54 protein-coding genes (2 of these 54 only partly in view) are annotated in these 57671 nt (G+C 64.1%); 23 read left to right on the top strand and 31 right to left on the bottom strand.

What is annotated here, in order from left to right:
* Together EN869_RS21735 and EN869_RS21730 are read right to left on the bottom strand one after the other, a co-directional pair.
* On the bottom strand, positions 1-839 hold the start of the coding sequence (locus EN869_RS21735; protein ID WP_127227755.1) for an FAD-dependent oxidoreductase. 1603 nt of this gene lie to the left of the window's left edge; the window shows 839 of its 2442 coding nt (coding positions 1-839); its start codon is at positions 837-839; its stop codon lies beyond the left edge, outside the window.
* A complete protein-coding gene (locus EN869_RS21730; RefSeq protein WP_127227754.1) occupies positions 836-1720 on the bottom strand; it encodes a phosphotransferase family protein in 885 nt (294 codons plus the stop codon). Before EN869_RS21730 ends, EN869_RS21735 begins: the two co-directional genes overlap by 4 nt.
* A gap of 389 nt (positions 1721-2109) precedes the next feature.
* On the opposite strand from EN869_RS21730, the gene EN869_RS21725 reads away from it, so the two are divergent.
* From EN869_RS21725 to EN869_RS21690, 9 genes are all read left to right on the top strand, one after another.
* Positions 2110-2874, top strand: a complete 765-nt coding sequence (locus tag EN869_RS21725) for a DeoR/GlpR family DNA-binding transcription regulator (RefSeq protein WP_127227753.1) — start codon at positions 2110-2112, stop codon at positions 2872-2874.
* Positions 2875-2925: 51 nt separating this feature from the next.
* Positions 2926-3831 (top strand): LysR substrate-binding domain-containing protein, encoded by a 906-nt coding sequence (locus tag EN869_RS21720; protein WP_127227752.1) that lies wholly within the window; start codon positions 2926-2928, stop codon positions 3829-3831.
* A gap of 89 nt (positions 3832-3920) precedes the next feature.
* Positions 3921-4211, top strand: coding sequence for a methyltransferase domain-containing protein (locus EN869_RS35125; RefSeq protein ID WP_245489462.1), 291 nt, complete (start codon positions 3921-3923; stop codon positions 4209-4211).
* The gene (locus EN869_RS21715; protein WP_245489463.1) at positions 4192-4743 is read left to right on the top strand and encodes a methyltransferase domain-containing protein; all 552 of its coding nucleotides are present in this window, start codon (positions 4192-4194) and stop codon (positions 4741-4743) included. Before EN869_RS35125 ends, EN869_RS21715 begins: the two co-directional genes overlap by 20 nt.
* A gap of 215 nt (positions 4744-4958) precedes the next feature.
* A complete protein-coding gene (locus tag EN869_RS21710) occupies positions 4959-6113 on the top strand; it encodes an ABC transporter substrate-binding protein (protein WP_127227751.1) in 1155 nt (384 codons plus the stop codon).
* Between the two features lie 172 nt (positions 6114-6285).
* On the top strand, positions 6286-7284 hold the full coding sequence (locus EN869_RS21705; RefSeq protein WP_127227750.1) for an ABC transporter ATP-binding protein: 999 nt from the start codon (positions 6286-6288) through the stop codon (positions 7282-7284).
* A gap of 127 nt (positions 7285-7411) precedes the next feature.
* On the top strand, positions 7412-8317 hold the full coding sequence (locus tag EN869_RS21700; protein ID WP_189341246.1) for an ABC transporter permease: 906 nt from the start codon (positions 7412-7414) through the stop codon (positions 8315-8317).
* Complete coding sequence (locus tag EN869_RS21695) at positions 8307-9122, top strand: ABC transporter permease (protein ID WP_127227748.1); 816 nt, start codon at positions 8307-8309, stop codon at positions 9120-9122. The genes EN869_RS21700 and EN869_RS21695 overlap by 11 nt, the downstream gene beginning before the upstream one ends.
* Positions 9123-9147: 25 nt before the next feature.
* On the top strand, positions 9148-10575 hold the full coding sequence (locus EN869_RS21690; RefSeq protein ID WP_127227747.1) for a gamma-aminobutyraldehyde dehydrogenase: 1428 nt from the start codon (positions 9148-9150) through the stop codon (positions 10573-10575).
* 84 nt (positions 10576-10659) lie between these two features.
* Here EN869_RS21690 and EN869_RS21685 read toward each other — a convergent pair whose 3' ends face one another.
* From EN869_RS21685 to EN869_RS21630, 12 genes are all read right to left on the bottom strand, one after another.
* Positions 10660-12069: an FAD-binding oxidoreductase gene (locus EN869_RS21685; RefSeq protein ID WP_127227746.1), complete on the bottom strand. Its 1410-nt coding sequence runs from the start codon at positions 12067-12069 to the stop codon at positions 10660-10662.
* A 335-nt stretch (positions 12070-12404) separates the two neighbouring features.
* Positions 12405-12719: a hypothetical protein gene (locus EN869_RS21680; protein WP_127227745.1), complete on the bottom strand. Its 315-nt coding sequence runs from the start codon at positions 12717-12719 to the stop codon at positions 12405-12407.
* A gap of 43 nt (positions 12720-12762) precedes the next feature.
* Positions 12763-13125 (bottom strand): nuclear transport factor 2 family protein, encoded by a 363-nt coding sequence (locus EN869_RS21675; protein ID WP_127227744.1) that lies wholly within the window; start codon positions 13123-13125, stop codon positions 12763-12765.
* A 79-nt stretch (positions 13126-13204) separates the two neighbouring features.
* Entirely contained in the window at positions 13205-13678 is a 474-nt protein-coding gene (locus tag EN869_RS21670) for a carboxymuconolactone decarboxylase family protein (protein WP_127227743.1), read from the bottom strand.
* Positions 13679-13776: 98 nt separating this feature from the next.
* Complete coding sequence (locus EN869_RS21665) at positions 13777-15330, bottom strand: alpha/beta fold hydrolase (protein WP_127227742.1); 1554 nt, start codon at positions 15328-15330, stop codon at positions 13777-13779.
* Positions 15331-15465: 135 nt separating this feature from the next.
* On the bottom strand, positions 15466-15753 hold the full coding sequence (locus EN869_RS21660) for a formate dehydrogenase subunit delta (RefSeq protein WP_127227741.1): 288 nt from the start codon (positions 15751-15753) through the stop codon (positions 15466-15468).
* Complete coding sequence (gene fdhD, locus EN869_RS21655) at positions 15743-16573, bottom strand: formate dehydrogenase accessory sulfurtransferase FdhD (RefSeq protein ID WP_127227740.1); 831 nt, start codon at positions 16571-16573, stop codon at positions 15743-15745. Before fdhD ends, EN869_RS21660 begins: the two co-directional genes overlap by 11 nt.
* A 2-nt stretch (positions 16574-16575) precedes the next feature.
* On the bottom strand, positions 16576-19488 hold the full coding sequence (gene fdhF, locus EN869_RS21650) for a formate dehydrogenase subunit alpha (protein WP_127227739.1): 2913 nt from the start codon (positions 19486-19488) through the stop codon (positions 16576-16578).
* 10 nt (positions 19489-19498) lie between these two features.
* Positions 19499-21055: an NADH-quinone oxidoreductase subunit NuoF gene (locus EN869_RS21645; protein ID WP_127227738.1), complete on the bottom strand. Its 1557-nt coding sequence runs from the start codon at positions 21053-21055 to the stop codon at positions 19499-19501.
* Positions 21052-21531: a formate dehydrogenase subunit gamma gene (locus EN869_RS21640; protein WP_040986076.1), complete on the bottom strand. Its 480-nt coding sequence runs from the start codon at positions 21529-21531 to the stop codon at positions 21052-21054. Before EN869_RS21640 ends, EN869_RS21645 begins: the two co-directional genes overlap by 4 nt.
* A 195-nt stretch (positions 21532-21726) precedes the next feature.
* Entirely contained in the window at positions 21727-22626 is a 900-nt protein-coding gene (locus EN869_RS21635; protein ID WP_127227737.1) for a LysR family transcriptional regulator, read from the bottom strand.
* Between the two features lie 80 nt (positions 22627-22706).
* Positions 22707-23084 (bottom strand): VOC family protein, encoded by a 378-nt coding sequence (locus tag EN869_RS21630; RefSeq protein WP_127227736.1) that lies wholly within the window; start codon positions 23082-23084, stop codon positions 22707-22709.
* 201 nt (positions 23085-23285) lie between these two features.
* On the opposite strand from EN869_RS21630, the gene EN869_RS21625 reads away from it, so the two are divergent.
* On the top strand, positions 23286-24458 hold the full coding sequence (locus EN869_RS21625; protein WP_127227735.1) for an Mrp/NBP35 family ATP-binding protein: 1173 nt from the start codon (positions 23286-23288) through the stop codon (positions 24456-24458).
* A gap of 16 nt (positions 24459-24474) precedes the next feature.
* Here EN869_RS21625 and EN869_RS21620 read toward each other — a convergent pair whose 3' ends face one another.
* On the bottom strand, positions 24475-24924 hold the full coding sequence (locus EN869_RS21620; protein ID WP_127227734.1) for a carbon monoxide dehydrogenase subunit G: 450 nt from the start codon (positions 24922-24924) through the stop codon (positions 24475-24477).
* A gap of 149 nt (positions 24925-25073) precedes the next feature.
* Here EN869_RS21620 and EN869_RS21615 point away from each other — a divergent pair, with 149 nt between their 5' ends.
* Positions 25074-26879: an IlvD/Edd family dehydratase gene (locus EN869_RS21615; RefSeq protein WP_127227733.1), complete on the top strand. Its 1806-nt coding sequence runs from the start codon at positions 25074-25076 to the stop codon at positions 26877-26879.
* 125 nt (positions 26880-27004) lie between these two features.
* Entirely contained in the window at positions 27005-27403 is a 399-nt protein-coding gene (locus EN869_RS21610) for a hypothetical protein (protein ID WP_127227732.1), read from the top strand.
* Positions 27404-27554: 151 nt separating this feature from the next.
* Here the strand turns inward: EN869_RS21610 and EN869_RS21605 are convergent, their stop codons facing one another.
* Positions 27555-29144: a trimethylamine methyltransferase family protein gene (locus EN869_RS21605; protein WP_127227731.1), complete on the bottom strand. Its 1590-nt coding sequence runs from the start codon at positions 29142-29144 to the stop codon at positions 27555-27557.
* Positions 29145-29364: 220 nt separating this feature from the next.
* Entirely contained in the window at positions 29365-30858 is a 1494-nt protein-coding gene (locus EN869_RS21600) for a PLP-dependent aminotransferase family protein (RefSeq protein ID WP_040993852.1), read from the bottom strand.
* 362 nt (positions 30859-31220) lie between these two features.
* Between EN869_RS21600 and pgi the strand changes: the two genes are divergently transcribed.
* Both pgi and EN869_RS21590 read left to right on the top strand, forming a co-directional pair.
* The gene (pgi, locus tag EN869_RS21595; protein ID WP_127227730.1) at positions 31221-32864 is read left to right on the top strand and encodes a glucose-6-phosphate isomerase; all 1644 of its coding nucleotides are present in this window, start codon (positions 31221-31223) and stop codon (positions 32862-32864) included.
* Between the two features lie 5 nt (positions 32865-32869).
* A complete protein-coding gene (locus tag EN869_RS21590) occupies positions 32870-33592 on the top strand; it encodes an HAD family hydrolase (protein WP_127227729.1) in 723 nt (240 codons plus the stop codon).
* A 30-nt stretch (positions 33593-33622) separates the two neighbouring features.
* Here EN869_RS21590 and EN869_RS21585 read toward each other — a convergent pair whose 3' ends face one another.
* The 3 genes from EN869_RS21585 to EN869_RS21575 all read right to left on the bottom strand — a co-directional run bounded on the left by EN869_RS21585 (position 33623) and on the right by EN869_RS21575 (position 37569).
* Complete coding sequence (locus EN869_RS21585; RefSeq protein WP_127227728.1) at positions 33623-34627, bottom strand: hypothetical protein; 1005 nt, start codon at positions 34625-34627, stop codon at positions 33623-33625.
* Between the two features lie 261 nt (positions 34628-34888).
* On the bottom strand, positions 34889-35521 hold the full coding sequence (locus EN869_RS21580; protein ID WP_127227847.1) for a 50S ribosomal protein L11 methyltransferase: 633 nt from the start codon (positions 35519-35521) through the stop codon (positions 34889-34891).
* A 65-nt stretch (positions 35522-35586) separates the two neighbouring features.
* Positions 35587-37569 carry a long-chain fatty acid--CoA ligase gene (locus tag EN869_RS21575; protein ID WP_127227726.1) on the bottom strand — a complete coding sequence of 661 codons (1983 nt, stop codon included), beginning with the start codon at positions 37567-37569 and terminating at the stop codon, positions 35587-35589.
* A 462-nt stretch (positions 37570-38031) separates the two neighbouring features.
* Here EN869_RS21575 and EN869_RS21570 point away from each other — a divergent pair, with 462 nt between their 5' ends.
* The 8 genes from EN869_RS21570 (at position 38032) to EN869_RS21535 (ending at position 46027) form a co-directional block, all read left to right on the top strand.
* Complete coding sequence (locus EN869_RS21570; protein ID WP_127227725.1) at positions 38032-39630, top strand: ABC transporter substrate-binding protein; 1599 nt, start codon at positions 38032-38034, stop codon at positions 39628-39630.
* 51 nt (positions 39631-39681) lie between these two features.
* Entirely contained in the window at positions 39682-40689 is a 1008-nt protein-coding gene (locus tag EN869_RS21565; protein ID WP_127227724.1) for an ABC transporter permease subunit, read from the top strand.
* On the top strand, positions 40690-41598 hold the full coding sequence (locus tag EN869_RS21560; RefSeq protein WP_127227723.1) for an ABC transporter permease subunit: 909 nt from the start codon (positions 40690-40692) through the stop codon (positions 41596-41598). It begins immediately after the preceding gene.
* A complete protein-coding gene (locus EN869_RS21555; RefSeq protein WP_127227722.1) occupies positions 41598-42449 on the top strand; it encodes an ABC transporter ATP-binding protein in 852 nt (283 codons plus the stop codon). Before EN869_RS21560 ends, EN869_RS21555 begins: the two co-directional genes overlap by 1 nt.
* Positions 42446-43273: a dipeptide ABC transporter ATP-binding protein gene (locus EN869_RS21550; protein ID WP_127227721.1), complete on the top strand. Its 828-nt coding sequence runs from the start codon at positions 42446-42448 to the stop codon at positions 43271-43273. The genes EN869_RS21555 and EN869_RS21550 overlap by 4 nt, the downstream gene beginning before the upstream one ends.
* Before the next feature lie 384 nt (positions 43274-43657).
* Entirely contained in the window at positions 43658-44041 is a 384-nt protein-coding gene (locus EN869_RS21545; protein WP_127227720.1) for a VOC family protein, read from the top strand.
* Between the two features lie 339 nt (positions 44042-44380).
* Positions 44381-44665, top strand: coding sequence for an alpha/beta hydrolase (locus tag EN869_RS35120; RefSeq protein WP_245489464.1), 285 nt, complete (start codon positions 44381-44383; stop codon positions 44663-44665).
* Between the two features lie 201 nt (positions 44666-44866).
* Complete coding sequence (locus EN869_RS21535; RefSeq protein ID WP_127227719.1) at positions 44867-46027, top strand: epoxide hydrolase family protein; 1161 nt, start codon at positions 44867-44869, stop codon at positions 46025-46027.
* A gap of 173 nt (positions 46028-46200) precedes the next feature.
* Here the strand turns inward: EN869_RS21535 and EN869_RS21530 are convergent, their stop codons facing one another.
* The 5 genes from EN869_RS21530 to EN869_RS21510 all read right to left on the bottom strand — a co-directional run bounded on the left by EN869_RS21530 (position 46201) and on the right by EN869_RS21510 (position 51382).
* Positions 46201-47490, bottom strand: coding sequence for a cysteine desulfurase-like protein (locus tag EN869_RS21530; RefSeq protein WP_127227718.1), 1290 nt, complete (start codon positions 47488-47490; stop codon positions 46201-46203).
* A 49-nt stretch (positions 47491-47539) separates the two neighbouring features.
* Positions 47540-48214 carry an amino acid ABC transporter permease gene (locus EN869_RS21525; RefSeq protein ID WP_127227717.1) on the bottom strand — a complete coding sequence of 225 codons (675 nt, stop codon included), beginning with the start codon at positions 48212-48214 and terminating at the stop codon, positions 47540-47542.
* A gap of 161 nt (positions 48215-48375) precedes the next feature.
* Entirely contained in the window at positions 48376-49173 is a 798-nt protein-coding gene (locus EN869_RS21520) for an ABC transporter substrate-binding protein (protein WP_127227716.1), read from the bottom strand.
* 73 nt (positions 49174-49246) lie between these two features.
* Positions 49247-50446, bottom strand: a complete 1200-nt coding sequence (locus tag EN869_RS21515; protein WP_127227715.1) for a pyridoxal phosphate-dependent aminotransferase — start codon at positions 50444-50446, stop codon at positions 49247-49249.
* Positions 50447-50620: 174 nt separating this feature from the next.
* Positions 50621-51382, bottom strand: a complete 762-nt coding sequence (locus tag EN869_RS21510; protein ID WP_127227714.1) for an HpcH/HpaI aldolase/citrate lyase family protein — start codon at positions 51380-51382, stop codon at positions 50621-50623.
* A gap of 124 nt (positions 51383-51506) precedes the next feature.
* Between EN869_RS21510 and EN869_RS21505 the strand changes: the two genes are divergently transcribed.
* Complete coding sequence (locus EN869_RS21505; RefSeq protein ID WP_127227713.1) at positions 51507-52598, top strand: LLM class flavin-dependent oxidoreductase; 1092 nt, start codon at positions 51507-51509, stop codon at positions 52596-52598.
* On the opposite strand, the gene EN869_RS21500 is transcribed toward EN869_RS21505, so the two are convergent.
* The 6 genes from EN869_RS21500 to EN869_RS21470 form a co-directional block, all read right to left on the bottom strand.
* The gene (locus tag EN869_RS21500) at positions 52599-52994 is read right to left on the bottom strand and encodes a RidA family protein (protein ID WP_127227712.1); all 396 of its coding nucleotides are present in this window, start codon (positions 52992-52994) and stop codon (positions 52599-52601) included.
* A 71-nt stretch (positions 52995-53065) separates the two neighbouring features.
* Positions 53066-54214, bottom strand: coding sequence for an acyl-CoA dehydrogenase family protein (locus tag EN869_RS21495; protein ID WP_127227711.1), 1149 nt, complete (start codon positions 54212-54214; stop codon positions 53066-53068).
* 231 nt (positions 54215-54445) lie between these two features.
* Positions 54446-55258, bottom strand: a complete 813-nt coding sequence (locus tag EN869_RS21485) for an enoyl-CoA hydratase family protein (RefSeq protein WP_127227710.1) — start codon at positions 55256-55258, stop codon at positions 54446-54448.
* Positions 55255-55719: a MarR family transcriptional regulator gene (locus EN869_RS21480; protein WP_127227709.1), complete on the bottom strand. Its 465-nt coding sequence runs from the start codon at positions 55717-55719 to the stop codon at positions 55255-55257. The genes EN869_RS21485 and EN869_RS21480 overlap by 4 nt, the downstream gene beginning before the upstream one ends.
* Positions 55713-56486, bottom strand: a complete 774-nt coding sequence (locus EN869_RS21475) for an SDR family NAD(P)-dependent oxidoreductase (RefSeq protein ID WP_127227708.1) — start codon at positions 56484-56486, stop codon at positions 55713-55715. The genes EN869_RS21480 and EN869_RS21475 overlap by 7 nt, the downstream gene beginning before the upstream one ends.
* Positions 56483-57671 carry the 3' portion of a bifunctional salicylyl-CoA 5-hydroxylase/oxidoreductase gene (locus EN869_RS21470; RefSeq protein WP_127227707.1) on the bottom strand. It continues 1106 nt past the right edge of the window, so 1189 of the gene's 2295 nt are visible here — the last part of the coding sequence; its start codon lies beyond the right edge, outside the window — the gene reads right to left on this strand; it ends in the stop codon at positions 56483-56485. Before EN869_RS21470 ends, EN869_RS21475 begins: the two co-directional genes overlap by 4 nt.

The raw sequence follows: 57671 nt of genomic DNA, 5'->3' as shown, positions 1-57671 counted from the left end.
TTGGGCACATCTCCTGTCGTCCAGCCCTGCGGGTTCGGCTCATAGCCGCCCATCACCAGCCCGCCGACCTCTTCCTTGAAATAGGTTCGCCGATCCGGGTCGCGGATCGTCGGCGCGTCGGTCGCGAGGCCCGCTATCTTCTCGGTGATGATGTATTGGTGCTTGACCGGCTGCAGCGGCACGTTGATGCCGGCCATCGCGCCGACCTGGCGTGCCCATTGCCCGGCGCAGTTCACCACCTTGTCGCAGTCGATGTTGCCCTTTTCGGTCTTCACCGCGGTGATGCGGCCCTCTTTCATGTCAAAGCCGGTGACGCGCACGTCCTCGAACAGTTTCGCGCCATGCATGCGCGCGCCCTTGGCGAGCGACTGGGCGATGTCGGAGGGGCTTGCCTGCCCGTCGGTCGGCAGCCACGAAGCGCCGACCAGGTCGCCGGTCTCCATCAGCGGCCACATGCGCTTCACCTCGGCCGGCGACAAGAGCTGCATGTCCATGCCGAAGCTCTTGGCCGTCGTCGCCAGCCGCTTGAACTCGGTCCAGCGGTCGGCGTTCGTCGCCAATCGAAGGCATCCGGTCATCTTCCAGCCGGTGGCCAAACCCGTCTCGGCCTCGAGCCCCTTGTAGAGCTCGACCGAATATTTGAGCACGCGCGTGATCGAGGCGGACGAGCGCAACTGCCCGACCAGCCCTGCGGCGTGCCAGGTCGAGCCTGAGGTCAGCTTGCCCTGCTCGAGCAGCACCACGTCGGCCTTGTGGTCGCGCGCCAGATGATAGGCGGTGGAACAGCCGATGATGCCGCCGCCGATGACAACGATCCCGGCATGACTGGGCAAGGTCATGACTTTGGTCCGTATTTCGTCCGGTAGTTCTCGAGCGCCGCATCGAGTCGCACGAGGTTCTCCTCGGTATAGGCGACGTAGTCGATACCGGGCGCGTCGAGATAGAGTTCGGAGACCATGCTCCACATCGCTTCGCGCAGCAGCGAGGCGCATTGCATGGCGGCGTGCGAGCGGCGGATTTCGGTGTCCGGCTCCTTCATGAAATAGGCGGTCATGAAGGCGAAGGATTCGTCATCACTCATGCCGGCATTCGAGGCGACGCCGGCAAGGTCGAACATGGCCGTGTTGAAACCGGCATATTCGAAATCGATCAGCCACAGCCGCTGGCCGTCGTCGAGTATATTGGCCGGCAAAAGATCATTATGGCCGAAGACGATCGGCAAAAGCTTCTGCGCCCGCTCGAGCTCGTCGGCGAGCGAAAGGTAACGCGGCAGCTGATCCTTCTTACGGCTGCCGCCTTCGTCCAGCGTGCGGGCATAGTCGCGGATGACGTGGAACACCCAGAACATGAAGCCGGCGCCGGACACATGGTTCGGCATCTCGCGATGGAAGCCGCGCAGCAGTGCCGCCACGCGGCCGAGATTGGCGCGCACGTCCTCGCCGAGAAAGGTCTTCGCCCCGAGAAACGCCGTCACCAGAATGCCGGGCTCGGAATAGTGGACGGCAGGCGCGAATCCAGCCGCATGCGCGGCCCGCGCCGTCATCACCTCGCGCTCGCGGAAGACATGGTGGAACGGGAAGTCCTGGCCCAAGCGCACGACATGCTGCCCGGCGGCGTCGGTGACGATATAGTTGGCATTGCTGAGGCCGCCCGGCAGCGGCGCGATCTCGATGCTGCCGCTCCAGCACGGCAGGGCGCGGATGCGGTCCTCGGCACTCACGGCTTTGCTCCGGCCCAAGCCGGTCCTCCGGAAAACAGCGATGGGACAGAGCAAAAGAGCCTCGTCGGTGCGAGACGCCAGGATCGGTATCCCGCACCGCACCGACGAGCCCCTTGGCCAGGTTTAGGAGCCCGGCATCCGCCCCCGCGGATTCGATAAAGGCCCGCGTCTGGCTGTTTCCAGACGATCTGGTCACTAGGTTGCGGCTCTGCCATTACCCTCCCGCTAGCAGTTCCGACCCTGTCCCTTGCAACCACTCTCATGCCGTGGCGGCGGAACTGTCAATCAAAAGCTGTGACCTTTTTTGGGTGTTTTGCCCGAAAATATAAGCAACTTCTTTCAAAGCGTTGTCAAAGCCTTAAATTCGGTCAAAATTCCGGACATCCATGATGATCCACTCGAAACGGCATGGCGCGATCCTGCGCATCCTCAAGGAGGAGGGCACGATCACCATAGCCAGCCTTGCCGAACGTCTCGGTGTCTCGCTGGAAACAGTGCGGCGCGACGTCAGGCCGCTCGCCGATGACGGCTCGGTGCTGAAGATGCACGGCGCCGTGGGACTTGCCTCGATGGTGGGCGAGGCGCCGTTCGAGCGGCGCATGCGCGAGAATGCCGAAGCCAAGCGCCTGATCGCCAGGATGGTCGCGGCCACCATCCGCGATGGCGAGGCGATCATGCTCGACACCGGCACGACCACGTCCTTCCTGGCGCGTGAGCTGCTCGGGCACCGCCGGCTGACGGTGGTCACCAATTCCTCCGACATTGCTCGCACGCTGGCGACGGTGAACGGCAACAAGGTCTATATGGCCGGCGGCGAGCTGCGCAGCGATTCAGGCGCGGCCTTCGGCATTTCGGCAATCGAGTTCGTGAGCCGCTTCTCGGTCGATCATGCGGTGATCTCGATCGGCGCGGTTGACGCCGTCGCCGGCCTGACCGACTATGATCTGGACGAAGCGGAATTCGCCCGCATGGTGCTGTCGCGCGGCCAGCGCTCGCTGGTCATCACCGACCACACCAAATTCGGTCGCCAGGGCCTGGTCCGGGTCTGCGGCTTCGACGGCTTTTCCGAGCTTGCCACCGACCAGCCGCCGCCGCATGACGTCGCCGCCGCGCTGAGCCAGGCTGGCGCGCGGCTCAGCATAGCGGCGGCCTAACGCAACAAAGCCCTTCTTTCTTTCCCGGTCGTGCCGGTGTTTAGTCCGGCCATGGCCTTCACCATCCGTCAGTTGCAGTTCTTCGTCGCCGTCGCCGAGCAGGGCACCGTCTCGGGCGCCGCGCAGAACCTGTCGATTTCGCAATCATCGGTCACCGAGGCGATCAAGGAGCTGGAGAGCGATCTCGGCGTCGAGCTGTTCGAGCGCCATCCGCGCGGCTTGAACATCACCCATAAAGGCCACCAGTTCCTGCGCCACGCGACCAAGATCCTGGCCGATGTCTCCGACGCGCGCCGGTCCTTTTCCAGCGACCAGGCCGTCGCCGGCGGCCGCCTGCAGCTCGGCGTAACCTCGCTGGTCGCCGGATATGTGCTGTCCGATCTGCTTGCGCGCTACCGCCGCGCCTATCCGGGCGTCGAGGTTTCGGCCATCGAGGACAATGGCGACTATCTCGAGCACCTTCTGGTCGGCGGCAAGCTCGACATTGCCGTCATGGTCACGTCCAATCTGCGCGACCGCACCGCATTGCAGTCGGAAATCCTGGAAGTCTCGGCCTACCGGCTGTGGATCCCGCTCAGCCACAGGCTGGCCAGCGCCGACATCATCTCGATCGGTGACATCGCGTCCGAGCCGCTGATCATGCTCACCGTCGACGAGATCGAGGAGAACACCGGCAAGCTTCTGTCGGCGATCGGCGCCAGGCCGCATGTCGCTTTCCGCACGCGTTCGGTGGAAGCGGTGCGCAGCCTGGTGGCCACCGGCGCCGGCGTGGCGCTGCTGCCGGACCTCGTCTACCGACCGTGGTCGCTGGAAGGCGACCGTATCGAATCGCGCGATATTTCCGGCTCGCTGCCGGTGGTCCAGGTCGGCATGGTCTGGCGTCGCGGCTCCAGCCTGCCGCAGTCGGCGCGCGACTTCATCGGCCTCGCGCAGTCGCAGCGCATGGTCCGCCGCTGAAGCAATTTCAGGAAAAGTGTGAAACGGTCGGCTTGAACTCGTAGAGTGCCGGCAGCGATCGATGAGGGCAACTGAAAGCGAGGTCCGCCATGCCGCAATCCGCGCAGCCAAACACACAGCAAGCCGCTCTCTGGAACGACGCCAGCGGAAAGGCCTGGGTCGAGATGCAGCCGATCCTCGACGGCGTGCTGGCGCCGTTCGAGAGCCTGGTGGTGGATGCCGGCTACCCCGGGGAAGGGGGCAACGCCCTGGACATCGGCTGCGGCGCCGGCGCCACGACCCTGGCGATGGCGCGCCGCGTCGGCAGTGGCGGCCAATGTGTCGGGCTCGATATCTCGCGGCCGCTTGCGGGTGGGAGAGGTGGCAAACGCGAGTTTTGAAGTGGGCGACGCTCAGCAATATACGTTCGAATCCGGACGCTTCGATGCCGTTGTCTCGCGCTTTGGCGTCATGTTCTTCGACGATCCCGTGGCGGCGTTCAACAACATAAGTCAGGCCGCGATGCGCGGTGGCAAGCTCGCCTTTGTTGCTTGGCGGAGTCCGCGCGAGAATGATTTCATGACGACCGCCGCGCGAGCGGCAGCACCTTTCCTGCCGCCCGCACCCGCGCCAGACCCCGAGGCGCCGGGGCAGTTTGCCTTCGCTGACGGCGCCAGGGTGAGGCGGATCCTTGAGGCGAGCGGCTGGTCGTCGATCAAAGTCGAACGGGCGGACGTCCCGTGTCAGATCGCTGAGGATCATCTGATGACATATGCGACCCGCCTGGGACCGGTCGGCGCTGCGCTGCGCGAGCTTGACCGGGCAACGGCCGAAAAGATCACCGCAGCCCTGCCTGCTGCATTCGCGCCTTTCGTGACAGACGGCAAGGCTGATTTCATTGCCGCCTGCTGGCTGGTCACGGCGCTGGCTTGAAGGCGTTTGATATCGGAAAAACCGATATCGGCTTTCTGATAAATGAATTTGCGAAACCTGATTTTTCACAGCACTTTTTGCCCCAGGGAACAAAGCCGCGCCCTGAGAGCGCTGCTGACAAGGCAAGACACGCCCTGTCGTTTTTGAGTCTGCGCATGATCCTTCCTGAAATCGGACCGGTTTCGGGGTCATGCGCCCAAATGGGGAGATCGATGATGAATGCATTCCTGAAGTCGTGCACGGCGCTGACTGTCGCGCTGACTTTTTCCGGTCAGGCCGTGGCCCAGGTCAAGGAAATCGGCAAGGGCGAGGGCGAGGTCAACATCGTTGCCTGGCCAGGCTATATCGAGCGCGGCGAGACCGACAAGAACTATGACTGGGTGACGGCTTTCGAGAAGGAAAGCGGCTGCAAGGTCAACGTCAAGACTGCCAACACCTCTGACGAGATGGTCTCGCTGATGAACGAGGGCGGCTTCGACCTGGTCACCGCTTCGGGCGATGCATCGCTGCGCCTCGTCGCGGGCAAACGCGTGCAGCCGATCAACACCGATCTCATCCCGAGCTGGAAGACCGTCGACGACCGCCTGAAGGACGCGCCCTGGTTCACCGTCGACAAGGTGCATTACGGCGTTCCCTACCAATGGGGCCCGAATATCCTGATGTACAACACCGACGTCTTCAAGGAAGCACCCAAGAGCTGGAACGTCGTCTTCGAGGAGATGAAGCTGCCCGACGGCAAGTCGAACAAGGGCCGCGTCCAGGCTTATGACGGCCCGATCCACATCGCGGATGCCGCCAACTACCTGATGTTCCACAAGCCGGAACTCGGCATCAAGGACCCCTACGAGCTCAATGAAGACCAGTACAAGGCGGCGCTTGAGCTGCTGCGCACCCAGCGCACGCTGGTCGGCCGCTACTGGCATGATGCCGCGATCCAGGTCGACGACTTCCAGAACGAGGGCGTGGTTGCATCCGGCTCCTGGCCCTATCAGGTCAACACGCTGGTCGCCGCCAAGAAGCCCGTCGCCTCGACCGTGCCGGAAGAGGGCGTCACCGGCTGGGCCGACACCACAATGATGGAAGCCGACGCCGCCCATCCGAACTGCGCTTATAAGTGGCTCGAGCACTCGCTCTCGCCGAAGGTCCAGGGCGACGTCTCGGCCTGGTTCGGCTCGTTGCCCGTCGTGCCCGCCGCCTGCAAGGGCAATGAGCTGCTTGGCGACGAAGGCTGCAAGACCAACGGCTACGACAATTTCAACAAGATCAAGTTCTGGAAGACGCCAGTGTCGAAATGCGCCAGCCAGAACGACCAGTGCGTGCCCTATTACCGCTGGGTGTCGGACTATATCGGCGTCATCGGCGGGCGGTAACGCTCTTTACCCTCCCCCTGTGGGGAGGGTCGACGCGCAGCGTCGGGGTGGGGGCTGTCTGATCGGTTCGCGCCAGTCACCCCCACCCGCGGCTTCGCCGCGACCTGCCTCATCGAGGGGGAGGTAGGGCGTCGCGCATCCCCACTAAACCGGCAACGAAACAAACAGGCCCATGACCTCTGCCGTTTCCTTCAAACAAGTCTCGCGCCATTTCGGCAGCGTGCGCGCCGTCGATGCGGTCGATCTGGAGATCGCGGCGGGCGAGTTCTTCGCCATGCTGGGCCCGTCCGGCTCCGGCAAGACGACATGCCTTAGGCTGATCGCCGGTTTCGAGCAGCCGACGGCCGGCTCGATCTCGATCTTCGGCGAGCGCGCCGAAGGCGTTCCGCCCTATCGCCGCAACGTCAACACCGTGTTCCAGGACTACGCGCTGTTCCCGCATCTCAACGTGCTCGACAACGTCGCCTACGGCCTGATGGTCAAGGGTGTCGGTAAGACCGAGCGGCTGAAGGCGGCGGAAGAGGCGCTGTCGCTGGTGCGTCTGCCCGGCTACGGCACGCGTCGCCCCGGCCAGCTTTCCGGCGGCCAGCGCCAGCGCGTCGCGCTTGCCCGCGCGCTGGTCAACCAACCCAAGGTGCTGCTGCTCGACGAACCGCTCGGCGCACTCGACCTCAAGCTGCGCGAGAACATGCAGGAAGAGCTGAAGTCGCTGCAAAAAGTGCTCGGCATCACCTTCGTGTTCGTCACCCACGACCAGGGCGAGGCGCTTTCCATGGCCGATCGCGTCGCCGTCTTCAACGACGGCAAGATCATGCAGGTCGGCACGCCGGAAGATATCTACCAGCGGCCGAACACGCGCTTCGTCGCCGATTTCGTCGGCTCGTCGAACGTGCTGCCGCCCGATTTCGTGCAACGCTATTCCGGCCAGCATCGCTGGGGCAGCCTGCGCCCGGAATCCATCCGCGTTTCAAGCGCGACCAGTGGCGACGGCGTTGCCGCGCGCCTGGTCGGCACCAATTATCTCGGCGCCACCACGAGGCTGGCGCTCGATGCCGATGGGCTGAGGCTGCATGCGGTGGTGCCGGCGGGAACGTCGCTGCCGGCCGAGGGCGAGGCGGTGATGCTCACCTTCAATCGCGACAGTCTGCACCTGATGGACGAGCCGGCATGACGAAGGTTTGCGCGAGGACGAAGGATCGCGGCCTCTCCCATAATCCCCTTCAACACGCGGTGGCGCGATGACCATCGCCGCTGTTCAATCCAACCCAACCCCCGCCATCCTGCCGGGCAGCGGCGGAATGCGCGGCGCGCTCTCCGACCTGTTCTGGCGCCGGCCGAAATTTTTACTCACGCTGATGCTGGCGCCGTCGCTTCTGTGGCTCGGCATCGTTTATATCGGCTCGCTCTTTGCCTTGCTGGCACAAAGCTTCTTCTCGATCGACGAGTTTTCCGGCCTCATCAACCGCGAGTTCACGCTGAAGACCTATGGCGACCTGTTCCAGGCCGCCAATCTCGACATCATCCTGCGCACGGTGACGATGGCGGCGCTGGTTACGCTTGCCTCGGCTGTCATCGCCTTCCCGATCGCCTATTACGCGGCGCGCTATGCGCGCGGCCGCTGGAAGGCGCTGTTCTATCTTGGCGTCATGCTGCCGCTGTGGTCCAGCTACCTGGTCAAGATCTATGCCTGGAAGCTGATCCTCGCCAAGGAAGGCATCCTCACCTGGCTGCTCGCCAAGCTGAACCTGCTCTGGCTGCTCGATGCCTGGTTGTCGCTGCCGGTCGTCGGCGGCAACTCGCTGTCGGTCTCCTTTACTGGCACCTTCATCGTCTTCGTCTATGTTTGGCTGCCGTTCATGATCCTGCCGGTGCAGGCGGCGCTCGAGCGCGTGCCCGGCAATCTGGTCGAGGCCTCGTCCGATCTCGGCGCCTCGCCGGGCCAGACCTTCCGCAACGTGCTGTTCCCGCTGGCGCTGCCCGGCATCGTCGCCGGCTCGATCTTCACCTTCTCGCTGACCTTGGGCGACTACATCATCCCGCAGATCATCGGCACCTCGCGGCTCTTCATCGGCCAGGCCGTCTATTCGCAGCAGGGCACGGCCGGCAATATCCCTTTGGCCGCCGCCTTCACCGTGGTGCCCATCGTCATCATGGGCTTCTACCTCTGGGGCGCCAAGCGCATGGGGGCTTTCGATGCGCTCTGACCGTGGCCAATCCGCTCCGCTCGGCCTGAAGATCGCCGCCGCCTGCGGCCTGCTCTTCCTGCATCTGCCGATCCTCTTGATCTTCGTCTATGCCTTCACGACGGAGGAGAAGAGTTTTGTGTGGCCGCCGCCAGGGTTGACCACGCAGTGGTTTGCCGTCACCTGGAACCGGCCGGACGTCTGGGATGCGCTGTCGCTGTCGGTCCGCGTCGCCGCCATCTCCACGGCCATCGCATTGGTGCTCGGCACGCTTTGCGCCGCCGCCGTGTCGCAGACGCGCTTCTTCGGCCGCGAGGCCATCTCGCTTTTGGTCATCCTGCCGATCGCGCTGCCCGGCATCATCACCGGCATTGCCCTGCGCTCCGCCTTCGCGCTCGCCGACATCCCGTTCTCGTTCTGGACGATCGTGCTCGGCCACGCCACCTTCTGCGTGGTCGTCGTCTACAACAACGCCGTCGCCCGTTTCCGCCGCACGTCAGGCTCGATGATCGAGGCCTCGATGGATCTCGGCGCCGACGGTTTTCAGACATTCAGGCATGTCGTGCTGCCGAACATCGCGACCGCATTGCTCGCCGGCGGCATGCTCGCCTTCGCGCTGTCCTTCGACGAGGTCATCGTCACCACTTTCACCGCTGGCCAGCAGCAGACGGTGCCGATCTGGATGCTCGAGGAGCTGATCCGCCCGCGCCAGCGCCCGGTCACCAATGTCGTGGCCATGGTCGTCGTGCTGGTGACGCTGCTGCCGATCCTCTTTGCCTATTACCTGACCCGCGACGGCGACCAGATCGCCGGTTCGGGCAAATAACCATATTCGTAAGGGAGTGACGTCCATGGACACCCAGATGCTGATCGGCTCGAAATTCGAGAAGGGCACCGAGACCGAGGAACCGATCCTCAATCCCAAGACCGGGGCAACCATCCTCAACCTGCCGGAGGCGAGTCCTGCGCAGATCGAAGCGGCAGTCGCTGCCGCCGAACAAGCCTTCGTCGGTTGGTCGCGCACGACGCCCGCGCAGCGCTCGGGCTATCTGCTTAAGATCGCCGACCGCATCGAAGCCGAAGCCAAGGAATTCGCAGCGCTCGAGGCGCTGAACTGCGGCAAGCCGATCAATGCCGTGCTCAATGACGAGATCCCGGCGATCGTCGACTGTTACCGCTTCTTCGCCGGCGCGGTGCGCTCGATGCCTGGCCAAGTGGCCGGCGAATATATTGCTGGCCACACCTCGATGGTACGGCGCGACCCTATCGGCATCGTCGCCTCGATCGCACCCTGGAACTATCCGCTGATGATGATGGCATGGAAGGTGGCGCCGGCGATCGGCGGCGGCAACACGGTCGTCTTCAAACCCTCGGAACAGACGCCGCTGACATCGCTGAAGCTGGCGAAGATCCTCGCCGAGATCCTGCCCGAGGGCGTCGTCAATATCGTGCTCGGTCGCGGCGACAGCGTCGGCAACACGCTGATCAACCACCCCAAGGTCAACATGATCTCGATCACCGGTGACGTCGCCACCGGCAAGAAGGTGCTGCAGGCCGCCGCCAAGTCGGTCAAGCGCACGCATCTTGAGCTCGGCGGCAAGGCGCCCGTCATCGTCTTCGACGACGCCGACCTCGGCGCCGTGGTCAACGGGTTGCGCGCCTTCGGCTACTACAATGCCGGCCAGGACTGCACCGCCGCCTGCCGCATCTATGCCGGCAAGAAGATCTACGACAAGCTCGTCGCCGATCTCTCCTCGGCGGTCTCGACGATCAAGTACAATCGTCCGGACGACACCGAGAACGAGATCGGGCCGCTGATCTCGCGCCGCCAGCGCGACCGCGTGTCGAGCTTCGTCGAGCGCGCTTCGGAGCTGAAGCATATCGAGATCACCACCGGCGGCAAGCCGGGCGAGGGCTCAGGCTTCTACTACCAGCCAACGGTCGTCGCCGGGGCGCTGCAGGAAGACGAGATCGTGCGCCGCGAGGTCTTCGGTCCGGTCGTCTCGGTCACCCGCTTCTCAGATGTCGACGAGGCGGTGAATTGGGCAAATGACAGCGACTATGGCCTTGCCTCGTCGGTGTGGACGAAGGACGTCTCGCGCGCCATGGCGACGGCCGCCCGCCTGCAATATGGCTGCACCTGGATCAACACCCACTTCATGCTGACCAACGAGATGCCGCATGGCGGCTTGAAACAGTCCGGCTACGGCAAGGATATGTCGCTCTACGCGCTGGAAGACTACACCGCCGTCCGTCACGTGATGGTGGCGCACGGGTAAAATGAAAAAGGATGACGGCTCGCCGCCATCCTTAAAATATTCGCTGCGCCGTGTCGGCATATTAAGCGCCGTGCTACGCCCGCCCTAAGCGGCCGTCCTGCCTTGCTCAGCCGATGCCGCGGGCTTTATGTTCTGGTTGACTCGGAAGACGTTGAAGGGGTCATAGGTGCGCTTCACCTGGCTAAGCCGCTCGTAGTTCGCGCCATAGCTCGCTTGCACGCGCGCCTCTCCTTCGTCGTCCATCATGAAATTCACGTAGCCGCCTTCGCCGTTATGGGGATGGATGCTCGTCCAGTAATTCTTGGCCCATTTGGTGAGATCGGCGGCCTTGCCCGGATCGGGATCGATGGCGGCGATGACCATCGACCAGGTCGCGTCGCGCGCGTTCCACGCCGTCTCGTTTTTGCCGACACGGCGAACGGCGCCGTCGATCGGGTAAAGATGCATGAGGGACAATTCGCTCGGCGCCTTGGCGGCCTGCGCGATATGGGTGGCGATGGCCTCGTCGGGAAGCGACCTGACGAAATCGCCCTTCCAGTACCATTGCAGGCCCTTCGGAAGCAGCGGGTCGAACATTGCCTGCAAGACCGGGAATGGCATCACGCCCATCCAGTTGAAGATCGGCGGTGGAAGAGTGTCGAGCAGTGGTGCCATGGCCTTGCGCCCCTCCTCTTCCGTGCCATTGTAGCAGGAGATGATGGCGCAGGCGCGCTTGCCCCAATGCTCGCGCGGGAAGGGATCCGTCGAGGGAACGGTTTTCAGGCCGACAAAGGCACCGAGGTCTTCCGGCGCCTCCGGCAGATAGTCGCGATAGGTCCGCATGACGGCCGGAGCGTCCTTGGCCTCCCAGAACACCGGGCCGCCGAAGATCATGTTCACCGGATGGGCCTGGAAGAGGAAGCTGGTCACGACGCCGAAATTGCCGCCGCCGCCCCGCAGCGCCCAGAACAGGTCGGGGTTCTCAGCTTTGCTGGCTGTCACCACGCTGCCGTCGGCCAGCACCAGATCGGCCTCGACCAGATTGTCGATGGTGAGACCGTATCTGCGCGTGAGATAGCCGGTCCCGCCGCCGAGGGTTAAGCCGGCAACGCCGGTGGTCGAGACGATGCCGGCCGGAACCGCGAGCCCGAAAGGATGTGTGGCATGATCCACGTCGCCCGACGTGCAGCCGGGCCCGACCCTGACGGTGCGTGTTTTCGCATCGACACGGACACCCTTCATCATCGACAGGTCGATCACGAGGCCGTTGTCGCAAATCCCCAGCCCGGCGCCGTTGTGTCCGCCGCCGCGCACGGCAATCAGCAGGTCGTTGTCGCGGGCATATTTCACAGCGGTGATCACGTCGGCGACATCAGCGCAGCGCGCAATCAGCTGCGGGCGCTTCTCGATCATGCCGTTGTAGACCTTGCGGGCCTCGTCATAGCCGGCATCGTCGCGCAGGATCACCTCTCCGCGCAGGCCTTCACGCAGTTTTGCATGGGTTTCATCGCTCATCGTTTTGCTCCCTTTGATTGCGTCAGCGCCATGCGGCTCGACGCGACGCATCTGTTGCTTCGTTCTGCCGCCTCGATGGGGGCGGGTGCGTTGGATGGTGCAGGAAGAGCACATTGCACCAAATCCGGTGCCTGCCGCTTCGCCCGAAAGGACCAGCGGGGCATGGCCCGGGAGAGCCATTACACGGCAGCCAAAGCGGCCGCCGGAAAGAGCCGTCCCGGATGTTCGGTCCCTGGCTTAGGGTCGATCCGATGATGAAGAGCGGCCGCCCGCGTCACGACTACTCGTGCCCCTGGTGCTCGCCGCCTCTCGGCTCCGGCTCTTCGACGACGCAGCTATTCCACGATTCGGAAGATCTGCCACTGGCTGGTGCCCGACACCACATAGGGCTCCAACTCCTTGCCCCATTTGGCGTGCGCGTCGATCTTGGCGATCTTGGCGAAGAACGCTTCCAGTTGGGCCAGGCTTTCGACCTCGTGATGGGATTCGATCGTCGCTTCCCGTGCGCCGATAGAACCGGTCATGAGGCGGAAATTCAAGTCGGCGAGGCCGACCTGTGAACCGATCTCGCGCTCCCATTTGCGCATCAGCTCGAGCGCGGTCTGCTTATGCCCGAACCTGGCATCGATCTGCCATCTGGCGCTGAACATGTTGGTTCTCCCTGATGATTGTGTTGATTTGTCCGCGGTTGATTTATTCGTCCCAGGCCTGCACGACGGTCTGCCGCGCGATCAGGCCGTTCCTCAGCTCCAGCATCGCCGCGCAGACCACCTTAGTGCCGTCCGGATAGGCGCAGGCTTGCATGAAGGCGAGGTTGTCGCCCTCGGCGATGGTGGTGTCGACCTTGTGGGTCATCGCCCGGCTGCAGATATCGTCCCAGAAGATGCTGATCGCCGCGCGGCCGCGGATTTCGCGCGGCTTGCTCGGCGGGTTGTTGCGGTCGACGACGCGCACCAGCGCATCGTCGGTATAGAAGCTCGACAGCAGCTTGCCGTCACGGCCCTCGATCGCCTTCTTGATCGCCGCGCCGTCCACCGTCTTTGTCTTGGTCAACATTCTTGTCTCCATGGCCCGTCTGGCCGGGCGTTCGGTTGCTGGGGACGCGGCCCGGCGCGATCGCCGGACCGCGGGTCTTTCACTGCGACTTGGCCTTGACTGCCGCGAACAGGTCGTCGGTCTGCTTCTTGAATGTGGCGAGGTCGACCTGGCTGCCGTTGAGCATCGTCGACCAGTGGCGCACGATTGCCGCCATAGCGATCGCTTCCTTGATCTCTTCGTCGCTCGCGCCATTCGCCTTGGCCGCCAGCGTGTGGAAATAGATGCAGTACTGGCAGGGGATCTGCGAGGCGACCGCGAGGCCCAGCAGTTCCTTGGTCTTGCCGTTGAGGGCGGTATTCGGATTGAGCTGCACGCCCTTGATCTCGGCCCAGGCGCCGGCCACCGCGACATCCGGCAGCGTCTTGAACATGTCGGGCACCGTGCCGAGCGTGGCCTGGATGTCCTTGTACGCGGCGGTTGCCGAAGCGTCTTCGGCGCGCGCCGGGGTAATGGCCAGCAATGCGCCCACGGTAAATGCCAGCAATCCGATCTTGCGATTGAGTTTCAGCATTTCATCCTCCATTCGCAGCGCCTTCCTGGCTGCCTGCATGGGGAGAATTGATACCTCTTACGGCGTCCCGACCGCTTCGCCCGAAAGCGCCATGGCTCTCATGGCCCGTCCGGGCCAGCATGTCTGGCCGAGAATGCCGCCGCCGCCGCCCGCGACGGCAGGTCGAGCTTGAGCAGGATGTTGGCGACGTGCCGCTTGACCGTGTGCTCGCTGAGCTCCAGCTCGGCGGCGATCGCCGCATTGCTCTTGCCGTCGGCGATCAGGCTCACCACCTCGCTCTCGCGAGCCGTCAGCGTTGTTGGTTCGGCAGGCTTGGACTTGGGGCGGCAGGCCGGCTCCAGATGCTGTTCGGCCGTCACCTGGACCAGCGCCAGCGGCTCGTCCAGTTCGTCGAGGCTGATACGCCCGGAATCGATGAAATGCAGCCCCGAACCCGCCGCCAGCTCTGCGACCAGCCTTGAGCAGAGGATGTGACCGCGCTCGGCATGGGCAGCAAGCTGCATGGCCACACGCGCCGTCAGCCCCGTCGGCAGTCCGCGTACCTCGATCTCGCCGACATGTACCCCTTGCGCGCTTGCCACACCGATTTCCTGGGCCGCCTCGCGCAGCAGCGCCGCGCAGCGCACGGCACGGGCCGGGCCGTCGAAGCGCGCGATCATCAGCTCGCCATGCGTGCCGGCCACGCGTCCGCCATGACGGCCGACCAGCATGCGCCAGTTCTCCTGGAAGCGCAGGCTGCGTTCGCTCCACAAGCGGTCGCCAAGCCGCGCGGTGTCGTAGATGCGCGTCACCAGAAGTGCTGCGAGCACCCGTTCCACATCGGCCACGGCCGGTTCTCCGGTCAGGAATTCCTCGATCAGGTCGGCCACGCGGTCGACGTCTCCGGTCCAGATCGGGTGGTCGCGCCCCGAAATCTCGACCAGGCGCGCGCCGGGAATCTTCCTGGCCAGGAAGCGGCTGGCGTCGGGATCGACTCGGGCGTCGTTGCGGCGATGGATCAGGTATGTCGGCACACTGATCGTCTCGAGCATGTCGCGCACGTCTATGCCGGCATTCATGCGGGCAAGTGCGGCCGCGGCCGTCGGGCTGGCAGACAGCCGCTCGAACCGGGCCCACCATTGCGCAAAATGTGTGTCGTCGACCCGTCCCGGCGCGAAATTGGGCAAGGTGGCGCCTGTGCCCCAGGACGTCTCAGCCGTCTCGATGAAGGCTTCCAGCCGTTCCTGCGGCATCACCCATTTGTGGAAATGCGCGTAGCCCCCGTAGAGCACCAGCGCCCGCGTCCGCTCCGGATAGGTGGCGGCAAACAGCATTGCCATGGGCGCGCCTTCCGAGGCGCCGAGGATCGCGGCGCGGCCGCTGCCGGTGGCATCCATCACCGCGCGCACGTCGTCCATGCGGGTTTCGAGACTGGGCAAATTGTGGGTATCGACGCGGTCGGAAAGGCCGGTGCCGCGCTTGTCGAACAGGATCAGCCGCGAGAAGGCGGAAAGCCGCTTCAAGAGACGGCTGTAGCCTTCATCTTCCCAGTGCAGATCGAGATTGGAGATGAAGCCCGGCACGAAGACCAGATCGAACGAGCCTTGGCCGACCACCTGATAGGCGATCCGCACATCCCCGCTACGAGCGTATCTGGTCTCGATAGGCCTCACGCAACCATCCCGCCCGGCCAGACGATCTCCTGTCGCCGACCATAGCAGAAGCGGCCCGCTTACGGCAGACAAACTTTAGAGAGTTGAAATGTAAGACCTTTGTTGCCGTCGCGCCGTCGGCGCGACCCTCCCGGTCTATGCCTGCCTTGCGTAGCCGATGCTCTTGTCGGCCTGTTCCGCCGTCGGCGGTCGCTTGATCTTGGCCGAGGCGGCGATCACGAGGTCGTCGAAACCCTCGGTGCCGGCGTCCAGCATCTCGAACAACTGCCGCCGCATCCGTGGCTCCCAGAACTTGTTGATGTGCTCGGCCAGCCCGGCGATGCCTTCCTCGCGCGGCTTCGAGTGGAAGAAGGTGGCGATCTGATTGGCCATGCGCACCAGCTTCTCCTTTGTGCTGGCGATGTGGTCTTCGTCATGCGACATGCTTGGCAACTCCGGAAGCCACCCGTTCCGGGTGGGTGAAAATATCGAAATCATCGCCGCGCACCAGCGCGACCAGCGTCATGCCGGCGGCATCCGCCGTGCGGATAGCGAGCGCCGTCGGCGCCGAAACCGCCATGATGATCGCCGCGCCGATGGCGGCGGTCTTCTGCACCATTTCGACCGAGACGCGCGAGGTCACCACGACCGCGCCGGTAGAACCATCAATGCCTGCCTTGGCCAGCGCGCCGGCAAGCTTGTCCAGCGCATTGTGTCGGCCGACATCCTCGCGCGCCATCACGATGCCCTTTCCCGGAACATAGAAACCCGCGGCATGAACCGCGCCGGTCTCGGCGTGCAGCGGCTGAACCTTGGACAGCAACCGGACGGCGCTGGTGATGTCTTCTGCTTGAAGCGTAAGTCGTGACGCACCAACCGCATCGATCGAGCGCATCGCTTCCTCGATGGATTCGATGCCGCACAAGCCGCAGCCGACAGGCCCGGCCAGCCGGCGCCGCCGTGCCTGGAAGCGTGTGTTGGCCTGGTCCTTCAGCCGGATCTGGATATCGATGCCGGCGCCGAGATCCTCGACCTCGATCGCCTCGATCTCCTTCGGGTCGGCGATGATGCCTTCGGTCAGCGAGAAGCCGAGCGCGAAATCCTCGAAGTCGGCGGGGCTCGCCATCATCACGGCATGCGTTGTGCCGGCAAAGGAGAACGCCACCGGCGTCTCTTCCGGCACCATGCGGTTCGCGGCAGCGGTGCCGCCGGCGCGATGCGCCAGCCGCGAGATTTGCGTCGTGGCTTTGCGCCGCGCGGTCAAGACTACTCCGCCGCCGCCAGCGGTGCGATACGACGGCTGTGCCGAGCCTGCTCGTTATAGTCCTTCTGCCAATCGGTCGGGCCGTTGGACGGCGCCACCTGCACGGCGGTGACCTTGTATTCCGGACAGTTTGTCGCCCAGTCTGAGAAGTCGGTGGTGATCACGTTGGCCTGCGTGTCCGGGTGGTGGAACGTCGTGTAGACGACGCCCGGCGAGACGCGGTCGGTGATCAGCGCGCGCAGCGTGGTTTCGCCGGAGCGGCTCGCCAGCCGCACCCAGTCGCCGTCGCGGATGCCCCGGACTTCGGCGTCGTGCGGATGGATCTCCAGCCGGTCCTCGGCATGCCACGTGACGTTTTCGGTGCGCCTGGTCTGCGCGCCGACATTGTATTGCGACAGGATGCGGCCGGTGGTGAGGAGCAGCGGATAGCGCGGGCCTGTGCGCTCGTCCGTCGCCACATATTCGGTGCGGATGAACTTGCCCTTGCCGCGTACGAAGCCGTCGACATGCATGATCGGGGTGCCGAGCGGCGCCTTCTCGTTGCAGGGCCATTGCACCGAGCCGACGCGGTCGAGCAGCTCGAACGAGACGTTGGCGAAGCTCGGCGTCGTCTTGGCGATCTCGTCCATGATCTGCGAGGGATGCGTGTAGTTCCAGTCGAGCCCGATGGCGCGGGCAAGCTCCTGCGTCGCTTCCCAGTCGGCATAGCGCGCCTTCGGCTCGATGACCTTGCGCACCATGTTGATGCGGCGCTCGGCATTGGTGAAGGTGCCGTCCTTCTCGAGGAAGGTCGAACCCGGCAGGAAGACATGCGCGTAGTTCGCCGTCTCGTTGAGGAAGAGGTCGTGCACGACCACGCATTCCATCGCGGCGAGGCCGCCGGCGACATGCTTGGTGTCGGGATCGGACTGCAGGATGTCCTCGCCCTGGATGTAGATGCCCTTGAACGAGCCGTCGACGGCGGCGTCCAGCATGTTGGGGATGCGCAGGCCGGGTTCATCGTCCAGCTTGACGCCCCACAGGCTCTCATAGATATCGCGCACCGCCTCGCCCGAGATATGGCGATAGCCCGGCAGCTCGTGCGGGAACGAGCCCATGTCGCACGAGCCCTGCACATTGTTCTGGCCGCGCAGCGGGTTCACGCCGACGCCGGGGCGGCCGATATTGCCGGTGGCCATGGCAAGGTTGGCGATTGCCATCACCGTGGTCGAGCCCTGGCTATGCTCGGTGACGCCGAGGCCGTAATAGATCGCGCCATTGCCGCCCTTGGCGTACATGCGCGCCGCACCCCGGATAAGCTCGGGGTCGACGCCCGACAACTTGCCTACAACCTCGGGGCTGTTCTCCGGTAGGGCAACGAAGGAGGCCCAGTCCTGGAACTCGGCCCAGTCGCAGCGCTCGCGCACGAAGGCTTCGTTGTAGAGGCCCTCGGTGACGATGACATGCGCCAGCGCCGTCAGCACCGCCACATTGGTGCCGGGCTTCAGCGGCAGGTGATAGTCGGCCTCGATATGTGCCGACTTGACCATCTCGGTGCGGCGCGGATCGAGAACGATCAGCTTGGCGCCCTGGCGCAGCCGCTTCTTCAGCCGCGAGGCGAACACCGGGTGCGCCGAAACCGGATTGGCGCCGATGATCACGGCGACGTCGGTGAATTCGACCGAATCGAAATCCTGCGTGCCGGCCGAGGTGCCGTAGGTCTGGCCGAGGCCGTAGCCGGTCGGCGAGTGGCAGACGCGGGCGCAGGTGTCGACATTGTTGTTGCGGAAGCCCTGCCGCACCAGCTTCTGGACGAGATAGGTCTCCTCGTTTGTGCAGCGCGAGGACGTAATGCCGCCGATCGCCGTGCGTCCATACTGATACTGGATGCGGCGGAATTCCTTCGCCGTGTGGGCGATCGCCTCTTCCCAACTCACCTCGCGCCAGGGATCGGAGATCTTCTCGCGGATCATCGGCGACAGGATGCGGTCCTTGTGCGTGGCGTAGCCGTAGGCGAAGCGGCCCTTGACGCAGCTATGGCCGTGGTTCGCCTTGCCGTCCTTGTAGGGCATCATGCGGATGACCTTGTCATCCTTCACCTCGGCCTTGAACGAGCAGCCGACGCCGCAATACGCGCAGGTGGTGACGGCCGAGCGCTCCGGCATGCCCTTTTCGAGCACCGTCTTCTCGCGCAGCGCGTCGGTCGGGCAGGCCTGGACGCAGGCGCCGCAGGACACGCATTCCGAGGCGATGAAATCCTCATGCATGCCGGCGACCATGCGCGATTCGAAGCCGCGGCCCTCGATGGTCAGCGCGAAGGTGCCTTGCACCTCTTCGCAGGCGCGCACGCAGCGCGAGCAGACGATGCACTGCGCCGGGTCGTAGGTGAAGTAGGGGTTGGATTCGTCGCGGGCGATGTAGTCGACTGCCAGCGAGCCATGGCCGGGGGCGACGCCGCCTTCATCCTTGACGTGGTTGCGGCCTTCGATACCGTAACGGTTCTCGGTCAGCCCGACCGACTTCGCCACCGCGTCGAACTCGCTGGCGCCGGTTCCAGCCTTCTCGTTCCAGGCCATCGGATGGTCGGAGACATAGAGCTCCATAACGCCGCGGCGGATGGCGTCGAGTCTCTCCGACCGCGTGCGCACCACCATGCCTTCGCCGACCGGCGTCGTGCAGGAGGCCGGCGTGCCGCCGCGCCCTTCGATCTCGACCAGGCAGACGCGGCAGGAGCCGAAGGAGTCCAGCATGTCGGTGGCGCAGAGTTTCGGGATCTCGACCCCGCCTTCCATTGCAGCGCGCATGATCGAGGTGCCCTCTGGCACCGTGATGCTTTGCCCGTCGACGGTCAGCGTGACCTGCTTCGTCGCTTTCGACTCCGGCGTTCCGTAGTCGATCTCTTCGATGAGTGTCGGGAAGTCGGCCTTGATGTTCATCTGCCAGCTCCTATTCAGCCGCCACACGCGCCGGCGCGGGCTTGAAATCCTCGGGGAAATGCGTGATCGAGCTCATCACCGGGTAGGGCGTGAAGCCGCCCAGCGCACAGAGCGATCCGAACTTCATCGTGTTGCAGAGGTCGGTGACCAGCGCGAGGTTCTTCTCCGCCTCGATGCCTGCGGCGACCTTGTCCAGAACCTCGACGCCGCGCGTCGAGCCGATGCGGCAGGGCGTGCACTTGCCGCAGCTTTCGATGGCGCAGAACTCCATGGCGAAGCGCGCCTGCTTCAGCATGTCGGCCGTGTCGTCGAACACGGTGATGCCGGCGTGGCCGATCAGTCCGTCGCGCTTGGCGAATTCCTCATAGTCGAAGGGCGTGTCGAACAGCGCGCGTGGGAAATAGGCGCCGAGTGGGCCGCCGACCTGCACCGCTTTCACCGGCCGGCCCGAAGCCGTGCCGCCGGCGATGTCGTCGACGATTTCGCCCAGCGTCAGGCCGAAGGCAGTCTCGAACAGGCCACCCTGCTTGACGTTGCCGGCGATCTGGATCGGGATCGTGCCGCGCGAGCGGCCCATGCCGAAATCCTTGTAGTAGGCGGCGCCCTTGTCCATGATGATCGGCACGGAGGCCAGGCTGATGACGTTGTTGATCACCGTCGGCTTGCCGAACAACCCTTGAATGGCGGGCAGCGGCGGCTTGGCGCGCACCACGCCGCGCTTGCCCTCGAGGCTGTTCAAGAGCGAGGTTTCCTCGCCGCAGACATAGGCGCCGGCGCCGACGCGGATTTCCATGTCGAAGGCGTTGGGCGAGCCCAGCACATTGAGCCCGAGCACACCCGCCTTGCGGGCGATCGCGACGGCCTTGTTCATCGTCGCCACCGCATGCGGATATTCCGAGCGGATATAGACGAAACCCTTGGTCGCGCCGGTGGCGATGCCGGCGATCGCCATGCCTTCGATCAGCACGAAGGGATCGCCTTCCATGATCATGCGGTCGGCGAAAGTGGCGCTGTCGCCTTCGTCGGCATTGCAGACGATGTATTTCTGCGCGCCCGCCGTATCCAGCACCGTCTTCCACTTGATGCCGGTCGGGAAGCCGGCGCCGCCGCGGCCGCGCAGGCCGGACTCGGTGACCTGCTTGACGACATCGGCCGGTGCCATGGCGACGGCGTTCTGCAGGCCGCGCAGGCCGCCCAGCGACTTGTAGGCATCGAGCGAGAGCGGGTCGTTGATGCCGCAGCGCGCGAAGGTCAGCCGGGTCTGCTTGGCGAGGAAGGGGATCTTGTCGGGTGCGCCCAGCCAGCGCTTGTGGTGACCGCCGGTGAGGAAGCCGCTGTCGAACAGGCTCTTGATGTCGGAAGGCTTGACCGGCCCGTAGGCGACGCGGCCCTTGTCGGTCGCCACTTCGACCATCGGCTCGAGGAAATAGGCGCCGCGCGAGCCGTTGCGCACGATCTTGGCCTCGACGCCGCGCTCCTGGAGCTCCTTTTCGATCGCCTTGGCGACCTTTTCGGCGCCGAGTGCCAGCGCGCCGGAGTCGGCCGGAATGTAGATGCGCGGGATCATGAACGTACCTCCGCGACGATCTCTTCGATCTTCTCGTCATCGAGCCGGCCGATGACTTCGCCGTCCAGCATTGCCGATGGCGAGCAGGCGCAAAGCCCGAGGCAGTAGACCGGCTCCAGTGTAACCGATCCGTCCCGGGCGGTCTCGTGGAAATCGATGCCGAGCAGCTGCTTGACCTTGGCCGCGACGGCGTCCGAGCCCATCGACTGGCAGGCTTCCGCCTGGCAGAGCTTCAGCACATGCCGGCCTGCGGGCTTGGCGCGGAAATCGTGGTAAAAGCTGACGACGCCATGCACCTCGGCCCGCGATAGGTTCAGCCCGTCGGCGATGACCGGCAGCGCGTCCTTCGGAACGTGCCCGAACTCTTCCTGTATGCTGTGCAGGATCGGCAGCAGCGGGCCTTCGAGGCCCTTCATCTCGTCAATGATCGCCGCGGTGCGCGACGCGATCTCTGTACTTGCGGCCTGCATGGTCACGCAGCGCCCTCCCTGGGTCGTGGCGGCCTGATGTATGTCACCCTAAAACATAGAGCGGTTTCGGGGCAACGACATGCATGAGGCGCAATATCGCTAAGTCCTTACGAAATCAGAGGAAACCTCCGAAATCAATAAAGCGCTTTCGTCGCTTGATAGAAATTTTCTATCGAAATGCGGCAACGCGCAATGTCTAGCCTAGCGGTGGGCGCGGAAATCGTCCGCCAGCGCCATCGCCTCGTCCAGCAGCGCCTGCACCAAAGGGGTGTGCGGCTCACGCGGTGCTGCCACCAGCCCAACCGTGTGGCTGGCGTCCGGCTCGACGATCGGGATCGCCCGGATCGGCTCGGAAAAGCCGAATGTTTCCGCAAGGTTGAGCGGCATGATCGACGACCATTTGCCGGTCCTTATATGCGAGAACAGGACGATCATCGAATTGGATTCCAGCGTCGGCCGCACCTGCACGCCGGCCTCCGCCAGGTGCTGATCGATGATGCGGCGGTTCTGCATGTCGGGCGTCAGCAGGCAGAGCGGCAGCTGGCTGATCTCGGCCCACGTCACTTTGTCGCGGTCGGAATAGGGGTTCCCCACCGCCGTGATCAGCTGGTAGCGCTCGTCATAGAGCGGCACGCTGATCACGCGCCCGAGCGGCTCGTTGTCGAGATAGGTGATGCCGGCATCGACGTCGAAATTGCCGAGCAGCGACAGCACCTCGATCGAAGTGCGCGACAGCACCGAGAAGGTTACGCCCGGATGCTTTTCGCGGAACGGCGTCGTCAGCCGCGCCACCATGGCCAGGGCGGTCGGAATCGCGGCGATGCGGATGCGGCCGGAGAGGCCATGGCGCGCCGCCCGCATCTCCTCGCGCATCGTGCGCGAGTCGCCGACGATGCGCCGCGCCCAGCCCAGCACCTGCATGCCTTCCGGCGTCAGGCCCTGGAAGCGCGAGCCGCGCAGCACCAGCATGACGCCGAGCTGCTCCTCGAGCTGCTTGATGCCGGCCGACAGCGTCGGCTGGGTGACGCCGCACACCTCGGCCGCTCGGCCGAAATGCTCTTCCTTGGCGAGCGCGATGAAGAATTCCAGCTTGTCGATCATCGCCGCAAACTATCGAGCGCGGGAGGCCCGCGCCAGATAGGACGGCATAAGGATACCAATCGCGAACGGCGCAAACCCGGCTATTTGTCGATCAGGTTCAGGATGTTGCCGTCGGGATCTTTGAACCAGGCGACCTTCATGCCTTGGCCGACATGGATGTCGCCCTCGAGCGACAGCCCCGGCATGTCGTAATGCTCGAAAGTGACGCCCTTCGACTTCAACGATTTTACGATCGGTTCGATCCGGTCGCCGACCGCCCAGGTTACGGCCGTGGCCTTGTTGGTGCCGGCGAACTGCGAACGATAGACATTGATGAGCGTGTCGCCGCTTTTGTAGACGATCAGTTCGCCGCCCATCTCGTCCACCTGGCGGAGACCCAGCGTTCCCTCATAGAAAGCCTTGGCTTTCTCCAGGTCCTTCACCGCGAGATTGGCTGTCGCATTGCTGTTTTCGAGCATGACGATCTCCTTCACAGCTTGTCGTGATGGCAGGGCAGATAGCGCGGGCGGCCCGTTTGGCCATGACAAGGCTCGAATGCCGATCAGGAGATCCGACACCGTCCGTCGCTTTCCGGGGCACGCCGGCTAAGCCGTTGCGCCATGGCTTGGTTCTGGCGGGAAACTGCACTATCTGGAACGCCAAATACCGAGGAAAGATTCATGACCGTTACCAAGGAATCCGTCATCGCGCGCCTGAAGACGGTCAACGGGCCGGACTTCACCGGCAACATCGTCGATCTCGGCATGGTCTCGGAGATATTCATCGCGGATTCCAAGGTGTTCTTCTCGATCACCGTCCCGGCCGCCCGGGCCCAGGAGCTGGAGCCGCTGCGCGCCGCCGCCGAGCGTGCGGTGAAGGCCATACCGGGCATTGCCAGCGCCGTCGTTGCGCTCACGGCCGAGAAGAAGGGCGGCGGCATGGAGGCGCCTGTGCCGCCGCGTCCGGCAGCGCCGAGGCCCGCAGCCCCGCAGCCCGCGCAGCGTCCAGCGCCGCAGGCGCCGGCCTCACACAGCCACGGCAAGCGCGGCGTGCCCGGCATCGATGCCATCATCGCGGTCGCCTCGGGCAAGGGCGGCGTCGGCAAGTCGACCACCGCGGTCAACCTCGCGCTTGGCCTCGCCGCCAACGGCCTGAAGGTCGGCGTGCTCGACGCCGACATCTACGGGCCGTCGATGCCGAGGCTGCTCAATATCCATGGCCGGCCGCAGACCGTCGACGGCAAGATCCTGAAGCCGATGCAGAATTACGGCCTGAAGGTTATGTCGATGGGCTTTCTCGTCGACGAGGAGACGCCGATGATCTGGCGCGGCCCGATGGTGATGTCGGCGCTGACCCAGATGCTGCGCGAGGTCGAATGGGGTCCGCTCGATGTGCTGGTGGTCGATATGCCGCCCGGCACCGGCGACGCCCAGCTCACCATGGCCCAGCAGGTGCCGCTCGCCGGCGCCGTCATCGTCTCGACACCGCAGGACCTGGCGCTGATCGACGCCCGCAAGGGCCTCAACATGTTCAAGAAGGTCGATGTGCCGCTGCTCGGCATCGTCGAGAACATGAGCTACTTCCTCGCGCCCGACACCGGCAAGCGCTACGACATTTTCGGCCATGGCGGCGCGCGCCGCGAGGCCGAACGCCTTGGCGTGACGTTCCTTGGCGAAGTGCCGCTGGAAATGGGCATTCGCGAGAGCTCGGACGCCGGCGCGCCGGTGGTCGCTTCCAAGCCGGATGGCGCCGAGGCGAAAATCTATCGCGACGTCGCCACGAAGGTCTGGGACCGGGTCCAGGAGGAACGCGGCGCCGCCGAAGCCGCCGTGCCGAGCATCGTGTTCGACTAATCCTGGAAGCGGGCGGTCAGGCGCCGACCTTCTCGCCGAATGTCGAGAAGAACTGTCCGGCCAGCTTCTTCGACGTCGACTGGATCAGCCGGCTGCCGAGTTGGGCGATCTTGCCGCCGACCTCGGCCTTGGCGGCATATTTGAGCACCGTGGCGTTCGGCCCGTCGGCGGTAAGCGTCACGTCGGCGCCCCCCTTAGCGAAGCCGGCAATGCCGCCCTTGCCTTCGCCCTGGATGGTGTAGGAATGCGGCGGCTTGAGGTTCTTCAGCGTGACTTCGCCGTTGAAGGTCGCCTTGATCGGCCCGATCTTGAGCACCACAGTTGCCGCCATCTCGGTGGCCGAATTCTTTTCCAGGCTCTGGCAGCCGGGAATTGACCCCTTCAGGATGTCCGGATCGTTGAGGGCTTCCCACACTTTCTCGACGGGTGCGGCAATGTGTTCCTCGCCTTCGATCACTAAAGCCATCAAGACCTCCCCGATTTCTGTTCTCGAGTGGTCGTAGCGCGCGGTCCCGGACAAGTCTATCGCACCAAAGTCCGGGTCGCGGCGCGCCTGCCTCTTGCTTGCATGAACGCATTGTCATATCGATTTGTCATACAAATACGGAGACCACCATGGCAGGCGCCCCCACCAGGAAGAAGAAATTTCGCTCGCAGGAGTGGTTCGACAATCCCGACAATCCGGGCATGACGGCGCTCTATCTCGAGCGCTATCTGAATTACGGCCTGACCCGCGCCGAGCTGATGTCGGGCAAGCCGCTGATCGGCATCGCGCAGACCGGCTCCGATCTTTCGCCCTGCAACCGCCACCATCTCGAGCTGGCCAAGCGCGTGCGCGAAGGTATCGTCTCGATGGGCGGCATCCCCTTTGAGTTCCCGTGCCATCCGATCCAGGAAACCGGCAAGCGCCCGACGGCGTCGCTCGACCGCAACCTCGCCTATCTGAGCCTCGTCGAGGTGCTCTACGGCTATCCGCTTGACGGCGTCGTGCTCACCATCGGCTGCGACAAGACCACGCCGGCGCTGCTTATGGCCGCCGCCACCGTCAACATTCCGGCGATCGCGCTGTCGGTCGGCCCGATGCTCAATGGCTGGCACAAGGGCAAGCGCACCGGCTCCGGCACCATCGTCTGGGAATCCCGGCAAAGGCTCTCGGCCGGCGAGATCGACTATGACGAGTTCATGGATATCGTCGCTTCCTCGGCGCCGTCGACAGGCTATTGCAACACCATGGGCACGGCCACGACGATGAACTCGCTGGCCGAGGCGCTCGGCATGCAGTTGCCGGGCTCGGCCGCCATTCCGGCGCCTTATCGCGAGCGCGGCCAGATCGCCTACGAGACGGGCAAGCGCATCGTCGACATGGTGCATGAGGACCTGAAGCCCTCCGACATCATGACGCGCCAGGCCTTCGAGAACGCCATCGTCGTCAATTCGGCGATCGGCGGCTCCACCAATGCGCCGATTCACCTCAACGCCATTGCCCGCCATCTCGGCGTGCCGCTCGACAATGACGACTGGCAGAAGATCGGCCTCAACGTGCCGCTGCTCGTCAACCTGCAGCCGACCGGCGAATACCTTGGCGAGGACTATCACCACGCCGGCGGCGTGCCGGCCGTCGTCGCGGAACTGATGAAGGGTGGCCTGCTGCCCCATCCCGATGCGATCACCGCCAACGGCAAGTCGATGGGCGACAATTGCCGGGATGCCGTCAACGAGAACCACGACGTCATCCGCAGCGCCGACCAGCCGCTCAAGGCCAATGCCGGCTTCATCAACCTCAAGGGTAATCTGTTCGATTCCGCCATCATGAAGACCAGCGGCATCTCGCCCGAGTTCCGCCAGCGCTACCTTTCCAACCCGAACGACCCCGAGGCCTTCGAAGGCAACGCCATCGTCTTTGACGGACCGGAGGATTACCACGCCCGCATCGACGATCCGGCGCAGGGCATCGACGAGCACACGATCCTGTTCATGCGCGGCGCCGGTCCGGTCGGCTATCCGGGCGGCGCCGAGGTGGTCAACATGCAGCCGCCGGCCTACCTGATCAAAAAGGGCATCCATTCGCTGGCCTGCATTGGCGACGGCCGCCAGTCCGGCACCTCCGGCTCGCCGTCGATCCTCAACGCCTCGCCGGAGGCTGCCGTCGGCGGCGGTCTGGCGCTGCTCAAGACCGGCGACCGTGTCCGCATCGACCTCAAGAAAGGCACGGCCAATATCCTTGTCAGCGACGAGGAGATTGCCAAGCGGCGCGCGGCGATAGAGGGCAATGGCGGCTATCACTATCCAAAGCACCAGACGCCGTGGCAGGAGATCCAGCGCGGCATGGTCGACCAGTTCTCGGCCGGCATGGTGCTGAAGCCGGCGGTGAAGTACCAGGACGTCGCGCATACCAGCGGCGTGCCGCGCGACAATCACTGAGTTTTGAGTCGGCTAAATCAAGGGCGGCTCGCGAACAGCGGGCCGCCCGTTTTCATTGTCTTGTATCGGCGTCACGGAGCCCACAGATAAGCTCGACCTAGGCCTTGCGAAGGAAGAAGATTGTCATGACGAAACGGCGTTCTTCCCTTGGCTTCCTCGGCATGTTCGGCCGCTCAGGCGATCTGCGCCAGCTCGACGAGGCGTTGCGCAAGGCTGACCTGCATCCGGCCCTGGTGCCGGAAGCCGTGAAACTCACCATCGTCAATCTGATGAACGACCACTGGCCGGACGAGCCGTCGGCGGATGCCTATACGTCCGTGGCGCAGCTCTGCGGCTATTGCGTCGCTGGACCCCAGGTGTTCGAGCAGGCCAATGGCCGGGAGCCGACATTTGAGGTCGAGCGCCGCATCGAGGCGGCGCTGGAAACCGGCGACAGTTTCGACGCGCAGATCGTGCTGATGACGCTGCACGCCAAGCTGATCAACGCCGAAGTGGTTGAACGCTACGAGTTGAGGGTCGATTGACCGGCAGGTAGGAGACGTTGAGATTCAGGTCGGGCCGAGTCGAAAATGGTGGTTTCTGAGAACCGGAGCGGAGGGTACTTTTCGTACGTGAGCACCGGAAGCGCAGGAAACCGCCATTTGCAGGCCGGCCTCACTTGAATATCAACGCCTCCTACCCGCCCATGCCGCTGCGCGGCAGCTTGATCATCTCGCCGAAGCGGGCGCGCAATTTGTCGTCGAGAAGGCGCGAGACATGGCGCGGGAAGCGCTCGGCGAGCACGCGCTTCTTCTCCGCGATCGCCCGCGACAGGATATCGGGCCGGCCCTTCTCGTTCCATTCCTTGGGCGAAAAACGGTCGCCGACGGCGGGATAGAAATACTCGGTCTGCATCAGCTTCAGCGTCTGGTCGTTGCCGAGATAATGCCCGGGACCTTTGAGGCAGACATCGGCGATTGTGTCGATCGACAGCGCATCGTCAGTCACCTCGATGCCGCGCACGCAGCGCAGGCAGTGGCCGAGCATGTCGTTGTCGATGATCAGGCTTTCCAGGCAGAAACCGAGCAAAGAGGCATGCATGCCGGCCGATTCATAGACCAGGTTCAGGCCGGATAAGCCCGCCATGACATTGGTGATGCCTTTCTCGTAGCCGGCCTGGATGTCGGGCAGCTTCGAGTCCGACATGCCGGCCGCCGAGCCGCCGGGCAGGTCGTAATATTGCGCCATCTGGGCGCAGGCAGCCGTCAGCACCGCCTGTTCGGCCGAGCCGCCGGACATGGCGCCGGTCCTGAGGTCGGAAACGAACGGCCAGGTGCCGAAGATCGCCGGATGTCCGGGCTTGATCGCGTTGACATAGACCAGGCCCATCAGCACTTCCGCCACCGCCTGCACGACCGCGCCGGCAATCGCCGCGGGTGCCGTGGCGCCGGCCTGGCCGGCCGACAGCAGCAGGATCGGAATGCCGCCTTCGACGCAGGCTTCGAGCACGCCGCACGCGTCCTCGGCGAACTTCATCGGCGGCACGACGAAGCAGTTCGAGTTCGACACGAAGGGACGTGCCCGGAAATTCTCCTCGCCGCCGGCGATGGCATAGAGCATCTCCAGCGCCGGCTTGACGTTCTCGCGCACGGTGAAGGATGTGCCGACATGCTTGGAGGTCCCCATCACGCAGGCATAGAGCGTGTTGAAATCCATATCGAGCGGATCGGGAATGTCACGCGGCACCATGGTGCGCTGGAAGAAATGGATGTTGTCCAGCCCATCGACGATGCGGGCGGCGTCGTAGAGGTCCTGCAGCAGCGATTCGCGGTATTCGCGCTTCTCGACATCGACCAGATGCACTGCGGCACCCGCCGTGCCGAAATGCACGCGCTTGCCCTGGATCGTCATGTCGTGCTTCGGATCCTGGCCGCAGAGGGTGAAATTGCGCGCGGCCTTTTTGATCGTGTCCAGCACCAGCGCGCGCGGCAGCCGGATGCGCCCGTCGTCGCCATAGGTACCGCCGACCCGTGTCAGCGCTTCGATGCAGGACGGGATGGCGTTGGCGAAGCCGACCGTCTCCAAGAGCGTCAGTACCGCTTCGTGGATGCGTTCCTTGTCGTTCTGGCTCAATGGCCCATAGCTGCCGCCTTCAAGCCCCGGCCGCACCGGACGGATATCGTCGGCCAAGGGCGCCGCTCGCATCGCGCGGCGCGCTTCGCGCCCGCCGGAACGCCGCGAACGCTGGTCCGACGACGATTCCTGCTTCTCGAGAGCCACTGACATGGAAGCACTCCACCTTTGTTTTTATCTGCAAGGCGGGACGCGGCGGTTGGTCCACCATCGGCCTGCCTCGTTCCCTTCTGGCCTCGACTATGCTGCCGGCATTGGCACAGCATATGGGCCAGCCGATTCCGTCGAATATGCCAGGTTTCTAAAGCGACAGGCGTGTGCCAAACAAAAAGAGCCGGCGCGGGGCCGGCTCTTTTTTGAAAGTCCGTGACGGTCAGGCGGCCGCGGGCCGGCGCCCGGCGGCAGTGGCGAGTTCGCGGATGCCTGGTTCGATATGCTGCAGCGAGATCGAGGAGATGCCCAAGCGCATGAAACGAGAGGGCTTTTCGCTGCGGTCGAAGAACCGGTCGCCGGGTTCGATGATGACGCTGCGCGAAGCGGCCGCTTCGGCCAGGCCACGTGAATCGGTACCACGCGGCCCTTCGAGCCAGAGCGATGTGCCGCCCGCCGAGTCGGTCGAGCGCCACTCTGGCAGGAAAGCGGAAATCGCATGGACCAGACGTTTGCGCCGCTCGTCGAAAGCGGCGGAAAGCCTGCGCACCAGCGCCTCGTGGTGGCCCAACGACAGGAACAGCGCCACGGCGCGCTGGTTGTTCGCCGGCGGGTGCCTGAGCATGAAGCGGCGCAGCGCGCGCAGCTCGGCGATCAGCCCGGCCGAGGCGACGATGTAGCCAAGCCGGAGACCCGGGGCCAGCGTCTTCGACATCGAGCCGACATAGATGACGCGGCCCGAGCGATCGAGGCTCTTCAGCGCCTGCTGCGGCGCCTCGTCGAGCAACTGGCTGTCATAGCCGTCCTCAATGATGATCTGGTTGTTGCGGTTGGCGCGCGCCAGGAGGTCCTGCCGCCGCTCCGCTGACAGCGGCACCATGGTCGGGCAGTGGTGGCTGGGCGTGACGAAGACGAAGCCGGAATCGCTCGGGATCGCCGAGGTCACGATGCCCGACTGATCGACCGGAACCGGCTGGATATCGGCGCCTGCGAGCCGGAAGATCGAGCGGGCATCGGGATAGCCCGGGTCTTCCATCGCTACTTTCGAACCTTTGGTCATCAAGAGCGAGGCCAGCATATAAAGCGCGTTCTGCGCACCCAGCGTCACGATGATCTCGTCCGGATTGGCGAAGATACCGCGGCGCGGCAGAAGCCTGGCCTGGATCTGCTCGATCAGCAGCGGATCGTCGCGGTCGACCATGTCGGAGGCCCAGTTGCGGATCTCGAGCACCGCCAGCGCCATCCGGTTGCACTCGCGCCATTCGGCGGTCGGGAACAGCGCCGGATCGAACTGGCCGTAGACGAACGGGTAGGAGGACTTGATCCAGTTGTCGTGCTTGGCCGGCGGCGGCATGTCGCTGGCGGCGATCTGGCGGCGCGCCTTCCAATCGATCTCGTTCTGCTGGTCGGGCGCCTTCTGATGCGGCTTGGCGGGAGTCGCCAGCACATCCGGGTTGACGAAGTGGCCGCGCCGTTCGCGCGCCACTAGGAAGCCCTGGTCGACCAGCTGCTGGAAGGCAAGCACCACGGTGCCGCGGGCAACTCCAAGTTTTTCCGCAAGAATCCGGCAAGACGGCAGCGGCATCGAAGCGGCGATTTGTCGGTCGAGAATGGCGGCGACGATCGCCTGGCGGATCTGTGCCTGGAGGGTTTGGCCGGATTCAGCCGAAATCCGGAACAGGCCGGACCATATGGCCGTGTCATTGCGCTGTGGCATGGGAAATCATCCTCGGATGGCCAGCTGTTTTCACTTGGCTGGACCAGTTGAGTGTATGGGTGGCATAAGGGGTTGCGCCAATCAATTTTTCTGATCGCAGGGATTTATGCCAGTGATCTATCAAGGCGCGACGCGCCGCGTCGTCGCCCGCGATGCGAGGCGTTAAGCGCGTCGCCCCAGCGATGCCCGCCACCCAAATTCCCCCACCTCACCGTCCAACACCACCCCTCATCAAAGCGTGATGCAGTGCGGCAAAGCCGCGCTTGAACGAAATGGAAATCGGCTAGATAGAGTGTTGCGCGACACGCGCCGGAAACATCCGGCCTGTTAAGATGGTCTAAAAACCCGCCAGGAGCCCGCCAGTGGACCAGTCATCTTTCGACAAGCAGCTTGCCGCCTTGCGTGACCAACGCGCGGCGGCCAAGGGCTCGATGCGCGAGGCCTTCGCCGCCGATCCCAAACGCTTCGAGACATTCTCCGCCATCGATGGCGATCTTCTGCTCGACTGGTCGAAATGCGCGGTCGACGCAAACACGATGGCAATGCTGGAAAAGCTCGCCGCCTCCGCCGATCTCGAAGGCCGCCGCGCCGCGATGTTCGAAGGCAAGAAGATCAACATCACCGAAAACCGCGCCGTGCTGCACACCGCACTGCGCAACCTGACCGGCAAAAGTGTGATTGTCGACGGCCAGGACACCAAGGCCGACGTGATTGGCGTGCTCGATGCCATGGGCGCCTTTGCCGACGCCATCCGCTCCGGCAAGGCGGCCGGCGCCACGGGCAAGAAGATCACCGACATCGTCAACATCGGTATCGGCGGCTCGGATCTCGGCCCGGCTATGGTGACGCTGGCGCTCGCCCCTTACCATGACGGGCCGCGCGCTCATTACGTCTCCAATGTCGACGGCGCCCACATTCACGACACGCTGAAGGGCCTGTCGGCGGAAACGACGCTGTTCATCGTCGCCTCCAAGACCTTCACCACGGTCGAGACAATGACCAATGCGCAGACTGCGCGCGATTGGGTGCAGAAGGCGCTCGGCAAGGAAGCAGTCGGTAAGCATTTCGCCGCCGTCTCGACCGCGCTCGATCTGGTGGCGAAGTTCGGCATCGAGCAGGACCGCGTGTTCGGCTTCTGGGATTGGGTCGGCGGCCGCTACTCGGTCTGGAGTGCCATCGGCCTGCCGGTGATGATATCTGTCGGCCCGCTCAACTTCCGCGCCTTCCTCGACGGCGCGCATGAGATGGACGAGCATTTCCGCACCGCGCCGCTGCAGAAGAACCTGCCGGCGTTGCTCGGCTTGATCGGCTGGTGGCACCGGGTCGTCTGCAAATATCCGGCTCGCGCCGTCATCCCTTACGACCAGCGTCTGTCGCGTCTTCCGGCCTATCTGCAGCAGCTCGACATGGAATCGAACGGCAAGAGCGTCACGCTGGACGGCACCGCGGTCAGGACGCCCACCGGCCCGCTGGTCTGGGGCGAGCCCGGCACCAACGGTCAGCATGCCTTCTTCCAGCTGCTGCACCAGGGCACCGACTTCATCCCGGTCGAGTTCCTCGCCGCCGCTGTCGGCCACGAGCCCGAGCTGAAACACCAGCACAACCTGCTGCTTGCCAACTGCCTGGCGCAGTCGGAGGCCTTCATGAAGGGCCGCACACTGGAGGAGGCGCGCGCGCAGATGCTGGCCAAAGGCATGAAGCCTGCCGACGTCGATCGTATCGCGCCGCACCGCGTCTTCTCGGGCAACCGCCCCTCGCTGACCATCCTCTACCGCAAGCTCGATCCGCGCACATTGGGCCGGCTTATCGCGCTTTATGAACATCGCGTCTTCGTCGAGGGCACGCTGTTCAACATCAATTCCTTCGACCAATGGGGGGTCGAACTCGGCAAGGAATTGGCGACGGGCCTGCTGCCTGTCGTTGAGGGCAAGGAGACTGCCGCAAACCGCGACGCCTCGACTGCCGGTCTGGTGGGACACATCCACCAATTGAGCGGTTCGGAGTAACAGGATTGGCAGATATCAAGGGAATCCTCTTCGACAAGGATGGGACACTTGTCGATTTCAACGCAACCTGGCTCGGCATCGCCGATTTCATGGCCATGGACGCCGCCGAAGGCGATCGCTGGAAGGCCGACAGGTTGCTCGCCGCCGCCGGCTTCGACTTCGCCACCAAGCGCTTCAAGCCCGATTCGATCTTCGCATCCGGCTCAAACATGGATGTCGTCGAGCTCTGGTTCCCGCGCCTGTCCAACGAGGATCAACTGCTGGCCGTTTCCCGCTTCAACGAGATCACCTCGGTGCAGGGCTCCTCGATGGCGGTAGCGCTTCCCGGCGTCATCGATTCGCTGCGCACGCTGCACAAGCGATCCTACCGCATGGGCGTCGCCACCAACGATTCCACCAGCGGCGCCGAGAAGACGCTGGCCACGCTCGGTGTCGCGCAGCTCTTCGACGCCGCTTTCGGCTATGATGCGGTGGCCAATCCGAAGCCGGCGCCGGACACGGTCGTCGCCTTCTGCGATCTGACCGGGCTGAAGCCCGGCGAGATCGCCATGGTCGGCGACAACCGCCACGACCTCGAAATGGCGCGCGCCGGCGGCTGCGGCCTGGCGGTGGGCGTCTTGTCAGGAACAGGCACCCGCGACTCGCTGGCACCGATGGCGGACATAATCCTGGATTCGGTTGCCGACCTGCCGGGTTTTCTAACTGCGCGGGTCAAGGAGACCATCTAAGAACCCTGGCCGCCGGCCGCCTGGCAACGATCAGACCGTCACGGTGATACAGTCGATCGACGCATTCTCGATGGCCTCCAGTTTGGTCAGCAGGTCCAAACGGGTGGCCTCCACAGTCTGATCGGGAAGGACACCTTCGACCGTGACCTTAATGTCGTCGCTGCCCTCGACATAGCGCACGGTCACGCCCTCGACGCATAGGCGATGCACGCGATACTCGTCAGCAATTTCCGGTATCTTCGAGTGGGGTATGTCGGGTGCGTATAACGTTTCGAGCAGATCCAGTCGCGGGTCAGCACCGAGATCGCGAAGGAATTCGGCTCGAAAGCCGCTTTTGCTCTCGCTTTTGCCCCTGGCGCGATCCTTAAGAAGCCTGCCAAGCCAATAGAGATGGTTGGGCATGCCATCGGTGCGAACGAATGTAAATCGCGTCCAGGGGCGCCTGGTAAGTCGTTCCCAGCGACCCGTATTGAGGCCCAGGCGCCAATCGTCGATGTTTTCGACCAATGCAGGCCACTGTGATCCGCAGATGAGCCCGCCGCGAACCAGGATCGCGCGACCGTTTTCCACGAGTTCCGAAGAATGCTTGTGAATCCACGGCGGCGCTTCGCCAGTCGTCTGAAAGCGATCGATGCGATAACTTATCGTGTCCAACACAAGCACTTGCATCGTGCCGGTCCGAACAAACGGATATGACAGGTTCCCCATTATAAATATGCGGTCGTCAACGAGATTTGCCGTGTGGAAATCGGTGGGTGGAAAGACCTTGTCCGGGTAACCGAAAATCTCGGTGCGACCCTCCGCATCAGTCACGATCACATCATTGTAGATGTAGAAATCCGGATCGTACCAATCTTCATATTCGCCGCCGATCCTGACAAGGCGACCGTCCGGCAGCATTGTTTCAGTGCGCCCGTACCGGCTGAAGCTCCAGCACGGCCCTACATCCTTGGAATGTGGACCGCCGAACGCTTTATTCAGACGGTGGGCAGAGTGGCGGTGCTCAACGGCCCATGTCCAGATTGGGTTGGTCATAGGCTCGGGGTTGCCGGAACCTCGACGGGGCCAACGAAATTTCGAAAACAGTTCCGGGTCTGCAGGGGTGTTGATCAAGCTGAAGCGCAGCTCGCGAAGCTGCTATGCCAATTGGCTACGAAGGTTCGAGATTTTGTACGGCAAGGCGATGCGCCATTTATCCGGACGCTTTACGGCCTTTGATCCGCCACAGGACAATAGCTCCACCAGCATCGTCTGCAAAGGGTCGAAATCGTTCAACGATCGGCTTTGAGCCTGGTCTCAGCGATTGTCGGGCACAAAAGCAAACACCGCGCTCGGCTTCGGCTCGCCGCCGCCGTTTCCGCCGACATCCGGCACATGATATTCGGCGAGCAGGCAAAGCCGCGACCTGGGCAGCCAGGCGCGGCCGGGATCGCCGACCAGCACGTCGATGCCGGCGGCGAGGCAGCGGTCGAGGAACGACACCATCCGCTGGCCCACGTCCTGCGCGTAGAAGACGTCGCCGGCAAGCACCAGGTCGACCGCCGGCGGCGGACCGGCGGTGACGTCCTCATTGCATATCTGGATGGCGATGCCGTTGGCTTCCGCGTTGAGGCCGAGTGCCGCGACGCCGTTGCGGTCGATCTCCGCCGCGATCACCTCGCGCGCTCCGGCTTTCATTGCGGCGATGGCGAGCAGCCCCGAGCCGGCGCCGAGGTCGAGCACGCGTTTGCCGGCAACGATCGACGGACGGTCGAGGATATAGCGGGCCAGCACAGCGCCGCCGGCCCAGGCATAGGCCCAGTAGGGCGGTTGCGGCTCGGCCTCGCCTTCGTCGCCGTCGTCCGGTTCGAGCAGCCGCCGCAGGCCGCTGCCGGGATGCGCCTGATAGAGCCTGATCTCCGGCACTGACGGCACCGGCGTCAGCCGCATGTTCGCCCGGATGAATTCCGCCGGATCGAGCCGCCCTCGCTCCCGCGTTGCCTTGGAAGGTTCGTTCAAGCCTGGTCCCGCAGCGCCCGCCGCAGGATCTTGCCGACCGGGGTCTTGGGCAGCTCGGTGCGGAACTCGATGAATTTCGGCCGCTTGTAGCCGGTCAGGTTCTCGCGGCAATAGACCATCAAGGTCTCGATCGTCAGTGCCGGGTCCCTCCTGACAACGAACAATTTGGGCACCTCGCCGGAATGTTCGTCCGGCACGCCGATCGCCGCCACTTCCAGCACGCCCGGATGGTGCGCCACCACTTCCTCCAGCTCGTTCGGATAGACGTTGAAGCCGGAGACCAGGATCATGTCCTTCTTGCGGTCGACGATCTTGGTGTAGCCGCGCTCGTCCATGAAGCCCATGTCGCCGGATTTGAAAAAGCCGTCCTTGGTCATCACCTTGGCGGTCTCGTCCGGGCGGTTCCAGTAGCCGGCCATCACCTGCGGCCCGCGGATGCAGACCTCGCCGACTTCGCCGAGCGGCACGTTGTTGCCGTCGTCGTCGCGGATGGCGATCTCGGTCGAAGGCAGCGGCAGGCCGATCGTGCCGGTGAAGTCGCTGGAGCTGAACTTGTTGGCGGTCGCCACCGGTGAGGTTTCCGAGAGCCCGTAGCCTTCGCTCACCGGGCAGCCGGTCAGCGCCTTCCAGCGCTCGGCCACCCCTTTCTGCACCGCCATGCCGCCGCCCAAGGTCAGGATCAGCGGCTTGAAGTCTAGCTTGCGGAATTCCTCATTGTTGAGCAGCGCGTTGAACAGCGTGTTGAGGCCGGGGAAGATATGCATCGGGTATTTCGCCAGTTCCTTGACGAAGCCCGGAATGTCGCGCGGGTTGGGGATCAACACGTTCTGCGCGCCCTGCTGCATGCCCATCAGCGCGTTCACCGTCAGCGCGAAGATATGATAGAGCGGCAGCGCGCAGATGAAGTTGAGATGCGCCGGCTTGGGCTTCACCGTATAGGCGTCCTCCACCCACAGCGAATTCTGCGCGACGTTCGAAAGCACGTTGCGGTGCAACAGCGTCGCGCCCTTCGAGATGCCGGTGGTGCCGCCCGTGTATTGCAGGAAGGCGATGTCGTCGCCGGAGACCGCCGGCGGCTTGAAGGCGATCGACGCGCCCGTCTTGAGCACGGCGTTGAACTTGACGTGGCCGGGCAGCGACCAAGCCGGAACCATCTTCTTCACCCGCCGCACGACCAGGTTGACGATGGCGCCCTTGAGACCGCCCAGCATGTCGCCCATCGCGGCGACGATGACATGCTTCACCGGCGTCCTGGCGATCACCGCCTGGAGCGTGCCGGCGAAGTTCTCGAGGATGACGATCGCCTGCGCGCCGGAATCCTTTAGCTGGTGTTCCAGTTCGCGCGGAGTGTAGAGCGGGTTGACGTTCACCACAGTATAGCCGGCGCGCAGTATGCCCATCATAGCCACCGGATATTGCAGCACGTTGGGCATCATCAGCGCCACACGCGCGCCCTTCTCCAGGCCTCTCGCCTGCAGATAGGCGCCGAAGGCGGCCGAAAGCCGCTCGAGCTCGGCATAGGTGATCGACTTGCCCATGCACACAAAGGCCGGGCGTGCGGCGAATTGCTTGCAGGCGCCGACCAGGAACTCGCCGATCGACTTGTAGGGCAGGGCGCCGATCTCGGCCGGCATGTTCTTCGGATAGCTTTTCAGCCACGGCTTTTCCGGCAGGCCGGCGGTGAGCTCGGTGATCGCCTTCGGCAGGCCCTTTGCGGCGGGCCTGGCGACACTCGGGGCCGGCGCAGGCTTCGCAGCCGCCGCCTTTGCGGCTGCCGGTTTGTTGACCTTTGCGGCTGCCGCTTTGGCCCTGGCCCTCGCGGGCTTGGCGGCCGGCTTCGAGGTTGGCTTTGCGGACGCTGTCTTGGCTGTCGTTTTGGCCTTCGGCGCGGCGGCCTTGGCAGCCTTGGGCGTGTCGCTTTCGGCGGCGGCCTTGGCCTTTGCTTTTGCCGGGGCTGTCGTCTTGGCTGCTTTTGCCACCTGTCTCTCCCTGTCGCCTTCGATCTGGGGGCGCCCGCTTCAACGAAGCGTCCTCCACGCCGGTCACGGATTTTCCGGGAAATCCCGCCCACCGTCTATGTATTGCCTCTATCGGCGGCCGTGCAAGTCTTGCCCCCGCGGCAACAGGGGTAAAGATTTGCCGTCGAAATCCCGTGCTTCGACGGCCTCCCGGATCCTGCCCGGACAACCGGCTGATCTTGCCTGCTCACGCCTCGCGGGCCGATTTCGAGAGGTGGCCGATCAATAAAAAAATGCCGTCGTTAATAATGTCGTGAGCAGAAAAAACTACCCAGTTTTTCTTCTGATTGAGCAAAAATTAGATTCTTTTCCTGCTTCCCATGGGGTACGCAAACGAGGTGTTCCAAAGGCGAAGAAACGGTGCTTATATGCGCCCTTCGCGAGCCTGATAGAGGGGCTTGGGAGAACATCAGGGAGTGCTCAATGAAAAAGACAATGACTTTTGCAGCCGCGTTGCTGGCTGCAAGCGTCCTCAGCGGCATGGCCAGTGCTAAGACGCTTGTTTATTGCTCGGAAGCGTCGCCGGCCAATTTCGATCCCGGCACGACGACCGGCGGTAACGACTTCGACGCTTCGTCGCGCACGGTCTATTCGCGACTGGTCGAGTTCAAGCACGGCGGCACTGAAGTCGAGCCAGGTCTTGCCGACAAGTGGGAAATTTCGGACGATGGCCTAGTCTATACTTTCCACCTACATCCGGGTGTGAAGTTCCAGACCACCGACTATTTCAAGCCGACGCGCGACCTCAACGCCGATGACGTCGTCTTCTCCTTCGATCGCCAGTTCAACAAGCAAAATCCGTGGAACGGCGACAAGTATTTGCCGAACCTCACCTGGGACTACTACACCGGCATGGACATGCCGAAATACGTCGCCAAGTGGGAGAAGGTCGACGACCTCACCGTCAAGCTGACGCTGACCGAGCCGAACGCGCCGATGCTGGCCAATCTCGGCATGGACTTCGCTTCGATCGTGTCGAAGGAATATGCCGACCAGCTGCAGAAGGACGGCAAGATGGCCGACTTCTCGACCAAACCGATCGGCACAGGTCCGTTCCAGTTCGTCGACTACCAGCTGGATTCGGTCATCCGCTACGCGGCCCACCCCGACTACTTCAAGGGCAAGGAAAAGATCGACGATCTCGTCTTCGCCATCACGCCTGACGCCACCGCCCGTATTCAGAAGGTGCTGGCCGGCGAATGCGATGTCGCGCCCTATCCGAACCCGGCCGACCTCGCCACCATCAAGGCCAACAAGGACGTCACTCTGCTGGACCAGGCCGGCCTCAACATCGGCTATATGAGCTACAACACCACGATCCCGCCGCTCGACAAGGCGGAAGTGCGCCATGCGCTCAACCAGGCGATCGACCGGGAGGCGCTGATCAAGTCGCTGTTCCAGGATGCCGGCGCTACGCCGGCGCAGAATCTGATCCCGCCGACCATGTGGTCGTGGGACAAGGATGTGAAGTTCGATTCCTACAATCCGGACGCTGCCAAGAAGGTGCTTGAGGCCGCCGGGCTGAAGGAAATCCAGCTCTGGGCCTCCGACCGCGTCCGCCCGTATAATCCGAACTTCCAGCGCGCGGCCGAGCTGATCCAGGCCGACTGGGCCAAGGTCGGCGTCAAGGCGGAGATCGTCAACTACGAGTGGACCAAGTATCGCGCCGAGGGCAAGAAGAAGGATCGTCCCGGCGCCTTCCAGATCGGCTGGACCGGCGACAATGGCGATCCGGACAATTTCTTCGCCACCCTCTTCGCCTGCTCCGCCATCGGCGTCTCGAACTACTCCAGCTGGTGCGACAAGGACTTCGAGGATCTGATCCAGAAGGCCAAGAAGACCAGCGACCAGGCCGAGCGCACCAAGCTCTATGAGCAGGCGCAGGTGATCTTCGCCAAGGAAGCTCCGGCTTTCCTGCTCGCGCACAGCCAGGTTTACGCGGTCGTTCGCAACAATGTGAGCGGCTTCAAGATGGACCCGCTCGGCATTCATCGCTTCGACGGCGTTGACAAGGCCGAGTAATATTGCGAACGGGGCGGCGCTAATTCCAGCGCCGCCCCGTTCCATTTGACGATGCTCCGATATCTTCTCAACAAATTCGCCCTCCTGATCCCGACCCTGGTCGGCATCACCATCTGCGCCTTCGCCTTTGTCCGGCTGCTGCCCGGCGATCCGATCCTTGCCATGGCCGGCGAGCATGGCGTCGCCCCGGCCCGCTACGAAGAGCTCAAGCAACAGTTCGGCTTCAACCTGCCGATATGGGAGCAGTATGCCCGCTATGTCGGTGAGGTCGCCACCGGCGATTTCGGTGTCTCCATCTCGTCCAAGCGACCGGTGCTCGAGGAGTTCAAGACGCTCTTTCCGGCGACGCTGGAGCTGTCGTTCTTTGCCATGGTCTTCGCCATGGTCATCGGCATCCCCGCCGGCATCTTCGCCGCCGTCAAGCGCGGCTCGTGGTTCGATCAATCGCTGATGGGCACCGCCCTGGTCGGCTATTCCATGCCGATCTTCTGGTGGGGCCTGCTGCTCATCATCTTCTTTTCCGGCTATCTCGGCTGGACGCCGGTCTCGGGTCGCATCGGCCTGCAGTTCTTCTTCAAGCCGATCACCGGCTTTATGACCATCGACAGCCTGCTCTACGGCAAGTGGGACGCGTTCCGTTCCGCGCTCAGTCATCTCGTCCTGCCGGCGATCGTGCTTGGCACCATTCCGCTGGCGGTGATCGCGCGCCAGACGCGCTCGGCCATGCTCGAGGTGCTGGGCGAGGACTATGTCCGCACCGCGCGCGCCAAGGGCCTGTCGGCGGCCCGCGTCATCGGCGTGCATGCGCTGCGCAACGCGCTGATCCCGGTCGTCACCACCATCGGCCTGCAGGTCGGCACGCTGCTTGCGGGCGCGATCCTCACCGAGACCATCTTCGCCTGGCCGGGCATCGGCAAGTGGATGGTCGATTCCATCTTCAAGCGCGACTATGTCGTCGTGCAGTCGGGCCTGCTTTTGATCGCGCTCATCGTCATGGCGGTGAACCTGATCGTCGATGTGCTCTATGCCGTCATCAACCCACGCATCAGGGCAGCATAAATGAGCCAGACAGAAATCGCCCCGATGGCCGCAGGCAGTCCGGATCGCCTCACCGGCCTCAAGACCTTCTGGCACTATTTCTCGGTGAACCGCGGCGCCGTCATCGGCCTGTTCGTCTTCATTCTTTTGGTGCTGGCCGCGCTCTCCGCGCCACTGCTCGCGCCCTATGCGCCGGACGTGCAGGACAAGACCGCGTTCCTCAGGCCCCCGGCCTGGCAGCAGGGCGGCTCGACGCAATATCTGCTTGGCACCGACCCGGTCGGCCGCGACATCCTCTCCCGGCTGCTCTATGGTGCGCGCTTCTCGCTGCTGATCGGCGCGGTCGTGGTCACGCTGGCGCTGACCGGCGGCATCACGCTCGGCCTGCTGGCCGGCTATTTCCGCGGCTGGGTGGACGTCGCGATCATGCGCGTCATGGACCTGATCCTGGCCTTCCCGTCGCTGCTGCTGGCGCTGGTGCTCGTCACCATCCTCGGCCCGGGCCTGTTCAACGCCATGCTGGCGATCGCGCTAGTGCTGCAGCCGCATTTCGCCCGCCTGGTGCGCGCCGCCGTCATGGCCGAGAAGAGCCGCGAATATGTCGTGGCGGCCAAGGTCGCCGGCGCCGGCCATCTCAGGCTGATGCTGGCCACCATCCTGCCCAACTGCCTGGCGCCGTTGATTGTCCAGGGCACGCTGTCCTTCTCAAACGCCATTCTGGAGGCCGCCGCGCTCGGCTTCCTCGGTCTCGGCGCCCAGCCGCCGACGCCGGAATGGGGCACCATGCTCGCCTCGGCGCGTGAATTCATCCTGCGCGCCTGGTGGGTGGTGACCTTCCCCGGTCTCGCCATCCTCATCACAGTGCTTGCAATCAACCTGATCGGCGACGGCCTGCGCGACGCGCTCGATCCCAAGCTCAGGAGGTCGTGATGGCGCTGCTCGACATCCAGAACCTCGTCGTCGAATTTCAGACCGCGTCCGGTCCATTCCGCGCCGTCGACGGCGTCTCGCTCCATGTCGACGAGCGCGAGGTGCTCGCCATCGTCGGCGAATCCGGCTCCGGCAAGTCGGTGTCGATGCTGGCCGTGATGGGCCTGCTGCCATGGACGGCGACCGTCACCGCTGACCGCATGAGCTTCAACGGCCGCGACCTGCTGAAGATCAGCCCGGCCGACCGCCGCAAGATCATCGGCAAGGACATCGCCATGATCTTCCAGGAGCCGATCGCCAGCCTGAACCCGTGCTTCACCGTCGGCTTCCAGATTGAGGAAGTGCTGCGTTTCCACATGGGCATGGACAAGGCCCAGCGCCGCGCGCGCGCGATCGAGCTTTTCAAGCAGGTCGGCATTCCGGATCCCGCCGACCGCCTCAACTCCTTCCCGCACCAGATGTCGGGCGGCCAGTGCCAGCGCGTCATGATCGCCATGGCGATCGCCTGTAATCCGAAGCTCTTGATCGCCGACGAGCCGACCACCGCGCTCGACGTCACCATCCAGAAGCAGATTCTCGATCTGCTCGTCTCGCTGCAGGCCAAATACGGCATGGGCCTGATCATGATCACCCACAATATGGGCGTGGTGGCCGAAACCGCAGACCGCGTCATCGTCCAGTACAAGGGCCGCAAGATGGAAGAGGCCGACGTGCTGTCGCTGTTTGAATCGCCCAAGAGCAACTACACGCGCGCGCTGCTTTCCGCGCTGCCGGAAAACGCCGTGGGCGACCGGCTGCCGACCGTCACGGACATGCTGTTTGAGGCTGCGCCCTCCGGAGCCCGCGCATGACCAAGGTCGTCGAAGGCAAGAACATCAAGCGCGACTACCATGTCGGCGGCGGCCTGTTCCGCGGCGCGCGCACCGTGCATGCGGTGAAGGGCGTCTCCTTCAGCGTCGAGAAGGGCAAGACGTTGGCGATCGTCGGCGAATCTGGCTGCGGCAAGTCCACGCTCGCCCGCATCATCACGCTGATCGATCCGGCCACGGCCGGCGAGCTGTTCATCGACGGCAACAAGGTTGACATCGCCAGGGACGGGCTCACCAAGGAAATGCGCCGTAAGGTGCAGATCGTCTTCCAGAACCCTTATGGCTCGCTCAACCCGCGCCAGAAGATCGGCGACGTGCTCGGCGAGCCGCTGCTCATCAACACCGACAAGCCGGCCGAAGAGCGCCGCGATCTGGCGATGAAGATGCTGAAGAAGGTCGGCCTCGGACCGGAGCACTATAACCGCTATCCGCACATGTTCTCCGGCGGCCAGCGCCAGCGCATCGCCATCGCCCGCGCGCTGATGCTCAACCCGAGCCTCCTGGTGCTGGACGAGCCGGTCTCGGCGCTCGACCTTTCGGTGCAGGCGCAGGTGCTCAACCTGCTCGCCGACCTGCAGGACGAATTCCAGCTGACCTATGTCTTCATCAGCCACGATCTCTCGGTGGTGCGCTACATCGCCGACGACGTGATGGTGATGTATTTCGGCGAAGCCGTCGAATACGGCCCGCGCGACGAGGTCTTCTCCAACCCCAAGCACGCCTACACCAAGACGCTGTTCGCCGCGACGCCGCGCGCCGACATCGCCAGCATCAAGGCGAGGTTGGCGAAGAAGAAGGCGGCTTAGAGTGAAAACCCAACCATCCTGAAACACCGGGTTTACCCTTGGCGACTTACGTCTGCCATGGCGGTCGCTTTGCGCCGCATCTCAGCCGTCCGTCGATCCAATCGCCAATCCTGGAAGCTGCCATACGTTCACCTTCGGCCGGCGGCTAACCCATGACATTTCCGCTCGCCAGCTTTTGGCAAGATCGGCGTTGATAGCTGCCCCTCGGACGGCCAGCCGGGAGGCGGATTTCGTCGCGCTCGGGCGGCGACATCATGCCACCGACTGGGCGGATGGAAATGCTTATGGACGAGGCCACCGTTCGCGAGCGGCGACAACAACGAAGTGCCGCGCAAGCCGATGGTGACCTTGGCCTCAAATCCTAACTTGACTAGAGTTCTTGGCATGCTGAACGCCATTCACCACGTCGCGCTCATCTGCACCGATTACGACCGGTCGCGGCGGTTCTACGTCGAACTCCTCGGCCTCGATGTGATCCGGGAGGTCTATCGGGAGGAGCGGCAATCATGGAAGGCGGATCTGCGGATCGGGTCCGTCCAGCTGGAATTGTTCTCCTTTCCTGCGCCAGCGATGCGGCCGTCCCATCCAGAGGCGACAGGCCTCAGGCATCTGGCGTTCGCCGTGGCGAGGCTAGATCCCGTAATTATGCGCCTGGAAGCTGCCGGCGTTGCCGTCGAGCCAATCCGGATCGACCCATATACAGACCAACGGTTTACCTTTTTCAGCGACCCCGATGGGTTGCCGCTGGAACTCTACGAAGCCCCGTAAGGAACGGCTTGTCGCTTTCGCGCGACGACGATCACGCCACGCGCTCGATCCGCCGAGAGAGTATCATCAGCAATATCTGAGCACGCGGCAGGCGAACCATGACATGTGGCACCCGCCTCAAGGCCTGCACGCGTTTCTTCGTGCGTTTTTCCACGTCAAGAGCGACTGGCCGGGAAACAAGCCATATCCGTTGAAGGGGCGACCGCCGCAGACCTTGCGCAGATGCCCGCCTATTAAGTCATGGAGATCGGCAAGACGATGCCCGAGACGGTGGCTCCATTCGAACCTTCCGCCGCCGAGGTCCAGGCCTGCAAATGGCTCACCGAGTCGGAGGTTGGCGTGTACGCAGAGGAATATGACCGCACCGGTTTTCAAGGCGCCCTGCAGGCTTATCGCGTCGTCTCCTTCGATGTCCCGTCGCTCTTCATCGGCGGGAAGAGCGATTGGGGCACCTATTCGGCGCCGGGCGCGCTCGACCTCATGAGGACGAAAGCGGCGACGAGGATGGCTGGCATCGAGCTGATCGACGGCGCCGGCCATTGGATCCAGAAGGAGCAGCCGGTTCGGCTCAGCACGCTCCTGCTCGCCTTCACCAAAGAGGTGGGTGACATCAATAGTCACTGAAATCGAGCGCGTCACGGATCAGCAAAGGCCGGCGATTTCTGAAGAAACGTGTTGGTGAAAAGGGGCTTGCACGCGCCTCGACAAACTGGCTCCCTCAAACCAAATGAGGGCAGCACGTTCATATCGACACGCGCTGTCGCCGGCAGAGACCAACAGTGAGGGGCGAAAATTTTCGATCGGCGAGCGTTCGCCGGAGGATAGATGACAGTCAGGCCCTTTCACATCGACATACCGGACGCCGTCGTGCGGGATCTTCAAGACAGGCTGGCGCACACCCGGTGGCCTTCGGTCGTTGCGCCCGACTCCTGGGACGATGGGGCCGGCCTGTCGTTCATGATCCATCTCGTCGATCACTGGCGGTATCGGTTCGATTGGCGAGTGCAGGAGACGCGGCTCAACGCGCTGCCGCATTACATGACGCGTGTGGAAGGCCAGGACATCCACTTCCTGCACCAGCCTGGCATCGGGCCTTCGCCCATGCCGCTCATTCTGACTCACGGTTGGCCCGGCTCGTTCATCGAGTTCGAACATCTGATGCCGATGCTTGCCGATCCAGCTTCGCATGGCGGCGATCCGGCGGACGCCTTCCATGTCGTTGTGCCTTCGCTCCCCGGCTATGGCTTTTCCGCTCCGCCGCAGAAGGCCGGCACCAGTTCGCGCGAGATCGCAGGCCTGTGGCGAGGCCTCATGGCGAAGCTCGGATATGAGCGCTTCGGCGCGCAGGGCGGCGATATTGGTGCCGGCGTGTCGATCTGGCTGGCGCGTCTCTACTCGGACAGCGTCTTAGGCGTTCATCTCAATTACGTGCCCGCCAGCTTCCAGCCGTGGCTCGAACAAGCGCAGCCATTGACTAGCGAGGAACAGGCTTTCCTCGACAAGCGCGCATACTGGTCGGCGCTGGAAGGCGCCTACGGCGCGCTGCACGCGACGAAGCCGCAAACGCTCGCGTTTTCGCTCAACGATTCCCCGGTCGGTCTTGCCGCCTGGATCGTCGAGAAGGTCCGCTCATGGAGCGATTGCGGCGGCGACCTTGAGAGTTGCATTTCGCTTGATACGCTGCTGACCGACATCTCGCTCTATTGGTTCAGCGACAGCTTGGCCCATTCGCTTAGGCTCTATAAGGAGAATCGGCTTCAGCCGCTGACCTTCCGGGCGGGTGAAGTGGTGGTGCCGCCGCTAGGCGTGGCGGTCTTTCCAAGAGAGTTGCCGATGCCGCCGCGGTCCTGGATGGAGCGCGTGTTCAACATCGAGCGATGGACGACCATGACTGCGGGCGGGCATTTCGCCGCTCTGGAGCAGCCGGACCTGCTCGCTGAAGAGGTGCGTGCGTTCTTCAGGCCACTGCGCGGCCGGCTCTCGTAGCGGCGAGGTCCGCGTAAATGCGGCTGCCGCATCCGAATGGCTGTTCTGGCGCGCTACTAGAGCGTTTCACCGTTCACGGAAACGGCGAATCGCTCTATCTCCTTGTTTTGACGCAATTCCTGACGGAAAACCGCTCACACTTTTCCTGGAATTGCTACTAGGCCGGGCCCAGATCACGACAGCTTGGCGATGATCGCGCGCAGCGCCTCGCCGAATTTGTGGACCTCCTCCACCGTGTTGTAGTGCACCAGCGAGGCACGGATCGCGCCGCTGTCCATGGCGAGGTTGAGCCGCTTCATCAGCCGCGGCGCGTACATGTGGCCGTCGCGGATGCCGATCTGCAATGCGGCCATTTCCTCCACGACCCGCTGCGGCGACAGCTTGCCGATGTTGAAGCAGAAGGTCGGCACGCGCTCGTTGATGCGCGCCTCGTCGGCGACGCCGTAGATGGTGGCATTGCAATCCTTCAGCACCTTCATCATCTCGCGCGCCAGCATCAGCTCGTAGTCGCGGATGGCGTTCATGCCGACGACGATGTTGTCGCGGCGCGAGCGGTTGTTTTCGGGCAGCAAATTGCGGCCGATCGATTCCAGATAGCGCACGGCAGCGTCCATCCCGGAGACATTCTCATAGATGAAGGTGCCCGCTTCGACCTTGTAGGGTGGCTCGTCGGGAATGAAATCCTCGCGGAAGGTCGGCAGCCGCTTCAGCGTGTCGAAGCGGCCCCAGAGAAAGCCCATATGCGGCGAGAAATTCTTGTAGCCGGAGCAGACGAGATAGTCGCAATCCCACGCCTGCACGTCCATCAGCCCGTGCGGGCCGTAATGCACGCAGTCGAGGAACACTTCCGCGCCGACCGCATGCGCGATCTTAGCCACCGAAGCGACATCGACGATCGAGCCGATCGAATGCGCCGTCACCGTGCAGGCAACGAGGCGGGTGCGCTCGGAGACCAGCGGCTTGAGGTCGTCGACATGCAGATTGCCGTCCTCGCGCATGCGCCACCATTTGAACTTGGCGCCTGCCGGCTCCAGCGCCAGCCAGGTGGCGATGTTGGCGTCATGGTCCATGTCGGTAATGACGATCTCATTGCGTCCCCCATCAGTGTCTTTGGCAAGCATCTGGCCGATGCCAAGGCTGACCAGGCGGATGAACGAGGTGGCGTTCATGCCGAAGCAGATTTCGGACGAGCTGTAGGCATTGATCAGAAGCGCCACGCTCTCGCGCGCTTCGGCCACCGACTGGTCGACGGTGATGCTGCGGCCATAGCGGCCGCCGCGCTGCACATTATGCGCCACCAGATGGTTGGTCACCGCATCGAGCACGCTTTGCGGGATCTGGGCGCCCGCGGCATTGTCCATGAAGATGAAGTCGCCGGCCCGCTGCAAGGCGGGAAACATGGCGCGGATCTTGTCGACCGGGAACGCGGCGGCGTTGGTGTTGTCGGTGTGGTGCTTGTTCACGGGGTACGCTCCTGCAAAGGGCTTGGACGGGGATGGGTATCGATGGCAGTCAGCGCGCTTTTTCGTCCTTGAAGCGACGCTCGAGCAGGCTCACGAGGCGGACCATCGGCCAGAGGAAGATGAGATAAACGAGCGCCGCGCCGATCAGCGGCGAGGGGTTGGCGTAGAGCGACTGTGCATTGGTCGCTTCCTTCAAGAGCTCGGGCAGCGCCACGGTCGAGGCGAGCGACGTGTCCTTGAACATCGAGACGCAGTTGCTGGTCATCGGCGGGATGACGACGCGGATGGCCTGCGGCAGCACCACCTTGCGCAAGGTGAGCATGAAGGGCAGGCCGAGCGCCTGCGCCGCCTCGAACTGGCCCTTCGGAATGCTTTCGATGCCGGAGCGGAAAACCTCGGCCGAATAGGCGGACATGATGATGGCGAATGCGGTCACGGCCGATGCCCAAGACGACAGGCGTATGCCGAGGAAGGGCAGCGCGTAGTAGATCAGGATCAGCACCACCAGCACCGGCAGGGCGCGGAAGATGTCGGTATAGCCGATGGCGAGCCAGCGCAGCGGCTTCGGGGCGTAGAGCCGCAGCAGGCTGATCGCCAGTCCGACGATGATGCCGATGACGATGCTCATGATCCCGAGCAGCAGCGTGTTGAGGAAGCCGCGCAGCAGCGCCGGCAGGCTCGACGCAATGACCTCGGGATTGAAGAATGTGTCGATCAGCGACATGGGAGCGTTCCCGAACCGTGTTGCGTCTCACGACGCCAGAGCCAGACCCGGCTACCGAGATCGGCCTTGCCGACCGCACAACGGTCCCGGGAAGGTCATGCGTGAAAAACGAGACGTGCCGGCCTTTCGAGCCGGCACGTCGCTTGCTGCCGGGTGCCGCCTCAGGCCTTTGGCAGCGGCATTTCCTTGACCGTGGAGGAATCGGCCGGGGCGTCGCTATCGAACCACTTCTTGTGGATCGCGGCCAAAGTGCCGTCCTTCTTCATCGCGGTGATCGCGTCGTTCAGCTTGCCAAGCAGGGGGTGATCCTTGGTCATCATCAGGCCATACTGCTCGCCGGTCTTGATGCGTTCCTTGACGACGAGGTCCTTCATCTTCTTGAAGGAGTACTGCATGCCGGGGATGTCGCTGACGGCGGCATCGACGCGGCCGGCGCTGAGGTCGAGCAACAGGTTCTGCTGTGTGTCGTAGCCCTTCACGTCGCTGAAGCCGTCGGCCTGCTGGTGTTCCTTGACCCAGGTCTCGCCGGTCGAGCCGGACAGAACGCCGACGACCTTGCCCTTGAGGTCGGCTTCCTTGCTGATCGCGCTGTCGGCCTTCGTGGCAATGCCCATGTCGGAATCATAATAGGGCTGTGTGAAGGACTGCGATTTCAGTCGTTCCTGCGTGATGGTGATCGAGGAAATGGCGACGTCGATGCGCTTCGAGGTGGTTGCCGCGAACAGCGCCTGGAAGCCGAGATCGGCGATGTCGGTGGTCATGCCGATGCGCTTGGCCGCTTCGTTGACGATATCGACCTCGAAGCCTTCGAAGGTGCCGCTCTCGTTCTTGTATTCGAACGGCGGATTGGTGGGGTAGGCGCCGACATTGAGCACATCAGCGGCATAGGCGGTGGCGGGGCCGGCGGCGATGCCGATGGCGGCGGCCATGAGAAGCAGGTTGCGACGACTAAAGCTCATTTCTGTTCCCTCTGTTGTTGAACGGGCGGGTTGTCCCCCGCACGGCTTTTTGCCGCCCCGCTTCCGCAGGGCGTCAATTCATTGCGGCGGTCATGCGCTCGAGCGCCGTTTCGATCTGACCGCTGTCGCGGCACACGCACATGCGCAGGAATGCCGCCGCCGAACTTCCAAACAGGTGACCGGGCGCCAGCCCGACCCGCGCCGTCTCCAGGATCCGGGCGCAGGCGCGGCGCGCATCGTTCTCGCCCTCCAGGGCGAAGAATGCATACATACCGCCGCGCGGCTTGGTCGGCAGGATCACGCCTGGGATCCGGGCCAGCCTGTCGTAGGCGAGGTCGAGGCCGGTCCTGATCCGTTGCCTGATTTCTTCGACCAGCGGCTCGCCTTGGTGGATCGCCGCCACGGCGCCGGCCTGGATCGGAGCGGCGGTGCCGCTGTTGATATATTGCGTCATGGCGCCGAGCTGGTCGGCTACGCCTGACGGATGCGTCAGCCAGCCGATGCGCCAGCCGGTCATCGCCCAGGCTTTCGAAAAACTGTTGACCGACAGCACCCGGTCGCCGTCCTCGGCGATCTGCAGGATCGAGGGCGCTACGTCGCCGTCGAAATAGAGCCGGCCATAGACCTCGTCTGAAATGATCCAGATGCCTGTGCGCCGGCTGAAATCGAGCAGCGCCTGCATCTCCTCGCGCGATGCGGTCCAGCCGGTCGGGTTCGACGGCGTCGACAGGAAGATGGCGCGGGTGCGCGCATCGCAGGTCGAAAACAGCCGTTCGAGGTCCAGCCGCCAGTCTTCCTTGAAGTCGAGCGAGAAGGGTCGCGGCTCGCCGCCGATCAGGTGGATGGCGTTGTGGATGTTGGGCCATTGCGGCGCGACATAGACGACATTGGTGCCGGTATCGACCAGCAGCTCCAAGGCAAGATAAAGCGCCTGCATGCCGCTCGGCGTTACCGTGGTGCGTGCGATCGGGATCTGCCGGCCGTGGATGCGCGTCTGGTATTCAGACAGCGCTTCGTTCAACGGGCCGTGCCCGCGCATATTGGGCACGTAGAAGGTCAGGCCTTCGTCGAAGGCGGCCTTTGCCGCGTCGCGGATGAAGGCGGGCGTCACCACGTCGCCTTCGCCGTACCAGAGCGCGATGACATCGCCGAGTTCCCGCGCACGGACTGCGAGGTTGGCGATGTTTTCCGTGTGCAGGTCGCGGATCTGGGCGCGCACGCCATCGAAAGCATAGCGCGCGCTGGACGACGACTGGGGCAACACAAACGACAAGGACTGAAACCCCTCCCACCCGGGCGGCGACGGACTGACCAGAAAGCACCTCCGCCACGGCAGCCACCACGCGGATGCTATCCAAAGTGCCGCGCTTTTCAAGGAAAAAGTTTTAAGCTTAAAAAGTTTCGGCTCGTCTGTTGCCCCGCCGATACGCCTCTGTTCGTGTCCGTTTTAGGTCAACTCATCGCGCGCGGCGGCAGAATTGGCGGCCGCGCCGGCGCCAAGAAACATCGTGTCACTGGCCAGCACGAAGAAGCTCGCGCCGAGGCTTGCCCAGCGGCTGACGGTCTGCGGGCTGGCGCAGAATATGCCGGCGGTTTTGCCATGCCGAACCGTCGCGCGAATGATCGTCCCGATCGCTTCGGAGAGTCTGTCCGCACCAGCCGGGCCGATCGCGTCGATCGACACCGAAAGATCGCCGGGGCCGACGAAGATCAGGTCGACGCCGTCGACCGTCGCGATCGCGTCGATGTTGGTTAGCCCTTCCGCTGTCTCGACCTGGACCGCGACGACGATCCGCTCATTGGCGGCGGCGAGATATTCGGGAATGCGATAGCCATAGCCGGCGGCCCGCCCGGGCCCGACGCCGCGTTCGCCGAGCGGCGGATAGCGCGAGGCCTTCACCGCAAAAGCGGCCTGCGCGGCGGTCGAGACGCGAGGCACGAGCACGCCCTGCGCGCCGCTGTCCAGCGCCGCCTGGATGGCTTCCGGCGCATGGCCGGGAACGCGCACCATCGCCGGCACCCGATGCACGTCGGCGGCGCGCACCATAGCCTCGATCATGTCGCGCGAAATCTGCGCGTGCTCCCAGTCGATGCAGAGGAAATCGAGGCCGGACTGCGCCATCACTTCGACGGCGACCGGATGCGGAATGGCTGCAAAGGAGCCGATGAGGTTCGTCTTGCCGACGCATTTCTGGCGGAACTCACTCATGCCCATCCCCTGTTGGTCTCGTCGGAAATCTATATCCGCAAACGGCGATCATACGAAGCTATTTCAGGCTTGAAATATTTTTAGTCGGGCCTAGCGTGTGCCCTCCGGCTCAAGAGTTCCCGACATGATCAAAACGCATCCGCTGCATGGCTCCAACAGACTGAAGCTTGGCGTCTTCTCGACCAATGCGGATGGCGGGCTTGCCATCACGGATGTGCCGGAGCGCTGGACGGCAAGCTGGCAGGACAATCTGACGGCTGCCCAGATCGCCGATCGCGCCGGGCTGGAGTTCATGCTGCCGATCGCGCGCTGGCGCGGCTTCGGCGGCCGCAACAAGGTGCGCGAATTCTCGTTCGAGACCTTCACCTGGGCCGCCGCCCTTGCCGCGGCCACGGAGCAGATCGGCCTGTTCATGACCGTGCATGTGCCGCTGGTGCACCCGCTCTACGCAGCCAAGGCGCTGGCGACGGTCGACCATATCAGCCGGGGCCGCGCGGGGCTCAACATCGTTTGCGGCTGGAACCCGAAGGAATTCGGCATGTTCGGCACGCCGCTGGTCGAAAAGGGATACGACCAGGCCGCCGAATGGATCGAGATACTGGAGCGGCTCTATGCTTCGAGCGAGCCGCTTGATTACGAGGGCACCTATTATCGGCTGAACGAGGCGGTGAGCCGGCCGGCCAGTCTGCAGGTTCCGCGTCCGGTGACGATGAACGCCGCTTTCGGCGGCCCGGGCCGCGATTTCGCCGCCGCCAGATGCGACTACCTGTTCACGACCTTCTCCGAGATGAGCGATGCCGGCAAGCATGTCGCCGATATCGGCGAGCGCGCCGCAAAGGCTGGCCGCGATGTCGGCGTTTACACGGTCGCACATGTCGTCTGCCGCCCGACCATGGAAGAGGCGCAGGCCTACTACACGCGCTATGCCGTCGACTTGGCCGATCACGAGGCGGTCGACGCGCATATGGCCGGCAAGAAGGAATTCTCGCAGTCGCACGACCCGCATGCCTATGACCGCTACCGCCAGCGCTTCGCCGGCGGCGCTGGCACCTACCCGTTGATCGGTACGCCGCAAACGATTGCCGCCGATATGGCGGCGATCGCCGCGCACGGCTATCAGGGCATCGCGCTGTCCTTCGTCAACTACACGCAGGAACTGCCCTATTTCTGCGACCACGTGCTGCCGCTGCTGAGGCAGGCCGGGCTTCGTCGGTAGTCAGTCAGGAATGACCGCCGTCGCCTGGATCTCGACTTTGGCGCGGTCCTCGACCAGCGCCACCACCTGCATCGCCGCCATTGCCGGGAAGTGCCGGCCGATCACGTCGCGATAGGCCTCGCCGATGCCTTTGAGGTTGCCGACATATTCGGCCTTGTCGGTGAAATACCAGGTCATCGAGGTGATGTGCTGCGGCTCGCCGCCCGCCTCGGCCAGCACGGCGACGACGTTGGCGAGCGTCTGGCGCACCTGGCCGACGAAGTCGTCGGTCTCGAACCGGCACTCGGCGTTCCAGCCGACCTGGCCGCCGATAAAGACAAGCCGGCCACGCGCGGCCACGCCATTGGCATAGCCGATCGGTTTGGCCCAGCCCTCAGGCTGCAGGATGGTGTGCATGTCTAGCCTCCCAAAAAACAGACAACGCCTGCAATGACGGCGTTCGAAAACTCACAGGACCCACCGGCAGCTCAAGCCGCTCCCATCACCTGCCGGGCAATGACCACCTTCTGCACATCGGAGGCGCCCTCATAGATGCGCAGCGCCCTGATCTCGCGATAGAGGCTCTCGACGATATGACCCTTGCGCACGCCGTCGCCGCCATGCAGTTGCACGGCATTGTCGATCACCTCCTGCGCCTTGTCGGTGGCGAACAGCTTGGCCATTGCGGCCTCGCGCGTCACCCGCGCGGCGCCCATGTCCTTGGTCCAGGCGGCGCGATAGATGAGCAGCGCGGCGGCGTCGACATCCAGCGCCATGTCGGCGATATGGCCCTGCACCATCTGCAGCTCTGCCATCGGCGCGCCGAACAGTTTGCGCTCGGCGGCGCGCCTGACGCTCTCGTCCAGCGCTCGCCGCGCGAAGCCGAGCGCCGCTGCGCCCACTGTCGAGCGGAACACGTCGAGCACCGACATGGCGATGCGGAAACCGTCGCCGGGCTTGCCGATCCGGGCGGAAGCCGGGATGCGGACATTGTCGAAGGAGAGCCGCGCCAGCGGGTGAGGGGCAATGACCTCGAGCCGCTCCGCGACGCCGAGACCCTTGGTGTCGGCCGGCACGATGAAGGCGGAAATCCCCTTGGCGCCCGGCGCCTCGCCGGTGCGGGCGAACACGACATAGAGGTCGGCGATGCCGCCATTGGAGATCCAGGTTTTTTCGCCGGAAAGCACATAGTCGTCGCCGTCGCGGACAGCCGACATCTCCATGTTGGCGACGTCCGATCCCGAGCGTGGTTCCGACAGCGCGAAGGCCGAGATCGCCTCGCCGGCCCGCGTCTTTCCAAGCCAGCTCTGCTGATCCGGCGTGCCGAACAGCGAGATCGCGCCGGTGCCCAGCCCCTGCATGGCGAAGGCGAAATCGGCGAGCCCATCGTGGCGGGCAAGTGTCTCGCGCGTGATGCAGAGCGTGCGCACGTCGAGCGGCCCAGGATTGGCCGGGTCGAGCGCCGTCGGCTTCAGCCAGCCGTCGAGGCCGAGTTTTGCGACGAGGTCGCGGCAGGCGGCGTCGACGTCGTGGTGATCGACGGGGAGGTTCTTTTCACACCAGGCGTCGAGGCGTTCTGCGAGTTCGCGGTGGCGGTTTTCGAAGAACGGCCAGGAAAGGAAGGAGCGGTCAGGCATTTGCGCCCCCGCAGTTCTGCAGGGTCTGCGCTCTACGGCGCCCCCCTCTGTCCTGCCGGACATCTCCCCCACAAGGGGGGAGATCAGACGTCGCCCGCGGTTTCGCCAATCGCAGGCGTTGCAAGGTTGGAGCCGGCGCCGGAACTGCCAATCTCCCCCCAAGTGGGGGAGATGTCCGGCAGGACAGAGGGGGGCGCTGTCCCGCCAGCGTTGCCAGTAACGCACCCATCGTCAATTCCCCTCGAACACCGGCTTTTCCTTCGCCACGAACGCCTTGTACGCCCGTTCGAAATCGCCGGTCTGCATGCAGATCGCCTGTGCCTGCGCTTCGGCCTCGATCGCCTGGTCGAGGCTCATCGACCATTCCTGGTTCAACTGCGTCTTGGTGATGCCATGCGCGAAGGTCGGGCCGGAGACGATCCGCGCCGCCATGTCGAGCGCGTCGGCTTCGAGCGCTGCCGCATCGACCAGCCGGTTGTAGAACCCCCAGCGCTCGCCTTCAGCGGCGCTCATGGTGCGGCCGGTGTAGAGCAGCTCGGCGGCGCGGCCTTGGCCGATGATGCGCGGCAGGATCGCGCAGGCGCCCATGTCGCAGCCGGCGAGGCCGACGCGGGTGAACAGGAACGCGGTCTTCGCTTCCGGCGTCGCGATGCGAATGTCGGAGGCCATTGCGATGATCGCGCCGGCGCCGACCGCCACGCCGTCGACCGCCGATATGATCGGCTTGCCGCAGTTGAGCATCGCCTTGACGAAGTCGCCGGTCATGCGCGTGAAGGCGAGCAGCGCCTTCATGTCCATCTTGACCAGGGGTCCGATGATGTCGTGGACATCGCCGCCAGAGCAGAAATTGCCGCCATTGGGCAGGAACACCACGGCGTCGACTTCGTCGGCATAGACGAGGTCGCGGAACGTGTCGCGCAGCTCGGCATAGCTGTCGAAGGTCAGCGGGTTTTTGCGCTCCGGTCGGTCGAGCCGGATCTTCGCGACCTTGCCTTCGACCTCCCACAGGAAGTGTTTCGGCTTGAGCCTGGCCATGGCGCTCATTCGCGTCCCTCCCAATTGCTGCGGAACGATTTCAGCATGCCGGTGAGCCGCCTCGCTTCTTCCTCGCTGACACCGGCAAGCAGCTCGCCGACCCAGCCCTCATGGACGGCCGCGATCGTCGCGAAAGATTTGGTGCCTTCCTCGGTCAGCCGCACCATCGAAGTGCGGCGGTCGCCGTTGCGGCGCGACCGCGTCACCAGCCCTTCGGAAACCAGCCGGTCGACGATACCGGTAACATTGCCGTTCGACACCAAAAGGAAGCGCGACAGGTCGCTCATCAGCATCCCTTCCGGCGAGCGATAGAGCGCCGCCATCACGTCGAAGCGCGGCAGCGTGGTGTCGAACTCCTTTTTCAGCCGTTCGCGCAGCTCCGCCTCGATGGTGCGCGAGGCGCGCAGCAGGCGGATCCACAGCCGCAGCCTCTCCTTGCCCGGCCCGGTGGATGTCGGTCCCGCTACCATGTCTCGCCTCCGGAGATGGAGATTGCCTGTCCGGTGATCGACCGCGCCGCATCGCTGCACAGCCACAGCACGGCTGCTGCGACTTCGTCCGGCTGGATGAAGCGTCCTTGCGGGTTCGCGGCCGAGAGGCTCTGCCTTGCTTCTTCTGCTGAACGCCCGGTCTTTTCGACGATGCGCTGGACGGACTCCTCCAACATATCGGTGTCGACGAAGCCGGGGCAGACGGCGTTGACCGTCACGCCCGACTTGGCCGTCTCGGCGGCCAAGGCCCGCATCAGCCCGACGACGCCATGCTTGGCGGCCACATAGGGCGCGACATAGCTGTAACCTTTGAGGCCGGCGGTCGAGGCAACGAAGACGATACGGCCTGTCTTCCGCCCCAGCATGCCGGCCAGCGCCGGCTTCACCGTCAGGAAGGCGCCGGTGAGGTTGACGTCGAGCGTGCGTTGCCAGTCGGCCAAAGCCGTTTTGTGCGCCGGCGCGCTGCCGGCCATGCCGGCATTGGCGACGACGATGTCGAACGGTCCGCGCGCCGCCTCGGCTTGCTGATAAAGGACCGCCATCGACGCCTCGTCGGTGACGTCGGCGGCAATGCCGAGGATGCGGTCGCTTGCGCGGGCCACCTTGGCAAGCTCGGCCTCGCGCCGCCCGCAGATGGTTACGGTTACCCCAGCCTCCGCCAGCGCCAGCGCGATGGCCTTGCCGACGCCGGAGCCACCGCCGGTGACCAGCGCATGCTTGCCGTCGACTGTCCCCGCGGCACTCATACTTTGAGCCCCGCTGCTGCTTCGCGCTCGGCCAGCCGGTAGATCTGGTCACGTCCCGGCAGATAGGGGTCGGGCCATTTGACGCTGCGGTCGCCGAGCATGACCGCCGCATGCAGCGTCCAATAGGGGTCGGCAAGATGCGGCCTGGCCAGCGCCACGAGGTCGGCGCGCCCGGCCATCAGGATCGAGTTGGCGTGGTCTGGCTCATAGATGTTGCCGACGGCCATCGTCGCCATGCCGACCTCGTTGCGGATACGGTCGGAGAACGGCGTCTGGAACATGCGGCCATAGACCGGCTTGGCCGCGATCGAGGTCTGTCCGGCCGAGACATCGCAGAGATCGACGCCGGCCTCGCGCAGCAGTCTGGCGATCTCGACCGCGTCGGCCGGCGTCACGCCTTCGATGCCGACCCAGTCATTGGCCGAGATGCGCATCGAGATCGGCTTTTCCGCCGGCCACACGGCGCGCACCGCGTGGAAGATCTCCAGCGGATAGCGCATGCGATTTTCCAGCGAGCCGCCATACTCGTCGGTGCGCCGATTGGTCAGCGGCGTGATGAAGGCCGACAGCAGATAGCCATGCGCGGCATGGATCTCCAGCATGTCGAAGCCGCAGCGCTTTGCCATCTCGGCCGAGGCGACAAACTGGTCGCGTACAACGTCCATGTCGGCGCGGTCCATCGCCTTCGGCACCTGGTTGTTTGGCGACCAGGCCACGGCCGAAGGCGCCATCACCGGCCAGTTGCCGTCCGGCAACGGCACATCCGTTCCCTCCCAGCCGACGCGGGTCGAACCCTTGGCGCCGGAATGGCCGATCTGCGCGCAGATTTTTGCTTCCGTCTCTGCATGGACGAAATCGACCAGCCGTTTCCACGCGACCTCGTGCTCCGGTTTGTAGAAGCCGGGGCATCCGGGCGTGATGCGTCCTTCCGGGCTGACGCAGGTCATCTCGATATAGAGCAGCCCCGCGCCGCCTTTAGCGCGTTCGGCATAGTGGGAAAAATGCCAGTCAGTCGGGCAGCCGTCGACCGCCTTGTACTGCGCCATCGGCGAAACCACGATGCGGTTGGCTAAAGCCATGTCGCGCAACCTGAACGGCGCGAACATCGGCGCGCGGCGCAACATGTTGCCGCCGGCGCCGGCCTTGCGCTGGAACCATTCCTCGGCGCCTGCCAGCCATTCGGCA

The organism is Mesorhizobium sp. M2D.F.Ca.ET.226.01.1.1 (genome assembly GCF_004022705.2).
Classification (GTDB): Bacteria; Pseudomonadota; Alphaproteobacteria; order Rhizobiales; family Rhizobiaceae; genus Mesorhizobium.
The sequence above is the reverse complement of the archived record's forward strand: the minus strand, read 5'-3'. Positions and strand labels throughout refer to the sequence as shown.

What these genes read in the sequence shown, in the direction of transcription:
- EN869_RS21685 (WP_127227746.1), bottom strand. Translation starts at nt 12,069, where the DNA reads ATGAGCGATGAAACCCATGCAAAACTGCGTGAAGGCCTGCGCGGAGAG.
- EN869_RS21535 (WP_127227719.1), top strand. Translation starts at nt 44,867, where the DNA reads ATGACAGTCAGGCCCTTTCACATCGACATACCGGACGCCGTCGTGCGG.
- EN869_RS21550 (WP_127227721.1), top strand. Translation starts at nt 42,446, where the DNA reads ATGACCAAGGTCGTCGAAGGCAAGAACATCAAGCGCGACTACCATGTC.
- EN869_RS21520 (WP_127227716.1), bottom strand. Translation starts at nt 49,173, where the DNA reads ATGAGCTTTAGTCGTCGCAACCTGCTTCTCATGGCCGCCGCCATCGGC.
- EN869_RS21605 (WP_127227731.1), bottom strand. Translation starts at nt 29,144, where the DNA reads ATGTCAGTGGCTCTCGAGAAGCAGGAATCGTCGTCGGACCAGCGTTCG.
- EN869_RS21615 (WP_127227733.1), top strand. Translation starts at nt 25,074, where the DNA reads ATGGCAGGCGCCCCCACCAGGAAGAAGAAATTTCGCTCGCAGGAGTGG.
- EN869_RS21725 (WP_127227753.1), top strand. Translation starts at nt 2,110, where the DNA reads ATGATCCACTCGAAACGGCATGGCGCGATCCTGCGCATCCTCAAGGAG.
- EN869_RS21720 (WP_127227752.1), top strand. Translation starts at nt 2,926, where the DNA reads ATGGCCTTCACCATCCGTCAGTTGCAGTTCTTCGTCGCCGTCGCCGAG.
- EN869_RS21485 (WP_127227710.1), bottom strand. Translation starts at nt 55,258, where the DNA reads ATGAGCGCCATGGCCAGGCTCAAGCCGAAACACTTCCTGTGGGAGGTC.
- EN869_RS21580 (WP_127227847.1), bottom strand. Translation starts at nt 35,521, where the DNA reads ATGCGGCTGACGCCGGTGCCGTCAGTGCCGGAGATCAGGCTCTATCAG.
- EN869_RS21620 (WP_127227734.1), bottom strand. Translation starts at nt 24,924, where the DNA reads ATGGCTTTAGTGATCGAAGGCGAGGAACACATTGCCGCACCCGTCGAG.
- EN869_RS21680 (WP_127227745.1), bottom strand. Translation starts at nt 12,719, where the DNA reads ATGTTCAGCGCCAGATGGCAGATCGATGCCAGGTTCGGGCATAAGCAG.
- EN869_RS21480 (WP_127227709.1), bottom strand. Translation starts at nt 55,719, where the DNA reads ATGGTAGCGGGACCGACATCCACCGGGCCGGGCAAGGAGAGGCTGCGG.
- fdhF (WP_127227739.1), bottom strand. Translation starts at nt 19,488, where the DNA reads ATGAACATCAAGGCCGACTTCCCGACACTCATCGAAGAGATCGACTAC.
- EN869_RS21510 (WP_127227714.1), bottom strand. Translation starts at nt 51,382, where the DNA reads ATGAGTGAGTTCCGCCAGAAATGCGTCGGCAAGACGAACCTCATCGGC.
- EN869_RS21565 (WP_127227724.1), top strand. Translation starts at nt 39,682, where the DNA reads ATGCTCCGATATCTTCTCAACAAATTCGCCCTCCTGATCCCGACCCTG.
- EN869_RS21625 (WP_127227735.1), top strand. Translation starts at nt 23,286, where the DNA reads ATGACCGTTACCAAGGAATCCGTCATCGCGCGCCTGAAGACGGTCAAC.
- EN869_RS35125 (WP_245489462.1), top strand. Translation starts at nt 3,921, where the DNA reads ATGCCGCAATCCGCGCAGCCAAACACACAGCAAGCCGCTCTCTGGAAC.
- EN869_RS21700 (WP_189341246.1), top strand. Translation starts at nt 7,412, where the DNA reads ATGCGCGGCGCGCTCTCCGACCTGTTCTGGCGCCGGCCGAAATTTTTA.
- EN869_RS21635 (WP_127227737.1), bottom strand. Translation starts at nt 22,626, where the DNA reads ATGATCGACAAGCTGGAATTCTTCATCGCGCTCGCCAAGGAAGAGCAT.
- EN869_RS21500 (WP_127227712.1), bottom strand. Translation starts at nt 52,994, where the DNA reads ATGCACACCATCCTGCAGCCTGAGGGCTGGGCCAAACCGATCGGCTAT.
- EN869_RS21585 (WP_127227728.1), bottom strand. Translation starts at nt 34,627, where the DNA reads ATGACCAACCCAATCTGGACATGGGCCGTTGAGCACCGCCACTCTGCC.
- EN869_RS21645 (WP_127227738.1), bottom strand. Translation starts at nt 21,055, where the DNA reads ATGATCCCGCGCATCTACATTCCGGCCGACTCCGGCGCGCTGGCACTC.
- EN869_RS21710 (WP_127227751.1), top strand. Translation starts at nt 4,959, where the DNA reads ATGAATGCATTCCTGAAGTCGTGCACGGCGCTGACTGTCGCGCTGACT.
- EN869_RS21660 (WP_127227741.1), bottom strand. Translation starts at nt 15,753, where the DNA reads ATGTCGCATGACGAAGACCACATCGCCAGCACAAAGGAGAAGCTGGTG.
- EN869_RS21610 (WP_127227732.1), top strand. Translation starts at nt 27,005, where the DNA reads ATGACGAAACGGCGTTCTTCCCTTGGCTTCCTCGGCATGTTCGGCCGC.
- EN869_RS21560 (WP_127227723.1), top strand. Translation starts at nt 40,690, where the DNA reads ATGAGCCAGACAGAAATCGCCCCGATGGCCGCAGGCAGTCCGGATCGC.
- EN869_RS21570 (WP_127227725.1), top strand. Translation starts at nt 38,032, where the DNA reads ATGAAAAAGACAATGACTTTTGCAGCCGCGTTGCTGGCTGCAAGCGTC.
- EN869_RS21675 (WP_127227744.1), bottom strand. Translation starts at nt 13,125, where the DNA reads ATGTTGACCAAGACAAAGACGGTGGACGGCGCGGCGATCAAGAAGGCG.
- EN869_RS21495 (WP_127227711.1), bottom strand. Translation starts at nt 54,214, where the DNA reads ATGCCTGACCGCTCCTTCCTTTCCTGGCCGTTCTTCGAAAACCGCCAC.
- EN869_RS21690 (WP_127227747.1), top strand. Translation starts at nt 9,148, where the DNA reads ATGGACACCCAGATGCTGATCGGCTCGAAATTCGAGAAGGGCACCGAG.
- EN869_RS21505 (WP_127227713.1), top strand. Translation starts at nt 51,507, where the DNA reads ATGATCAAAACGCATCCGCTGCATGGCTCCAACAGACTGAAGCTTGGC.
- EN869_RS21525 (WP_127227717.1), bottom strand. Translation starts at nt 48,214, where the DNA reads ATGTCGCTGATCGACACATTCTTCAATCCCGAGGTCATTGCGTCGAGC.
- EN869_RS21670 (WP_127227743.1), bottom strand. Translation starts at nt 13,678, where the DNA reads ATGCTGAAACTCAATCGCAAGATCGGATTGCTGGCATTTACCGTGGGC.
- EN869_RS21695 (WP_127227748.1), top strand. Translation starts at nt 8,307, where the DNA reads ATGCGCTCTGACCGTGGCCAATCCGCTCCGCTCGGCCTGAAGATCGCC.
- EN869_RS21555 (WP_127227722.1), top strand. Translation starts at nt 41,598, where the DNA reads ATGGCGCTGCTCGACATCCAGAACCTCGTCGTCGAATTTCAGACCGCG.
- EN869_RS21545 (WP_127227720.1), top strand. Translation starts at nt 43,658, where the DNA reads ATGCTGAACGCCATTCACCACGTCGCGCTCATCTGCACCGATTACGAC.
- EN869_RS21705 (WP_127227750.1), top strand. Translation starts at nt 6,286, where the DNA reads ATGACCTCTGCCGTTTCCTTCAAACAAGTCTCGCGCCATTTCGGCAGC.
- EN869_RS21630 (WP_127227736.1), bottom strand. Translation starts at nt 23,084, where the DNA reads ATGCTCGAAAACAGCAATGCGACAGCCAATCTCGCGGTGAAGGACCTG.
- EN869_RS21475 (WP_127227708.1), bottom strand. Translation starts at nt 56,486, where the DNA reads ATGAGTGCCGCGGGGACAGTCGACGGCAAGCATGCGCTGGTCACCGGC.
- EN869_RS21600 (WP_040993852.1), bottom strand. Translation starts at nt 30,858, where the DNA reads ATGCCACAGCGCAATGACACGGCCATATGGTCCGGCCTGTTCCGGATT.